At 61.9% G+C, this 57,671-nt stretch carries 54 protein-coding genes and 1 pseudogene (2 of these 55 cut by a window edge); 37 read left to right on the top strand and 18 right to left on the bottom strand.

What is annotated here, in order from left to right; genetic code table 11:
- Positions 1–28 carry the beginning of an isopenicillin N synthase family dioxygenase gene (locus QRN04_RS04050; protein ID WP_284974861.1) on the bottom strand. 986 nt of this gene lie to the left of the window's left edge, so the window shows 28 of its 1,014 coding nt (coding positions 1–28); it begins with the start codon at positions 26–28; its stop codon lies off the left edge, out of view.
- A 273-nt stretch (positions 29–301) separates the two neighbouring features.
- Here QRN04_RS04050 and QRN04_RS04045 point away from each other — a divergent pair, with 273 nt between their 5' ends.
- The 5 genes from QRN04_RS04045 (at position 302) to QRN04_RS04025 (ending at position 6,715) form a co-directional block, all read left to right on the top strand.
- Complete coding sequence (locus tag QRN04_RS04045) at positions 302–976, top strand: haloacid dehalogenase type II (RefSeq protein ID WP_284974860.1); 675 nt, start codon at positions 302–304, stop codon at positions 974–976.
- 766 nt (positions 977–1,742) lie between these two features.
- Positions 1,743–5,087, top strand: coding sequence for a galactose oxidase-like domain-containing protein (locus tag QRN04_RS04040; protein ID WP_284974859.1), 3,345 nt, complete (start codon positions 1,743–1,745; stop codon positions 5,085–5,087).
- Between the two features lie 249 nt (positions 5,088–5,336).
- On the top strand, positions 5,337–5,678 hold the full coding sequence (locus tag QRN04_RS04035; RefSeq protein ID WP_284974858.1) for a hypothetical protein: 342 nt from the start codon (positions 5,337–5,339) through the stop codon (positions 5,676–5,678).
- 130 nt (positions 5,679–5,808) lie between these two features.
- Positions 5,809–6,204 (top strand): hypothetical protein, encoded by a 396-nt coding sequence (locus QRN04_RS04030; RefSeq protein ID WP_284974857.1) that lies wholly within the window; start codon positions 5,809–5,811, stop codon positions 6,202–6,204.
- A 49-nt stretch (positions 6,205–6,253) separates the two neighbouring features.
- A complete protein-coding gene (locus tag QRN04_RS04025; protein ID WP_284974856.1) occupies positions 6,254–6,715 on the top strand; it encodes a GyrI-like domain-containing protein in 462 nt (153 codons plus the stop codon).
- Positions 6,716–6,785: 70 nt separating this feature from the next.
- On the opposite strand, the gene QRN04_RS04020 is transcribed toward QRN04_RS04025, so the two are convergent.
- The 7 genes from QRN04_RS04020 to QRN04_RS03990 all read right to left on the bottom strand — a co-directional run bounded on the left by QRN04_RS04020 (position 6,786) and on the right by QRN04_RS03990 (position 11,364).
- Positions 6,786–7,418 (bottom strand): nucleoside/nucleotide kinase family protein, encoded by a 633-nt coding sequence (locus QRN04_RS04020; protein ID WP_350224908.1) that lies wholly within the window; start codon positions 7,416–7,418, stop codon positions 6,786–6,788.
- Positions 7,419–7,467: 49 nt separating this feature from the next.
- On the bottom strand, positions 7,468–8,229 hold the full coding sequence (locus QRN04_RS04015; protein WP_284974855.1) for a dienelactone hydrolase family protein: 762 nt from the start codon (positions 8,227–8,229) through the stop codon (positions 7,468–7,470).
- A 34-nt stretch (positions 8,230–8,263) separates the two neighbouring features.
- Entirely contained in the window at positions 8,264–9,031 is a 768-nt protein-coding gene (locus QRN04_RS04010) for an SCO1664 family protein (protein ID WP_284974854.1), read from the bottom strand.
- Entirely contained in the window at positions 9,031–9,585 is a 555-nt protein-coding gene (locus tag QRN04_RS04005; RefSeq protein WP_284974853.1) for a DUF3090 domain-containing protein, read from the bottom strand. Before QRN04_RS04005 ends, QRN04_RS04010 begins: the two co-directional genes overlap by 1 nt.
- Before the next feature lie 24 nt (positions 9,586–9,609).
- Complete coding sequence (locus QRN04_RS04000; RefSeq protein ID WP_284974852.1) at positions 9,610–10,302, bottom strand: histidine phosphatase family protein; 693 nt, start codon at positions 10,300–10,302, stop codon at positions 9,610–9,612.
- A gap of 21 nt (positions 10,303–10,323) precedes the next feature.
- On the bottom strand, positions 10,324–11,121 hold the full coding sequence (locus QRN04_RS03995) for a sulfurtransferase (RefSeq protein ID WP_284974851.1): 798 nt from the start codon (positions 11,119–11,121) through the stop codon (positions 10,324–10,326).
- Between the two features lie 84 nt (positions 11,122–11,205).
- Positions 11,206–11,364: a DUF1059 domain-containing protein gene (locus QRN04_RS03990; protein ID WP_284974850.1), complete on the bottom strand. Its 159-nt coding sequence runs from the start codon at positions 11,362–11,364 to the stop codon at positions 11,206–11,208.
- Between the two features lie 64 nt (positions 11,365–11,428).
- Between QRN04_RS03990 and QRN04_RS03985 the strand changes: the two genes are divergently transcribed.
- From QRN04_RS03985 to QRN04_RS03975, 3 genes are all read left to right on the top strand, one after another.
- Positions 11,429–12,181, top strand: coding sequence for an AfsR/SARP family transcriptional regulator (locus QRN04_RS03985; RefSeq protein ID WP_284974849.1), 753 nt, complete (start codon positions 11,429–11,431; stop codon positions 12,179–12,181).
- A 78-nt stretch (positions 12,182–12,259) separates the two neighbouring features.
- Positions 12,260–13,294 (top strand): AAA family ATPase, encoded by a 1,035-nt coding sequence (locus QRN04_RS03980; RefSeq protein ID WP_284974848.1) that lies wholly within the window; start codon positions 12,260–12,262, stop codon positions 13,292–13,294.
- A gap of 97 nt (positions 13,295–13,391) precedes the next feature.
- On the top strand, positions 13,392–14,996 hold the full coding sequence (locus QRN04_RS03975) for an alkaline phosphatase family protein (RefSeq protein ID WP_284974847.1): 1,605 nt from the start codon (positions 13,392–13,394) through the stop codon (positions 14,994–14,996).
- Between the two features lie 10 nt (positions 14,997–15,006).
- On the opposite strand, the gene QRN04_RS03970 is transcribed toward QRN04_RS03975, so the two are convergent.
- Both QRN04_RS03970 and QRN04_RS03965 read right to left on the bottom strand, forming a co-directional pair.
- Positions 15,007–15,804, bottom strand: a complete 798-nt coding sequence (locus QRN04_RS03970; protein WP_284974846.1) for a CbiQ family ECF transporter T component — start codon at positions 15,802–15,804, stop codon at positions 15,007–15,009.
- A complete protein-coding gene (locus tag QRN04_RS03965) occupies positions 15,801–17,861 on the bottom strand; it encodes an ABC transporter ATP-binding protein (RefSeq protein WP_284974845.1) in 2,061 nt (686 codons plus the stop codon). Before QRN04_RS03965 ends, QRN04_RS03970 begins: the two co-directional genes overlap by 4 nt.
- Before the next feature lie 249 nt (positions 17,862–18,110).
- Between QRN04_RS03965 and QRN04_RS03960 the strand changes: the two genes are divergently transcribed.
- From QRN04_RS03960 to QRN04_RS03925, 8 genes are all read left to right on the top strand, one after another.
- Positions 18,111–19,238: an alcohol dehydrogenase catalytic domain-containing protein gene (locus QRN04_RS03960; RefSeq protein ID WP_284974844.1), complete on the top strand. Its 1,128-nt coding sequence runs from the start codon at positions 18,111–18,113 to the stop codon at positions 19,236–19,238.
- Between the two features lie 354 nt (positions 19,239–19,592).
- A complete protein-coding gene (locus QRN04_RS03955; protein ID WP_284974843.1) occupies positions 19,593–21,269 on the top strand; it encodes an alkaline phosphatase family protein in 1,677 nt (558 codons plus the stop codon).
- Between the two features lie 159 nt (positions 21,270–21,428).
- A complete protein-coding gene (locus QRN04_RS03950) occupies positions 21,429–21,971 on the top strand; it encodes a hypothetical protein (protein ID WP_284974842.1) in 543 nt (180 codons plus the stop codon).
- Positions 21,972–22,358: 387 nt separating this feature from the next.
- Positions 22,359–23,639, top strand: coding sequence for a glycosyltransferase (locus QRN04_RS03945; RefSeq protein WP_284974841.1), 1,281 nt, complete (start codon positions 22,359–22,361; stop codon positions 23,637–23,639).
- Positions 23,640–23,668: 29 nt separating this feature from the next.
- The gene (locus QRN04_RS03940) at positions 23,669–25,741 is read left to right on the top strand and encodes a right-handed parallel beta-helix repeat-containing protein (RefSeq protein WP_284974840.1); all 2,073 of its coding nucleotides are present in this window, start codon (positions 23,669–23,671) and stop codon (positions 25,739–25,741) included.
- The gene (locus QRN04_RS03935; protein WP_284974839.1) at positions 25,738–26,943 is read left to right on the top strand and encodes a right-handed parallel beta-helix repeat-containing protein; all 1,206 of its coding nucleotides are present in this window, start codon (positions 25,738–25,740) and stop codon (positions 26,941–26,943) included. The genes QRN04_RS03940 and QRN04_RS03935 overlap by 4 nt, the downstream gene beginning before the upstream one ends.
- A 48-nt stretch (positions 26,944–26,991) precedes the next feature.
- Entirely contained in the window at positions 26,992–28,440 is a 1,449-nt protein-coding gene (locus tag QRN04_RS03930; protein WP_284974838.1) for a UDP-glucose dehydrogenase family protein, read from the top strand.
- A 100-nt stretch (positions 28,441–28,540) separates the two neighbouring features.
- The gene (locus tag QRN04_RS03925; RefSeq protein WP_284974837.1) at positions 28,541–28,921 is read left to right on the top strand and encodes a hypothetical protein; all 381 of its coding nucleotides are present in this window, start codon (positions 28,541–28,543) and stop codon (positions 28,919–28,921) included.
- Between the two features lie 135 nt (positions 28,922–29,056).
- On the opposite strand, the gene QRN04_RS03920 is transcribed toward QRN04_RS03925, so the two are convergent.
- Entirely contained in the window at positions 29,057–29,530 is a 474-nt protein-coding gene (locus tag QRN04_RS03920; protein WP_284974836.1) for a DUF7793 family protein, read from the bottom strand.
- 209 nt (positions 29,531–29,739) lie between these two features.
- Here QRN04_RS03920 and QRN04_RS03915 point away from each other — a divergent pair, with 209 nt between their 5' ends.
- From QRN04_RS03915 to QRN04_RS03905, 3 genes are all read left to right on the top strand, one after another.
- Positions 29,740–30,330, top strand: coding sequence for a hypothetical protein (locus QRN04_RS03915; protein ID WP_284974835.1), 591 nt, complete (start codon positions 29,740–29,742; stop codon positions 30,328–30,330).
- A 349-nt stretch (positions 30,331–30,679) separates the two neighbouring features.
- Entirely contained in the window at positions 30,680–31,690 is a 1,011-nt protein-coding gene (locus tag QRN04_RS03910) for a S1C family serine protease (protein WP_284974834.1), read from the top strand.
- Between the two features lie 91 nt (positions 31,691–31,781).
- Positions 31,782–33,065 carry a coiled-coil domain-containing protein gene (locus tag QRN04_RS03905; protein WP_284974833.1) on the top strand — a complete coding sequence of 428 codons (1,284 nt, stop codon included), beginning with the start codon at positions 31,782–31,784 and terminating at the stop codon, positions 33,063–33,065.
- Here QRN04_RS03905 and QRN04_RS03900 read toward each other — a convergent pair whose 3' ends face one another.
- Positions 33,066–33,500 (bottom strand): arsenate reductase ArsC, encoded by a 435-nt coding sequence (locus QRN04_RS03900; RefSeq protein WP_284974832.1) that lies wholly within the window; start codon positions 33,498–33,500, stop codon positions 33,066–33,068.
- A gap of 91 nt (positions 33,501–33,591) precedes the next feature.
- On the bottom strand, positions 33,592–34,179 hold the full coding sequence (locus QRN04_RS03895) for an arsenate reductase/protein-tyrosine-phosphatase family protein (protein WP_284974831.1): 588 nt from the start codon (positions 34,177–34,179) through the stop codon (positions 33,592–33,594).
- 3 nt (positions 34,180–34,182) lie between these two features.
- On the opposite strand from QRN04_RS03895, the pseudogene QRN04_RS03890 reads away from it, so the two are divergent.
- Positions 34,183–34,596: pseudogene (locus QRN04_RS03890) on the top strand (aquaporin family protein); the annotation flags it as partial.
- 42 nt (positions 34,597–34,638) lie between these two features.
- Here QRN04_RS03890 and QRN04_RS03885 read toward each other — a convergent pair.
- The 5 genes from QRN04_RS03885 to QRN04_RS03865 form a co-directional block, all read right to left on the bottom strand.
- Entirely contained in the window at positions 34,639–35,649 is a 1,011-nt protein-coding gene (locus QRN04_RS03885) for a serine hydrolase (RefSeq protein WP_284974830.1), read from the bottom strand.
- 275 nt (positions 35,650–35,924) lie between these two features.
- Positions 35,925–36,317, bottom strand: coding sequence for a nuclear transport factor 2 family protein (locus tag QRN04_RS03880; protein ID WP_284974829.1), 393 nt, complete (start codon positions 36,315–36,317; stop codon positions 35,925–35,927).
- Positions 36,318–36,416: 99 nt separating this feature from the next.
- Positions 36,417–37,271: a COG4705 family protein gene (locus QRN04_RS03875; protein WP_284974828.1), complete on the bottom strand. Its 855-nt coding sequence runs from the start codon at positions 37,269–37,271 to the stop codon at positions 36,417–36,419.
- Positions 37,272–37,354: 83 nt separating this feature from the next.
- On the bottom strand, positions 37,355–38,134 hold the full coding sequence (locus tag QRN04_RS03870; RefSeq protein ID WP_284974827.1) for a transglycosylase domain-containing protein: 780 nt from the start codon (positions 38,132–38,134) through the stop codon (positions 37,355–37,357).
- A 469-nt stretch (positions 38,135–38,603) separates the two neighbouring features.
- The gene (locus QRN04_RS03865) at positions 38,604–39,605 is read right to left on the bottom strand and encodes a LacI family DNA-binding transcriptional regulator (protein WP_284974826.1); all 1,002 of its coding nucleotides are present in this window, start codon (positions 39,603–39,605) and stop codon (positions 38,604–38,606) included.
- Between the two features lie 110 nt (positions 39,606–39,715).
- On the opposite strand from QRN04_RS03865, the gene QRN04_RS03860 reads away from it, so the two are divergent.
- The 17 genes from QRN04_RS03860 to QRN04_RS03780 form a co-directional block, all read left to right on the top strand.
- Positions 39,716–40,837 (top strand): Gfo/Idh/MocA family oxidoreductase, encoded by a 1,122-nt coding sequence (locus QRN04_RS03860; RefSeq protein WP_284974825.1) that lies wholly within the window; start codon positions 39,716–39,718, stop codon positions 40,835–40,837.
- Positions 40,834–41,625, top strand: coding sequence for a TIM barrel protein (locus tag QRN04_RS03855; RefSeq protein WP_284974824.1), 792 nt, complete (start codon positions 40,834–40,836; stop codon positions 41,623–41,625). Before QRN04_RS03860 ends, QRN04_RS03855 begins: the two co-directional genes overlap by 4 nt.
- A gap of 154 nt (positions 41,626–41,779) precedes the next feature.
- On the top strand, positions 41,780–42,184 hold the full coding sequence (locus QRN04_RS03850) for a tautomerase family protein (RefSeq protein ID WP_284974823.1): 405 nt from the start codon (positions 41,780–41,782) through the stop codon (positions 42,182–42,184).
- A gap of 196 nt (positions 42,185–42,380) precedes the next feature.
- Positions 42,381–43,403, top strand: coding sequence for a 5-dehydro-2-deoxygluconokinase (gene iolC / locus QRN04_RS03845; protein WP_284974822.1), 1,023 nt, complete (start codon positions 42,381–42,383; stop codon positions 43,401–43,403).
- Positions 43,400–44,362: a Cgl0159 family (beta/alpha)8-fold protein gene (locus QRN04_RS03840; RefSeq protein ID WP_284974821.1), complete on the top strand. Its 963-nt coding sequence runs from the start codon at positions 43,400–43,402 to the stop codon at positions 44,360–44,362. The genes iolC and QRN04_RS03840 overlap by 4 nt, the downstream gene beginning before the upstream one ends.
- A gap of 21 nt (positions 44,363–44,383) precedes the next feature.
- Positions 44,384–46,309 (top strand): 3D-(3,5/4)-trihydroxycyclohexane-1,2-dione acylhydrolase (decyclizing), encoded by a 1,926-nt coding sequence (iolD, locus tag QRN04_RS03835; protein WP_284974879.1) that lies wholly within the window; start codon positions 44,384–44,386, stop codon positions 46,307–46,309.
- 35 nt (positions 46,310–46,344) lie between these two features.
- Complete coding sequence (locus QRN04_RS03830) at positions 46,345–47,856, top strand: CoA-acylating methylmalonate-semialdehyde dehydrogenase (RefSeq protein WP_284974820.1); 1,512 nt, start codon at positions 46,345–46,347, stop codon at positions 47,854–47,856.
- A gap of 40 nt (positions 47,857–47,896) precedes the next feature.
- Complete coding sequence (locus QRN04_RS03825) at positions 47,897–48,814, top strand: sugar phosphate isomerase/epimerase family protein (protein WP_284974819.1); 918 nt, start codon at positions 47,897–47,899, stop codon at positions 48,812–48,814.
- Positions 48,815–48,862: 48 nt separating this feature from the next.
- Positions 48,863–49,876, top strand: a complete 1,014-nt coding sequence (locus tag QRN04_RS03820) for a Gfo/Idh/MocA family protein (protein ID WP_284974818.1) — start codon at positions 48,863–48,865, stop codon at positions 49,874–49,876.
- A gap of 10 nt (positions 49,877–49,886) precedes the next feature.
- Positions 49,887–50,762, top strand: a complete 876-nt coding sequence (locus tag QRN04_RS03815) for a sugar phosphate isomerase/epimerase family protein (protein WP_284974817.1) — start codon at positions 49,887–49,889, stop codon at positions 50,760–50,762.
- Positions 50,759–52,177: a sugar porter family MFS transporter gene (locus QRN04_RS03810; protein ID WP_284974816.1), complete on the top strand. Its 1,419-nt coding sequence runs from the start codon at positions 50,759–50,761 to the stop codon at positions 52,175–52,177. Before QRN04_RS03815 ends, QRN04_RS03810 begins: the two co-directional genes overlap by 4 nt.
- Positions 52,178–52,405: 228 nt before the next feature.
- A complete protein-coding gene (locus tag QRN04_RS03805) occupies positions 52,406–53,407 on the top strand; it encodes a substrate-binding domain-containing protein (protein WP_284974878.1) in 1,002 nt (333 codons plus the stop codon).
- Positions 53,408–53,469: 62 nt separating this feature from the next.
- Positions 53,470–54,519, top strand: coding sequence for an ABC transporter permease (locus QRN04_RS03800; protein WP_284974815.1), 1,050 nt, complete (start codon positions 53,470–53,472; stop codon positions 54,517–54,519).
- Positions 54,520–54,532: 13 nt separating this feature from the next.
- Positions 54,533–55,447: an ATP-binding cassette domain-containing protein gene (locus QRN04_RS03795; protein ID WP_284974814.1), complete on the top strand. Its 915-nt coding sequence runs from the start codon at positions 54,533–54,535 to the stop codon at positions 55,445–55,447.
- Between the two features lie 115 nt (positions 55,448–55,562).
- On the top strand, positions 55,563–56,561 hold the full coding sequence (locus QRN04_RS03790) for a Gfo/Idh/MocA family oxidoreductase (RefSeq protein ID WP_284974813.1): 999 nt from the start codon (positions 55,563–55,565) through the stop codon (positions 56,559–56,561).
- Positions 56,558–57,595, top strand: a complete 1,038-nt coding sequence (locus tag QRN04_RS03785; RefSeq protein ID WP_284974812.1) for a Gfo/Idh/MocA family protein — start codon at positions 56,558–56,560, stop codon at positions 57,593–57,595. Before QRN04_RS03790 ends, QRN04_RS03785 begins: the two co-directional genes overlap by 4 nt.
- 5 nt (positions 57,596–57,600) lie before the next feature.
- Positions 57,601–57,671: the beginning of a Gfo/Idh/MocA family oxidoreductase gene (locus tag QRN04_RS03780; protein ID WP_284974811.1), read on the top strand. Its footprint extends 964 nt past the window's final position; only the first 71 of its 1,035 coding nucleotides appear in the window; its start codon is at positions 57,601–57,603; the stop codon falls past the right edge of the window.

Genomic DNA, 57,671 nt, shown 5'->3' with positions numbered 1-57,671 from the left:
CCAGAACGGGCAGTGATTCGAGTGACAAGGTCTTATAGTCCTTTGCGGCGAATTTCGGAAGAATATGTCGCGGTTGCTACCAACATTACGCCCGGCCGTTCAGGGGACGTCGTTTACATGTCGAAATATGTCAATCCGAAGGGTAATCAGTTGGTCAGGCCCTACCGGAGGCGTTGCCCCCTCCGCGATCTGCTATATCCCGATCTCCACGACATGACGGTCGGCGGAGCCCTCATCTGAACATGGCCGAGGGTCGTGGCCCATTCAACAACCAAGCAAACACCACTGAAGGAGAACCTGCATGAAGCCCTCAATCATTCTTTTCGATGTCAACGAAACCCTTTCGGATATGTCCCCCATGGGCCAGCGGTTCGTTGACGTGGGTGCCCCGGCACTCGTGGCGAAGCTATGGTTCGCGACCCTGCTGCGCGACGGCTTTGCGCTCACCGCCGCCGGAGACAGCGGCAGCTTCGCCGGGATCGGCGCCGAAGCGTTGCGCGGCCTTTTGACCGGCATGGACCTGAACCGGGACACCGAGGCTGCCGTGGAGTACGTCATGGCCGGGTTCTCCGGTCTCGGGTTGCACCCGGATGTCGTCGCCGGCGTCAAAGCTCTCCACGCAGGTGGACACCGCCTGGCGACCCTGACCAACGGCAACACAAAGGTGGCCGAGGATCTGTTCACGGCCGCCGGCATCCGGGGCGACTTCGACCTGTTGCTCTCGGTGGAGGATGCTCCGTCGTGGAAGCCCGGCAGGGCGTCGTACGAGTACGCTGCTTCCACATGCGGCGTCCGGCCGGAGGAGGTGCTGCTGGTCGCCGTTCACCCTTGGGACATTCACGGCGCGTCACGAGCGGGCTTGGCTACCGCGTGGATCAACCGGGCTGGCGGGCCATACCCGGACTATTTCCATGCGCCTGATTACACCGTATCCGCCCTTGCTGAACTGGCCCCGGCCTTATCTGGAGAAAGCTGAAGCCGGGCACAGCCGTACAATTCCATGTTACGAATACTGAGTCTCAACAGGAGGCGCCCGCGTTGAAGAACAGTCGGCGCGGCCTGCGGAATAGCCTGACTAACTTCCATTGCTGGGACAGCTCACGGACAGCTATTCTTCGAGTGTGGAATTGACCGTGGCAGCGGGGCGTGGCGAAGACAAGGTTGCCTTCCCAAACGATCCACCTTGCCCAGATGCGCTTGCTGCAAGCAGTGCCGGCCGCCCGGGGGCCTTGCCGGCTCAGTTAGGTCTTTCCCATCCGCCGACGTACCCAGCCCGGCGTTTTGGGCGGCATGAATGCCGCCGTCAGCGGTTCACCCGCGCCGCTTACCGAACGCATGGTCTCCGCCCGCTGGGTGATGCGTTTCTCTGCAGAATCGTGAGGAGATCACCGTGTTCGTAAGAGTCCCTGATCAGGCGTCTGAAACCGTTCCAAACGCCTGCGGCACCTGGCTGCACACGTCAGAGTAGGCCAGCGCCGTCTGGCGGAGAACCGTTTGCCAGCTCAGTGAAGCCTTTTTGAGCAGTGGAGTTGAAGCATGGCCCCGCGGCGTCGGAGGGCCGGTACGGTTCTGGAATTTTCCCGCGGGCATTTCCCATGCTGAGAGGTCAACGGGAAGCTACTGAGTTCCCGTCAATTTTTTTCACGCCAGTGGTGAAGCTACGTTCGTTGCGTCGAATCTGACGCCTTGGTTTTCACTACGGATCCTGACCTGCCACGGCCAGTCGCATCAAAGGACCAATCATGCAACGCATCTTTTCCTCACGGCCCCTCGCGCTACTGGCGAGCTTATCCCTTGCAGTCGCAGGATCCGTCCTGAGCCTGTCCCCGGAAGCACCGGCCGCCGCAGCAGCGGTACCTCTGGCCACGGACCGGATTGTCAGCACGCACCAGAGCACGCCTTCGACAAAAATCGTCTCGCCCGCCTTCACTACGAGCCAGACGAACGAACTCCTTGTTGCCTTAGTCATGTCGGACGGGCCTCGTTCCACGGCCGAGTCTGTCGCGTCGGTCGTTGGTGGCGGCCTCTCTTGGCGGTTGCGCGAGCGGACCAACGCCCGGCCTGGCACTGCGGAGATTTGGCAGGCCGTCGCGCCGAGCGTACTGACGAACGCTACGGTTACGGCCACTTACGCGGGCTCGTACCAGTCGTCGATGACTGTTGTGACATTCGTCGGCGCGGATTTGGCCACCGACGGCGCCGTTGGAACAGGGAGTGCCGTTACCGGGGCGCCCAACGCTTCCCTGACCACAACGCGGGCCGGCTCATGGGTCTGGGGAGCGGGAAATGACTGGGACAAAGCGATCGCCCGTACCGTCGGCGTCGGGCAGACAAAGGTCGATGAGTACCTCTCAAGCCAAGGCGATACCTACTGGGTCCAGCGCCAAAGCACAACGACGACGGCGGCACCTCCTGCCGCCGTCGCGATAAATGACACAGCACCCACAACCGACCAGTGGAACCTCTCCCTCATAGAAATTCTTCCGGCTTCGCCCGCAACAGGTGACACCACAGCGCCACAGATCTCCGCCGTCTCTGCCGGCACACCCAGTTCCAGCGGAGCAACCATCACCTGGACCACCGACGAAGGTTCCAGCTCGCAAGTGGAATACGGCACGACCACGGCATACGGCCAGAGCACGGTTCAGAATTCCACACTACAGACCACGCACTCGCAGGCACTGTCAGGGCTTTCGGCCGGCACCCTCTACCACTACAGGGTGAAATCCGCCGACGCGGCAGGCAATCTTGCCGTCTCGGGCGACGCGACGTTTACCACAGCGAACGGGTCCAGCACGGACCCGTCAGTGGTCGGCTCGTGGGGCCCTGTCGTTCCATGGCCGGAGGTGTCCATTCACGCGGCACTGACACCTACCGGCAAGGTTCTCACCTGGCAGGGCGACTTTTCCCAAGGCGGCCAGCAGTACCTGCTCGATCCCGTGACTGGCAGCTACACCCAAGTACCGAGCGCAGCCGCCGATCTCTTCTGCGCAGGTCAAGCGGTCCTGTCGGACGGCCGCATCCTCGTCGTAGGCGGGACAGCGACACAGGGTGGGCTGGGTATCCGCGATGTGACTGCCTTCGACCCGGCCACGGAAACCTGGCAGACTCTGGCGCCCATGAATCACCCACGGTGGTACCCGACAGCAACGACGTTGGCCGACGGACGCGTCCTGGTGACCTCGGGTTCGAACACCAGCTCGACAGATATCGTGCCCGTCCCGGAAGTCTATTCACCCACCACGAACTCGTGGACCGACCTGACTGGCGCGAACCGGAGCATCCCCTATTACCCCTTTATGTATCAACTGGGCGACGGCAGTATCCTTCAGGCGGGAGCGTCCGAACAAGCCACCTCGAGCCTGGACCTCAATGTGTCCACGCAGCAGTGGGCCACCGTGGACTCCCGCGTCCTGGACGGTGCCTCGATCGCGAACTACGCGCCGGGGAAATTCATCAAGGCCGGATCCGCCTCGGACGGGGGATTCACGGGGCAGTCCACTAATACCGCCTACACCTTGGACATGAACGGGCAAAACCCGGCATGGCAGGCGGCAGCCCCCATGGCGTTTCCCCGGAGCTTCGTGAATTTGACGAACCTTCCGGATGGCACAGTCCTTGCGACGGGAGGCGGAACCGACAAATCGGGTCAGGATGTCACCAAAGCTGTGATGCAGGCCGAGGTCTGGCAACCGGCCACGGGAACGTGGAGCACTGTGGCATCGATGTCAGCTCCCCGCCTTTACCACTCGGTGGCCGTCTTGCTTCCGGACGGTCGGGTCTTCGTATCCGGCAGCGGCGGGGACTCCGGAGTTGCGGACCAGAAAAGCTATCAGATCTACTCCCCGCCGTACCTCTTCAAAGGCCCGCGGCCGACCATCTCCAACGTACCGGGCAGCGCCCAGTACGGTTCGACGACCTTCATAGGAACACCTGAGGCAAGCCGGATCCAATCCGTATCCCTGATCAAGACGGGATCCGTGACCCACGCCTTCGACCAGAACGCGCGCGCCATGAACCTGAGTTTCTCGCAAGCCTCCGGTGGTCTCAACGTACAGATGCCTGTCAACGGCAACTACGCGCCTCCGGGGTACTACCTGCTCTCGATCGTTGATGCCAATGGTGTTCCGTCCACAGCCGCCATGATCCGGTTGTCGGCGCCCAGCCAGGACACAACTCCGCCAACGGCGCCGGTGGGCCTCGCGGCCTCTGCATCTGCAGGACAGATCGCCTTGACGTGGACGGCCAGCACGGACAACGTGGGCGTCACCTCGTACCGGGTCTCTCGCGACGGAACCGTGATAGGGACCTCGCCGTCGACCAACTACACCGACAGTTCCGTGGTCGCCGGTACAACGTACGCCTACACAGTCGCCGCCCTCGACGCGGCAGGCAATGTCAGCCCGCCGTCGAACACCGCCACGGCGCAAGCCGTCGCAGCACCCAATGGGATCACGATCGATAAGATCGTTTCCGCCCACCAAGGAACCAGCTCGACGACGATCAGCACACCGGGCGTGACAACCACGGGCTCCAACGAACTCATCCTTGCCTTCATAAGTTCGGACGGGCCGAATTCCGCGAATTCAGCCCGCATCGCCGGCGTTGCCGGCGCAGGGCTCAGCTGGACACTCCGACAAAGAACCAACACGCAACCAGGCACCGCCGAGATCTGGCAAGCCGTCGCCCCCGGCCCGCTTTCGAATGCGACCATCACCGCCACTCAGGCCTCGGGCAGTTGGCAGGCCGCCATGACGGTTGTCGCCTTCCGCGGCGCAGACACCACAACAGGAGCAACACTGGGTTCGAACGCCTCCTCCGGCGCGCCAACGGCCACCCTCACCACCACCAGAGCCGGTTCTTGGGTCTGGGGCGTGGGCACGGACTGGTCCAACCCGATAGCCCACACGCCAGGGTCGAATCAGACCCTCGTCGACCAGTACCTGGCGCCGGCGGGAGACACGTATTGGGTCCAACGACAGAACTCCACCACACCGCCGACCGGCACGCCAGTGACCATCAACGACACCTCCCCAACATCGGACCAGTGGAACCTCGCGATCATTGAAGTTCTCGCCGCACCCTAGCTCCGGACCCGATCCGAGTTCCAGCAGTCCCAGGGCCACGACTGGACTTTTCCACGAGCCAACGCGGCGCGTTGACGTTCCATGTCCTTGGGGGTAATCTCGGCGCCAAGCTGACGCGAATGGTTCACTGCCCGCGTGGCTGACAGAGACGGGGAATTAGTCATGCAACAGGCGTATCGGATTATCTGTCACATCATCGCTGCTTGTGTCGTCATTCAGGCTGCCGCCATTGCCTGGGCGACGTTTACTATGGGCCAATATGTACAAGACGGCAAGCCCATCACTGACAGTACGGACTTCGCGGGTTTCGACGTCCATCAGGTTGTGGGCCAGTTCATCATCCCGCCGTTGGCCCTCGTCCTGTTGCTCATCGCATTGATCGGCAAACTAGGAATCAAGTGGTCGGCGTGGCTGCTACTGGTCGTCGTGATTCAGGTCGCCCTAGCCTATGCGTCCTTCGCCGTGCCCGGTCTGGGAATCCTGCATGGCATCGTCGCATTCGCAGTCCTGGGGCTGGCCGAAGTCGCCGCCCGCGCCGTCGGCGCAGCATCCAGTCACGCCCGGGCAGCACAAGCTGGCCCCGCGACGTAGGTCCAGCGGTAGCACGGGACCCGTGCGGATCCTCTGAGGCCGTGCACTTGAGACCCACGAACCTCGACGACCGACCCATCATTCTGGAATGCGTGCCGTTTGGTTGAAACTGATAAGGATGTGATCCATCATGTCTGACGACGACAAAACCGAAGTCCGCTGGCGGTCGGAACCTGAGGAGCAGGACTATCCGGGTGCCACTGACTACTTGTCCCTTTTGGCGTCCGATGAGGTGGTGGCCTCCGTGGTCGTGGCGCTCAAGGGTGCGCCGATACAGCACCGTAAAGCAAAGGACATTCTCCGGGCAGCGAGGCTGGTGCTGCTTCCTGAGGACAACGCCCACGTGGCGGCTGACCTCCAGAAGATAAAGGATGGCAAGAAGCTGTCGCCCATTCTCATGGTCAGGGGCGACCTGGCCCGGGGTGTCCCGGCGCAGGTGGCTGACGGCTACCACCGGGTATGTGCAAGCTACTACACGAACGAAAACACCGATATTCCACTAAAACTCGTTGACGTGCCCGGGTAACCGCCGCAAGCCTGGTTGCTGGCAGATCCCCTCGGTCTACACTCCAGTCATGGCAGTGTTTATCGACGTGCACGTTGTTTCCCCCCGCAAGCTGGCCGTGGTCCGGCGCACGGTCGCCCCCGGTGAGGTTGGCTCGGCATGGGGGCCAGCCGTGGGACAGGTCTGGAACTTCATCCGCAGCCAGCCGGGTCTCTGGTCGAACGGCCATAACATCTTCGTCTACCACCATGCGAACGAGCCGGGCGCGCCCATCCTGTGCGAGTTCGGCGTTGAAGTCACGCGTACCTTCGAAACGGCGGGGGAGGTCTACGCGACCGAAACGCCAAGCGGTGAGGCTGCCGTGGCCATCCACCGCGGGCCGTACGACCGCCTCAACGAGACGTACAACGCGATCGACGAGTGGATGGCCGCGAATCGTCGGGAGTCTGCCGGGCACTCCTGGGAGATCTACGGAGATCCAACGCCGGATCCAGCCCAGACTGAGACAACAATCGTGCGCCTCCTCAAGTAGGACTTAACAGGGACCGCATCCAGGCAACGATGGTTGTCGAGAGCACTGGGTAGTCGCACAGCGGTGGTTTCTAGTCCCACCTGACCACGAGGTCCGCCCGCTCCTTCGTCGTCTCGATATACCGTGCGTTGTTTTCATCGGGCCCACGTGCCCATGCTTCCGCGGCGGCCGGCTCCATCCCGGCGTCGATATGGCGCTGAATGAGGCGTGACATCCGCGTGGCCCGTTCCGTCTCGACGAACCAGACCTCATCCAAGTAATTGCGAACTTTGTCCCAAGGGCCCTGCTCGGCAAGGAGGTAGTTGCCTTCGGTGAGGACGTATGGCGTTGACGTGGGAACGGCTATGGACGCAGCGATGGGCTCTTCGAGGCCGCGGCGGTATTCGGGCGCGTAGACGAGCTCTTCGTCGTTGTTCCTGAGACGTTCCAGTATGGAAAGGTACCCGCCGACGTCGAACGTGTCGATGGCTCCCTTCCGGGCGCTGAGCGGCGTGCCGCTAATGATGGCGTTGGCGAGGTGGAAACCGTCCATAGGCACGACGACGCTCTCCTCGCCAAGCTCCTGACGCAGAAGTTCGGCGAGCGTGGACTTGCCCGATCCCGGAGAGCCGGCAATCCCGACGATCTGACGCATTCCTGTGACGGATCGGCTGCGGACGCGGTCAGCCAGTTTTACGACGTCGCCGGGAACGATCAGCTGCACGGGCGCTCTCCTACGGCCGGGGACAGCGTAGCCGGACGAAGCCCGGGCCTCATCGAATGGAATCGCCCTTGAGCGTGCCGTCCAGCAGCGCCTGAAGCTCCCGGAAATGCCGTTCGGTGGCTTCGTGGTGGTAGGCGGAGGTGTCGGCCATGGTGTAGCCATGCGGGGCGCCCTCATAAATTGTGTTGGAGGCGGTGAGCCCGGCTTCATCGAGGGCCTGGCCCAGGCGCGACACTGCGGCCGGATCCATGCTGGGATCGTGGTCGGCGTGCCCGAACACGAATTGTGCCCGTGCATCACGCAGGCCCAAGTGTGGACTGTCAGAGGCGTCCGTTGCCAGGCCGCCACCATGGAAACCACCGCATGCGGCTACCAGCTCGGGGTGAGCGGTGGCGGTGCGGACGGCGAGCCTGGCACCCATGCAGTATCCGGTGGTTCCTATGGGGCCGGGCCTCACGCCGTCGAGTTCTGTGATGGCGGAAACCCATGCCTGAATGTCCGGTAGCGCTTTATCCGTGGTCAGGCGACCTACCCGGGGAAAAGCAGCCTTGCCGGCGGCCTCCCTGCCTTCCTTGGTGGACATGTCCAAGGTTGGGGCGAGGTCTTTGATGGAACCTTCACGGTAAAACACGTTCGGCGCCATGACCACGTAGCCCCAGTCCGCGATCCGCTGGGCCATTTCTTCGATGCGGGGGCGCAGACCGAACGCGTCCATGTAGAGAACGACGCCGGGAAAGTCACCTGTGCCGGTGGAGGGGCGGATGACTAAGGCTTCTGCGGTGCCGCCGGGGGCGGGGATGTCGATGAGCATGGGTTTACCCTATCGGAGCCGCCCCGGGAGTTCCCTAGAACAACGGCCAGGGCACAGCTGGCATTTCACCGCTCGGGGCAGGGAACCGCCCCGTCAGGCGCAGCCGGTCGCAGCGCGCATGGAGGGCTGCGATTTCTTCGGCGCTGAGCAAGCCAGCCAGCTTTCGGCCCAGCTCGCCATTTAGTTCTTCAGTGACACGATCGATGCCGTCGCGTTCCTCGGAGGTCAGAGCGTCTCCCACCCATCCCCACAGCACAGTGCGTAGCTTGTGGTCACTGTGAAAGGTGAGCCCATGGTCCACGCCGTGCCGGTGCCCGTCCGTCATGGCAAGGATGTGGTTGCCTTTGCGGTCGGCGTTGTTGACCACCAGGTCGAACACCGCCATGCGTCTCAGCGCCGGCGAGTCTTCGTGGACGAGGGCCACTATCCGTCCGTTGTCATCCTGTCCCTCAAGAACGTGTTTCCAGCCCGTCTCCGGCACGTCCTCGGCGGCAACAAGGTCCACTGCGTTTTGGCTGGGGTCTTGCTCCTGCCAGAGCTGCACCATTCCTTCGCCCAAGGGACCACCGCGGAGCCAGGTGTGCGGCACGACGTCCCAGCCGAAGACCTCCGAAACCAAGTAGGCGGCTACCTCCCGATGGGCCAAGGTGCCGTCGGGGAAATCCCACAGCGGACTTTCGCCTGCTATCGGCTTATAGACCATCGGGACGTCGCCGATGCTGCCGAGGAATGTAGCGTTTGACGCCGTCGTAATGCGGCCGGTAAGCGTCAGCTCGGCGGTCACCAGGTCCAGCGCCGGCATTAGACCTCGGGAAGGGTGCAGGTGTGCCCATCGGCGTCGATGGGGTACCCGCAGAGCGGGCACATGGGACGCCCGGCGTCGACGATCTCACGGGTGCGCTTGGCGAACGCGCGGGCAGTGCCGACCGGCATGCGCACCAGCAACATCTCGGGCACTTCAGCGACGATCTCGCTCAGCGGTTCGACGTCGTCATCAGTATCGACGTCGGTGAGGGGGTACGCCTCGACGACGACCTGCGCAGTGGTTGGGTCCCAGTCCAAGGTTATGGCGCCGGTCCGAAACTGCTCCTCAGGCGCCTCGAGCGGGTCATTGTCGACGAGTTCAACGGGAGTTCCCGTAGGAATGCTGAAAGGGTTGCCGTCAATGGTGATGAGCTGGTCGAGAATTTCGTCAATCTTCTCCGCGAGTAAGGCCGACTGCTGTTTCTCCAGGGCAATACTCACGATCTGCGCCCCTGCGCGCACCTGCAGGTAGAACGTCCGCGCACCGGGAAGGCCAATGGTGCCGATGACAACCCGATCAGGCCAGGCAAACTCGTGAACGCGTGTAGGCATGTCAGTATTTTAGGCACATGAAATTCACGGCGTCTTCTGCCCTGCGCCGCCGCCCACGGGCGCATCGCCAGAACTAACGCCATTCGACAACCACGACAAATCACCCGCTTCGGTGTTGATCGCGTAGACGCTCGGCCGGCTGGCACCGTAGTGAACGATTGATACGGAGGCCGGGCTCACGTTGATTCGCTGAAACAGATCCAGGTGCATCCCAAGCGCGTCGGCGAGGATTGACTTGATGACGTCACCGTGACTCACGGCCACCCACACGGCCCCGGGCCCGTTCGCGGCTTCGAAAGCGGCATCGTGACGCCGAATGGCAGCCACGGAGCGTGCCTGCATCCCTGCCATGGATTCACCGCCCGGAAAGACGACGGCGGACGGCTGGGTCTGCACCATCGGCCACAATTCCTCGGCCGCGAGATCGCTGAGTTTACGGCCCTGCCACTGGCCGTAATCGCACTCCGTGAGATCGGGATCCACCGGCGCGTGCGGCGTGCCGGCCTGCCGCTCGAGGATGAGTTGCGCGGTCTCCTGACAGCGTTCCAGAGGGCTCGAAACCACCCCGGCTACGGGCACGGACGCGAGCCTGTCTCCGGTCAAAGCCGCCTGCTCGCGTCCGACCTGGTCCAGGCTGACGCCGTCGGCCCGACCGGCCAGCAGTCCACTGGCGTTTGCTGTGGTGCGGCCGTGCCGCACGAGAATAAGTGTCGCCATCTCCCCAGCCTAACCATTCGGTCATACCACGGGGGTGTCAGGGTCAAGACCCCATTCCGCCCAGGATCCGTCATAGACCCTTACCCTCTCGCGTCCCATGATTTCGGTAAGCACGTACCAAGCGGTGGCCGCGCGGCCTCCGACCGTGCAGTATGTGATGAGCTCGTCCTCTCCTGCAGTCTCGGGCACGGGCATCGCCCGGCGCAGCTCGTCGACCGGGATGAACGCGCCTTTGCGGTCGTGGATGTCGCCGAACGGCCGGAGGACAGCCGTGGGGACGTGTCCGGCTCTCCCTCCAGGCTCCATCCCCCCGGACGGCCAGAACCGTTCTCCGGCGTACTCGGGTTCGGAGCGGACATCAAGAATTGTTGTTCCAGCGCGTCCGACGGAGCGCCGAACAGTAGGCATGTCGGCGAACAGCCGCTGGTCCCGTTCAGGAAGCTCGTACGGTGTCGGCTCCGGATGGGACGACGTCGTCGCGTAAGGGTGCCCGTCGGCGCGCCACGCGTCACGGGAGCAGTTAAGGATGCGGACATCGGCGTGCCCGTAGAGCTTGAGGAGCCAATAGCCGAGCGCCGGGGCGTAGCCATAGAAAACAACCGTCGATTCAGGCCCGATCCCCGAACGAGCCAAGAGTTGTTCGATTGCTTGTCTGCCGACGGGGCGATATCGGTTCTCTTTCAGGTCGGTGTAAACGTTCCAGAGCACGGCGCCGTCAATGTGCCACTGGTTATAGGCGGCCGCCGAAACGTCAATTTCCACGACGCGGACCGCAGGATCGTACAGATGATGTTCCAGCCAGATGGGTTCGATGAGCATGTCTTTAGTCTGGCCGCTTGTCCTTGGGCCAACCTTGGGCCAAAGTTGGCCCAAGGTTGGAGCTACCTTGGCGCCAGCGTGCTGTCACTCCACTTGGATCCATCCAAGCAGGTCCTCGCGGGTGACCGCGCTGAGGAGCGACGGGTGGTCGCTTGCGATGTGGCTGCGGATTGCTCCGATCACTTCCTCATCGGTGGCGCCGCGGACTACGAACCCGCATTCGCATCGGATGAGCTTGGCCATAATGTCCTCCTAAACCATTCACGGCCCTCCGTGGAACGTTGAGGTCGTATGCGATCATGGTGTCATGGCGGTGCAGTCAGCGCTGCGTCTGCAGATCTGCGGGCCACTGGTCGTGGAGCGGGACGGACTAAGGATCGACCGTGGGTTGCCCGGTCGCCAGGGACGCCTGATGTTCACCTACTTGGTCGTCAACCGGCACCGCCAGGTACCCCGCGACGAACTCGTCGACGCGCTCTGGGGTTCGGCCGATCCTTCCAGTACTGACGCGCGCCTCAATCCGTTGCTCTCTAAGCTTCGCCACGTCTTCGGCCCTGACACCGTGGATGGACGGGTCACCGTCCAGCTCCACCTCCCCGAGGCTTGGATAGACCTGGAAGCCGGCGTGGATGCAATACACCGCGCCGAATCCGCGGTGGCCCAGAAGGACTGGACCCGGGCATGGGGACCGGCTTTGGTCGCTTTGTTCACCGCCGAACGCGGGTTCCTGCCAGGCGAGGACGCAGAGTGGATTGACCAGACCCGCAACCAGCTTTCCGAGATCCGGGTACGGGCCTTGGAATGCTACGCCGCCGCCGAGCTTGGCATCGGGGGTGCCGAGCTTGCTGGCGCCGTCCGTGCAGGACGCCGGCTCATCGCCCTGGACCCTCTTCGCGAAAGTGGCCATCGCTACTTGATGCAGGCTCTGGCCGCCCAGGACAACCTTGCCGAGGCCGTGTCCGTGTACGGCCGGCTCTCCGATCTTCTCCGTGAACAGCTCGGCGTCTCGCCCGGCCCAAGGACGCGGGCGGTCTACGAGCAGCTCCTCAACCAGACGTGAACGGCGGAGGCTGCCCACCGTGTGAAACTGCTGCTGCCCACCAACCCCTGGGCGGGAATCGAGTACTACAGTTGACCTATGGCTGCCAGCCGCAATCCGCTTGATGACCTGCGTGAAACCATTGGCCACCTGGCCAACCAGCTCAAGCTGCCCGGTTCCGAGCGGGTCGATGACCTGATGGGCGATCTCATCGGTGTCAGGCCCGGCCCTGCCCGGCCGCTGTCCGAGGTGCAGGCCGAGCTCGACGCTTTGGTGGGGCTGGAGACCGTGAAGGAACAGGTGCGGGCCCTCGTCGCATTGCTCCAAGTCCAAGCGCGGCGTAAGGCCTACGGGCTGCCGGAGGTGGCCACATCACAGCACCTGGTGTTCCTTGGAAATCCGGGCACGGGCAAGACGACCGTAGCGCGGCTGCTCGCCGAAATGTACCGTGCGGTCGGACTGCTGCAGAAAGGCCACCTGGTCGAGGTCGACCGTTCGGGTCTGGTGGGGCAATACGTCGGGGCGACGGCGATCAAGACGGACCGGGTCATTCGGCGCGCGCTGGACGGCGTCCTGTTCATTGACGAGGCCTACGCACTGGCCCCCGAAGACGGCCGGATGGACTTCGGACCCGAAGCGATCGAGGTCCTGCTCAAGCGGATGGAGGACCACCGCCACCGGCTTGTCGTGATCGTGGCCGGGTATCCGCGCCTGATGGAATCCTTCCTACTCTCCAACCCCGGACTGCGCTCCCGATTTGCCCGCGAGATCACGTTCCCCGACTACTCCGTTGACGAACTCCAGACGATCTTCCAGCAGATGCTGGCCCAACACGAGTACACCCTGGAGGCGGGGGCTGAGGAGATGTTGCGCCGTGTCCTCACCGGGCTCCACGCGGGGGAGGACTCCGGTAACGCACGGTTTGCCCGCACCCTGTTCGAGCAGGCGCTCAACCGGCAGGCCCTGCGGCTCTCGCTCGACGAGGAACAAAGTCTCGACGCGCTCGATCGGGACGCCGTCATGACGCTCACCGCGGAGGACATAGTGGAGGCCGCGCTCGCCTTGGGTGAAGTGCCGGAGCCGGAGCCGACGGCGGAACCGGCGCGGTCGCGGTGGTGGCGCTGGCTGGAGTGATCAGATGGGCGGAGTTTTACGCAGCGGAACAGTGAAGCGACCGCATCGGCCTACTCGCATCCGGCTCTGGGTGGGCAGGCACCGAATACTCGCGGGGATGGCCGTCGTTGTCGTTGTTGCGCTCGTTGCTGTCACCGTGGTTTTTGGGATCACCAGCGGCCCGGTTTCCTCGAAGGCTTCCGGCGCGCCAGCAGGCATCAGTAAGATCCGGCATGTCATTGTCATCATGCAGGAGAACCGCTCGTTCGATAGTTACTTTGGAACTTTTCCCGGAGCTGACGGGATACCGATGCAGGACGGTTCACCCACTGTCTGCGTTCCGGATCCGGCCAATGGTTCCTGCGTGAAACCGTATTACGACCCATCCGACCGGAACAGCGGTGGCCCGCACGGCCAGAGCAACGCCACTGCGGATATCGACGGCGGGAAGATGGACGGCTTCATCGCCCAAGCAGCAAAGGCCTCAACGAACTGTGCACCCAACGATCCGGCCTGCGCGGGCGGGAAACAAACCGACGTCATGGGGTATCACGATGGGCGGGACCTTCCCAATTACTGGGCCTATGCCAAGAATTTCACTCTTCAAGACCACATGTTCGAACCCAACGCGTCCTGGAGCCTGCCTGAGCATCTGTATTTGGTTTCGGAGTGGTCCGCTAAATGCAGTCAGGCTGGCGATCCGGCGTCGTGCGTGAATGCCCTTCAAAGCCCGGGCAGCCCGCCGGACTTCACTTCCTCGATTAAGTCCACGTTGATTGGGAAGTGTCGGGTCGGGCTCCAAAACAAGGCCTGCCAGGACGCCTTGACGGCTGCGGGGATCAGCCCGGATCTTGCTGCGCAATTGCACGCCCTTATCGCGCAGAACTGTGCGGGCGCGGATTCCTATACCAGTTGCCAGGCTGCCATTGACAAGGCAACTCTCCCGGCGGCGCTCAAACAAAAGCTGCTGGCTGCCGCTCAACAGTTGGCGCCTCCTGACTACGCCTGGACGGATCTGACTTACCTGCTGCATAAACAGAACGTTCCTTGGGCGTATTACGTTTTCAACGGGACTGAGCCGGATTGCGAGGATGCCACGGCCATGGTGTGCGCCCCGGTGGCGCAGAACGCTAAAACGCCTGGTATCTGGAATCCGTTGCCGTACTTTGACACCGTTAAACAGGATGGCGAACTGGGCAATATCCAGTCCCTGACCAACTTTTATGATGCCGCCAAGAAGGGCACGTTGCCTGCGGTGAGCTGGATCAACCCAACAGGGGCCGTGAGCGAGCACCCGCCGGCGCTGGTCAGTACCGGGCAGGCTTACGTGACCGGGCTGATCAATGCGGTCATGTCCGGCCCGGATTGGGACAGTACCGCCATCTTCTTGTCATGGGATGACTGGGGTGGTTTTTATGACCACGTCACCCCGCCGGCGGTGGATGCAAACGGTTATGGCCTGCGGGTCCCGGGAATAGTGATCAGCCCCTACGCCAAACAAGGCAATATCGACCATCAAACCCTCAGCCACGATGCCTACGCGAAGTTCATCGAGGATGACTTCCTCCACGGGCAACGCCTCGACCCGGCCACCGACGGACGCCCTGATCCCCGGCCCGGCGTCCGCGAAAGCAACCCCCAGCTCGGCGACCTCGTGAACGACTTCAACTTCAACCAGCAGCCCACCAAACCCCTCATCCTCCCAGGAGGCACTACCTACTAAACGCCACCGCCTACCCTGGAAATAGACCGGCGATTGACGTGGCGATCACTACCGCGCACACGGCAGCGACGATTGCCATGCACACGAAATCCACCCCTCGGGGCCCGCGGCCACTTGGATAAGCCTGCGGGACACCCCCACGGATGGTGATGGACCGGCCGAGTTCGGCGGCGCGCCGTACAGACACGGCCGTGGCCGCGGTCAGCAGGTCAATCAGTTCCCGCGCCACCGCACCGACCGCTCCCACCCCGCGTTCCGTTGGTGTCCGGCGGAGCCGTCGGGCGGCAGCAAGAATCCTGAACTCTTCGAGCAGCAGCGGGAGACTTCGAAGGCATAGCCCCAGGACGAGGGACCATTCATGGACGGGAACCCCGACGGCGCGCAAGGGTGCCGCGAGGCGGGCGACGGCCGGGGCGATCTCGGCCACCGGCGTCGTCCAGGCCACGATCGCACCGAACCCGACTAACGCCGCGGCAATCGTCATTGACTGCACGTACAGTCCGAATCCCTGCCCCAATAACGACGCTCCCGCTCCCAGCAAGAGGAAGAACCAGGCCCACCTTGGCAGTCGTGGGATAGCCGCGATGGGGACGTGGGCAGTCCGGGCCGCAGCGAGGACCAGGAGGACACCCGCTGCTGCCGCCGGCCAACCAGGGAATCCGAGCATCACTACTGTTTCCAACAGAAGGCAGACCAGTTTGGTGCCGGCCCACAAGCCATGGATGACCGACGGACCGGGCAACTGGCGAAGCAGTACATCTCCAATTCCCGGGGCTCGTCGTCGGCGGTCGGCCTTTGCCGGACTCATGCGGCCCACTCGCGGGGTCGCTGGTCCAGATCCAGGTGACGCGGGCAGGCGGTTTCCAACCCATCCAGATCATGGGAGATGACCACCAGCGACAATCCGTCCCGTGCTCGCAGCGAAGCGAGCGTCTCACCTAGCTGCTGCCTGCTGAGTGGGTCTAAGCCGGCGAATGGTTCGTCAAGGACGAGCACGCGTGGTTTCGCACTGATCAGGCCTGCAAGCGCGACCCGCCGAAGTTGCCCTCCCGAAAGTTCTTCGATGCTGCGCGAAGCCAATGTAGGGGGGAGTCCGACGGCGTCGAGGGCTGCTGCCACGAACGTCGAATCGTCCGGCGTAACCCCTACCCGCCGCGATACGTGGCGCCCTGCGGCGGCCAGGATGTCCAATGCCACGGTGGGGCGTTGGACCTGCAGCCGTGAATGCTGGAATGCCAAAGCAACCAAACCCACTTGGTCTTGCATCGGCGCCCCGTCAAGGGTGCAAGCTCCGCGCTCAGGGCGGATAAGTCCCGCCAGGATCCAAGCCAAGGTTGACTTACCTGAGCCGTTCCCGCCCGTGATGAGCAAGCCTTCCCCTTCGTGCAGGTCGAAACTGACCGGACGCAGCGCCTCATGGGCCCACGGGGTCCCGGGCGCATAAGTATGTGCCACTTCCCTAAGCTCCAATACCTTGGGCGAAGGGGATGGTGCCGGCGCTGGTTCTCGCCGCACCAAGCGCGCGCCCGATGCTTCGGCGTGTCCCGTTGGGACCGACCTGCCGTCCGATGCGATACGGCCGCCCACCAAATGGATCACCCTGTCAGCCCGGTCCGACTCGGTCTCCGAATGGGAGACATGAACCACGGTGACAGGAAAGGAACGTGGAAGATCCGCCAAAAGTTGCAGCAACGCTGCCCGCCCATCCGCGTCAACCATGGCGGTGGACTCGTCGGAGATCAGCAGCGCCGGCCGGCGCACCAATGCTGCGGCAACGGCCAACCGCTGCAGCTCGCCCCCGGACAATGACGTTGTGGCCCGTTCCTGCATACCTGCCAGTCCCACTGCCGACAGGACGCCGGCCTTGTCCGCCGCAAAGCCCGCAGGCAGACCCCAGTCCAAGTCCTCACCGACGGTCATGCCCAACGCCTGAGTCTCCGGACGCTGGGTGATCAGGGCAGTTCCACCCACTTCGCCGAGTCCGGGCGCACCGGGCCGGATCACTTCGCCGGCGGTCGGCTCGGCACCGGCCAGCACCCTCACGAGCGTGGATTTTCCGGAGCCATTGGCCCCGGTGATCACAACAAATTCCCGTTCGGACAGAGCCACATCGATCCCTTTCAAGGCCTCCGTAGCCGCGCCGGGGTAGCGATACCGGACAGCTCTCAATTCCATGGGCAGGGGACCGGAAGGCTGTGGGGCGCGCCGGCCGGCGTCGTCCAATGCGTCATCGATGGTGACCCAGTTGACCCGAGCCAGTACCACGCTCAGCACCTTCCACACCGACAGCATCCCTATCGGCATGAACCCGGTTACTGCCAGGAATACCCACAGCCACCATGAACTAAGTACGACGTCGGTCGCATCCCTCACAAAATCAGCAATCGTGTTCGTTAGGGCAACGGCGTCCAATGCTGCCGCAACGCCGGCCGCGGCGCTCCGGAGCGCAGCGAAGGCCAACTCCCTTGCCGCGGAGAGAATCCATAGAAGTACCACTGCGGCGGCCCCACATAGTGGGCCAATCACGAACGATAGGCCTAATACCGTTTTCCATCCGCGGCCCCGGCGGCTGACCGAACCGACCACTCCTCCCATCACGGCGCAGGCGAGGACTGCCGCGCACGCACCCACGCCCCCAACGACGAAGCCAACTATGGAGCCGGCCACCGCACCGGCAAGGATGGCCCGGGCGCTGTGCCGCTGAGCCAGAACTGCGAGCGGGACCGATGCCAGTAGCTCCACCACCCCTGCCCGCGGCAAAAGGGACCCAACAACCACAATCGAAGCCGCCGCTGCAGACAGCACCGCAGCACTCCCGGCGTCGATCGGCCGCAACCGACCCGTGAAACTTCCTTCCGAACGCATATCCCGAGTATCCACTGCGCCGCTCCGAAGATCCTGACAGGCGCCTCCGCCCTAACGTGCCCCGTTTTGTCGGGTTGCCGTGTGATCACGACGTCGATAGAAGCTGGCGTGGAGGGTGAGGGCAATTATTGTGTACAGGACAGCACTGGGCAGGACTGGGCCATGGCTGGCGCGCAAGTGAGCACATGCCCAACGCATGGCGCGGAATCCGGCGGGGCAACCCGAGCAACCTCGGAAAGGAACAGACAAATGAAGATCACCGGCGCAGTTCTTGAAGAAATCGGCCGTTCTCGTCCCTTCGCTGAGTCACAACCCATCACCATTTCGGAGCTTGAGTTGGCAGGCCCTGGCCCCACCGAAATCCTCGTCCGGCTCGAGGCCGCCGGGATTTGCCACTCGGACTTGAGCGTCGTCGACGGAAACCGGGTCCGCCCCGTACCAATGTTGCTCGGACATGAAGCGGCCGGACGCGTCGTAGAGGTCGGCTCCGAAGTCAACGATCTGCAGCCGGGCCAGCGGGTGGTCATGTCTTTTCTTCCCCGATGCGAAAAATGCGCGAACTGTGCAGAGGACGGCCGGCTACCCTGCACTGCAGGATCAAAAACAAACGCCGAGGGAGTCCTGCTGCACGGATCCGCGCATCTCACCCGCGATGGGGAGACGATCTTCCATCACCTTGGCGTTTCGGGCTTCGCCACCCATGCCGTGGTTGACAGGGCCTCCGCAGTACCTGTCGGCGATGACGTTCCACCGGAGATCGCTGCTGTCCTTGGATGTGCTGTCCTTACCGGCGGCGGGACCGTGCTGAACGCGGCCCGACCGAAGCCTGAGGACAGTATTATGATCGTCGGGCTTGGTGGCGTGGGGATGGCCGCGCTGATCACTGCTATCTCACAAGGGGCCTCACGCATCGTCGCCGTGGATACCCTTGAAGACAAGCTCGAGCATGCCCGTAGGCTCGGTGCCCACGAAACCTACACGCCGCAGCAGTTGCTCGAGCAGGGGATAAAGGCCAAGTTCGTTATCGAATGCGCAGGAAACCCCAAGGCCTTCGAAACTGCCTTCGCTGCCACCGCTGTGGGTGGGACCACCATCACCGCCGGGCTTCCCTCACCCGATGCGCGCGCTCAGATTTCTCCCATGACCATCACCGGCGAAGCCCGCACAATCATAGGCAGCTACCTGGGGTCAGCAGTACCGGCACGTGACATCCCTAAGTACGCCCAGCTCTGGCGCGAGGGGAAGCTCCCCGTTGAAGAACTGATAACCACCCGCATCGCCCTGGCCGATATCAACCAAGCCATGGATGAGCTGGCGGACGGAAAGGCGGTCCGGCAGGTCATCATGTTCGACGCCGATGACGAACACCCGAGCTAAACGGCGGCGCAGCAACCCACCGCGAGGTCGTTTTCGGCTCTAAGTTGTACCGGCTGGATGCATTGCTTTTGGAGGATCTCGCTCGGGATGGCGGGCCAGTTGAGAGGCATCGCGCGCAGCTACAGCATGGTTCGGTTGCCGCTATGGCGGCTAAGTGCCCAGTAAGGCCCGAAACATCAAAAGCCCCGCCCGAGTCTGTGAATTTCCAGAGAGTTTCGTGGCGCGCGGTTGAACCTCAAGTGAACCTTGGGTCGGACAGCAGGAAACGCATGAGAAGGGGCCTTTCGTTCAGTAAGAATCCAAGGAGGGGACAACTTATTCCGTGGTTTTCAGATGCCCGAAAGGTCTTATTTCATGAAGTCAGCAAAGAGGAACGGAATCGCCGCAGCAGCGGTTCTAGGTGCAGTCATGGTGGCAGGCTCGGCTGTGGTGCCGGCGGTGGCCGCCGATGGTCAGCACGGCGCCCACGGGCAGGAGGGCAAAGGCGAGACGTCCAAGCACGTATTGGTGCTCTCGGTGGACGGCCTGCATCAGAAGGACCTCGACTGGTACGTCAAGAACCACCCGACGTCGGCCCTAGCCGCCTTGGTCAGTCACGGCACAAGCTACACGCACGCACAAACCCCTGTGCCTTCCGATTCGTTCCCGGGGATGGTGGGCCAGTTCACCGGCGGGAACCCGGGGACGACTGGGATCTACTATGACGACACCTTCAACCGGGCCCTCCTGCCTGCCGGGACGACGGACTGTAAGAACACCGCGCCCGGGACGGAAGTCGCACTGACCGAGGCCGCAGATAAGGATCCGAACGCGCTTGACGCCGGACAGGGTCTCTCCGGTCTGCCTTCCAGCATCATGAACATGACCGGCCAGCCGGGATCGCTGCTCAACCCGGCGGCACTCCCTGTGGACCCCGCAACCTGCAAGCCCGTTTACCCGCACCAGTATCTCAAGGTCAACACGGTCTTTGAAGTGGCCAAGAGTGCTGGCCTGACCACCGCTTGGTCGGACAAGCACCCCGCGTACGAAATCCTCAACGGCCCTTCCGGCAAGGGAGTGGATGATCTCTTCACTCCCGAGATCAATAGCCAGGCGCCCGCGCCATTCACCGGTGACTGGACACAGGACAACGCCGCAACCCAGCAGTACGACGGATACAAGGTCCAGGCCGTAGTGAACGAAATCGACGGCAAGGACCACTCCGGTACTAAAGCCGCGGCCGTGCCGGCCATCTTCGGCATGAACTTCCAGTCCGTCTCAACCGCCCAGAAGCTTCCGACGTCGGACGGACTGACCGGTGGTTACCTCACCGGCGGCACGGTACCCGGGCCGCTGTTGAGCAAGGCTTTGGACTACGTCGACGCGTCGGTCGGAAAACTGGAGTCGGCATTGTCGACCTCCGGGCACGCAAAAGACACCACGGTCGTCCTTTCCGCGAAGCACGGACAGTCGCCCATGGACCCCTCGGCCCTGACCCGTGTCCCGGACAGTGCGATCATCAGCGGACTTAACGCTGCCTGGAAGGCGGCCAACCCGGAGTCCGCAGATCTGGTGGCATTCTCCACCGACGATGACATCATGCAGCTCTGGCTCTCAGACCACTCCGAGAAGGCGGCGCAGTTCGCCAAGGACTACCTCGCCTCCCACTCGGCCACAGGGAACGACGTCAAGGGTGCCTCGAAGACGGTCGGAACGTCAGGGCTCAGCAAGATCTACGCGGGCAGCGAGGTCGCGGAATACTTCGGTACAAAGACCAGTGACTCGCGCTACCCTGACATTCTTGGCATCGCGCAGACCGGCGTCGTCTTCACCGGAGGCAAAGCCAAGATCGCCGAACACGGGGGCGCCTCCGCAGATGACCGTGACGTCCCGCTCGTCATCTCCGGGGCTCATGATGCCCACGCGCGCACAGTAGAAGCCACTGTCGAAACCACACAGATCGCCCCAACGATCCTCAAGACCCTTGGCCTGGACCCCAACAAACTCCAGGCAGTGCAGATCGAGGGAACTAAGGCACTCCCGCAGCGCTGACCACCCTTCCCGACGACACTGGAGGGCTTCCGAGGCACGTCCTCGAAGCCCTCCAGTGATTCGTACCGGGCCCAAGGCCGTGGCTGCAGAACCCCGTGGCTGAGAGGCAGGCAGGCGCCCCACTTCCGTGTTGGGAATCCATGTTTCATGATGTCGAGTATGACGAGAATAATCGGATGGGTCGCGGCGGCTGCGGTCGTGACCGTCGTCTTCTGCAGCGTTTACATTGCTTTCCAGCAATCTGGCCGGAGGTCCGCTGACATTGCACCGGCGGCGGCGGCCGCGTCGGCGATACAGATGCCCGGCACGTCTGTCTCGTCCGTCCCACGTCTGGAATTGACCCCGGAAAGCGGGGTTTTTGTGATTGTGTACGGCAGCGACGACACACCCGAAACGGGAACGGCAACCCTCCACGGCGTACTTCCAACCGTTCCGGCCGGAGTGCTCGATACGGCACGAAGGTCAGGCGCGGATGCCGTGACGTGGCAACCGGAACCCGGACTGCGGCTGGCAGTGGTTGCCCGGTCGTCGCAGGGAAAGGTTGTAGTCGCCGGGCAATCGCTCGCCCCCTACGAAGCCACGGACATCAGGGTCATGGTCTATTTGATGCTCGGATGGTTCGGTTGCGTCCTCCTCCTTGGCGCCGGGTTCGCAGTGTCAGTTCTGCTGGACCGTCGGCAGCGCTATCCCAACATGCGGTGACTCATCGTTGCCTGAGTACCGACGTCGAGGTGCTCGGACGTACGCCTCCGAGGCAATCCGGGCGGGGGCATCGGCAGGGAAAAACCGCGTCTCCACGGGCCGAGCGCCTGCTTGGTATCGCGTATCAAGGCTTGAGTCAGGCAGTTTCTATTCCTTAAAAACGAGTGTGATGCATGTCACATTCTGAGTACGGTTGAGTCGGCGGGAGTTCGAATCGGGAAAAACAAGTACCAATTACTCGGGAAGAGCCCGGACCTGCCTGCATAGCGTGGGGATACCGAGGTAAATCTTCTCGACGAAAGCAAGTACTATGACACCCCTTTCACTCTTAGTTCAGCGTGAGACTTCTTCGGGATTCACAGGAGCGATCACACGGGGAATGGCACTATGACCGGCGTCTCGCTTTTGGTGCCGGTCTCTGTTGCTCAGGCAGGAAGCTTTGACCTGTTTCAGGTTTTGTCTGAGTGGCGCCATTACATACCGTTGGCCGTTGCCGGCGCGGTTGTGTGGAGTCTGTGGCTTTATCGGGTGATTCTGTCCAAACGGGCGCGCCCGATCGTGAATGATTTCTCCACGACGACGTCGGTGGTTGTGCCTTCTTTCCATGAAGACCCGGACATTCTGATGCGATGCTTGGATACTTGGCTTGCGGAGGACCCCACTGAGATCTTGATCGTCCTGGATGTCAAGGACACCGAGGCCTATGGCCGCATCACAGCGCTCGGCGACCCGAGGGTTACTCCCATCCTGTTTCGCCACGCAGGAAAGCGTTCAGCCCTCAGCCGAGGCATTCGCGAAGCGACGGGCGAAATTCTGGTACTCGTCGACTCAGATACTTCCTGGCAGGAGGGATTGCTCGCTGCCGTTCAGATGCCGTTCATCGACCCGTTCGTCGGAGGCGTTGGTACCCAGCAGAATGTGTACCAACGCACCAGCAGTGTATGGCGGCGCGTGGCGGACTGGATGATAAACCTCCGCTACTACAACTACGTCCCTGCGATGGGGGCCGCAGGTGCCGTGGCTTGCCTCTCGGGGCGCACGGCCGCGTACCGACGGGCGTTGATTATTCCGCTGCTTCCAAACCTGGAAGATGAATTCTTTCTTGGACGTCGCTGCATCTCCGGCGACGACGGGCGACTGACGTGGCTGGTCCTTGGGGCCGGATTTAAAACCGTTCATCAGTCCTCGGCCCAAGCACTTTCAATGTTCCCGAACACTCTCCGCGCCTTTATCAAACAGCGCGTCCGCTGGAGCAGGAATTCCTACCGTTGTTACCTGACAGCCGTCCATAAAGGTTGGCTTTGGCGAGTACCCTTCGTGACCAAAGTGACGGTTTTGCAGATCCTGCTAACACCAGTGACCATGGGAATCTCAGTGATCTATTTGCTGTTCAGCCGGCTGGAATTGACCGGCACCGGTATAGCCCTGGCGGTAGGTTGGCTTCTTCTTGGCCGCGGGATCCGCGGCATCTCTCACCTGGTCCGTCACCCGGGGGAGATCGTCCTGCTGCCCCTCGTGGCCCTGGTGGTCATCCTGGTGGCCCTGCCAGTGAAAGCTTATGCCTTGTTCACCATGAACAAGCAGGGTTGGCTGACAAGGGCGGAGAACCGGACCGGAGGGGACGGCCAAAGTGCGGCTACCCTCCATGTTGCGGAAACCAAGCCATGAACGCACTCTGGAGTACCTCAAAGAATCGCATGATTGCCCCCGCGGTCCTCGGGTTGGCAGCGTTTCTGATTATTGGCCCGGCAGCAGCGGCGGCCCCCACGGACAGTGGCCAGGCTGCGCCTACTCCCAGCCCCGACGCGGCTGCCGTATCTTCCGGAGCGTCTGCCCCTGTTCCACAGCCTTCTGTCGCGCCGGATCCGACGCCCTCGGTCAGTGACGGTAGCAACTATGGCGGAAACCCACAGAATGAGGCAGCACTCGTTGCCGTCGAGGCTAAACGCCTGGCCCAATTACGCACGGTATCCTCCATTGCCCGGTGGAGCGGAACCAAGCTCACGGTGCCATACCGTGTACCCTCTGCAACTGGCACCACTTTGGTGCTTCCAGCACGTACCAACGCTTACACCGTCGATGACTTGCTGTCCCTCGCCCCTCAGACATTCGTCAAGCAAGCAGATGGCAGCTTCCTGCTCAGCGAAAACATCGTGATCGAAGCAGGGGCTACTCTGTCGCTGAGTAACCCCACACCTACGATCTACCTGCTGAGCACGTCAAAAAAGTTTGTATCGATTGTGAATTCCGGTGGCACCCTTAATGTCGTCGGAACGGCCGATGTCCCTATCAGAATAGGCAGCTGGGACCCGGATTCCGGCGGCCCGCGCCTGGTCACCGATAACGGTAGATCATACGTTCGCTCCATCGGGGGGACTGTCCATATCAGCCATGCCTTGTTCCAGGATCTGGGCTTCTGGAGCGGACCGACCGGCGGTTTGTCGATGGTTGGCCAGCCCGTCACAAGTGCTGCCGGTCGAGTCCGGCCCCCGAAAATTCACGTACGGCCGCCCCGGCCGCCGCATGTCTCCAGCCACGGTACCGTCACTGTGAGGCCCAGCCCGCCGACCGCACCTGCCCCGCCCCCACTACAGCCGGGGGCGACGCTCGCCGTGCCTGACTCGGCGGCAACCAGCACGACTTCCAGCGCGGTGAGCGTCACCGTCTCGGACACCTCCATCACAGACAATGTTTACGGTCTGTTCCTGGCCAACACGTCGGGAATCAGTGTGCACAATGTTCAGGTCAAAAACAGCCGAATGGACGGTATTGTCCTCCACCGCAATGTCTCCAATGCCGCCATCATGGATACAACCGTCCGCTCGAGTGCCCTCAATGGCTTTGTAGTCTCCCGTGCCGCCAGCGATATAAGGCTCGACACCGATAAGGCCGACTCCAACGGTCGGGACGGGATATATGTTGACGGCCGTTCCCTGGCCAGCGGCCCCTCCGCTACCGGTACGGCCCTGGCCTCCTATGGCAACGACGTCGTTTACGGCAGTGACGTCGCCAACAATGGACGCTACGGCATCGAAGCACGTGGCGGGAAGGACATGACAGTCCGGGCCAATACCGTCACTGGCGGTCTGGTGGGAATCGTCGTGGACGCCTCCGCTTCAGCGGTCACTATCACCGACAATCATCTTAGCGAGCAGAAAGTACAAGGTATTGCGCTGCGTGATGGGGTTACAGCCGGGACCGTCGATAACAACAGTGTCTCTGGGGCCGCCGTCGGCATTTATCTGCGCAATGCCCAGGGAAAGGTGGAGAACAACACACTCTCTGGTATGACCAACCACGGCATCTCCGCAATTGGCCCCGACCGCATCCAGATCGATACCAACACCATCACCGGTTCCGGGCCCGAGCCCGTGGACCTCAAAAGGGCCAGCAACGCGACGGCGGTGAACACGTCGGCGGTCAGCTGGAGCACAACCAGAACACTCTGGCAAAGGCTGGTCGCTTTCTTCCAGCCCTTGACCATCATATGGACCCTATTGGCCCTGATCCTGCTCTTTACGGCGTTCTCCGGTCATCGGCACCGCGGAACAGTCAGGCACCCGTATGCTGCGCAGGCACCAATGAGCACATTCACGGACCTGGACCCCTTGATTCTGCCCCCGGAGCTTATCAACTCCACCGTTGATATGCCCTTGGCGGAGAGGGCCTCCTCATCCGGACGTCGACGGCGTTGGGCGGGAAACACCCGCCGCCAACTTGCGCGCCGAAAACTGTCCGAGCCGGCACAGGGTGAAGCCAGAGTGTCATGAATCGTCGATCAAAGCTTCCGCTGCTCCTCCTACCCGCCCTCGGCCTACTCCTGCTCGTTGGCTTGATCGTTTTCGTCGCAAGAGGGTTGCCTTCAGGAGACCAATCCAAGGCCGGGGCGACGCCTGCTCCCTCCGCGTCCAGCCATGCAGCGTTACCGGCAACGGCCTCCCCGACGGCTACAACAGCGACATCCCCGGTCACAGGTTCCACTGCGAGTAAAAACAGCAAGTCAACGGCCGAAAAGGAACCGATGAGCCAAGCCGCTATCACCGCTCGGCCCGGTCAGGGACCGCTCCCTAACGACCAGAAAATTCCTTGCCCGGCGGCGACCGTCAACGTATCGAGCTCATCCGAACTAGCGGCTGCGCTGGCCAACTCGAAGGCCGGGGACGCGATCCAAATGCATGACGGTATTTACACAGGGAACTTCGCCACCAAGAACTCGGGCACAGCTGCCAACCGGATCTACTTGTGCGGGGGACCAGGTGCAGTCATGGACGGCGGTGACACCAAAAAGGGGTACGTCTTCCACCTCGATGGAGCCAGTTACTGGGTCCTATCAGGGTTCACCGTCCGGAACGGACAGAAGGGAATTGTTACCGACTCAACTAATGGGTCGGTGATTGAGAATCTGACCGTGACCAACATCGGGGACGAGGGTATCCATCTGCGGACCAATTCGAGCAGCAACGTGGTTATCGGCAACACAGTCGGCCACACCGGCAGCAACAACGCAAAGTACGGCGAGGGCATCTACATCGGCTCGGCCGTCAGTAATTGGTGCACGTACAGCAAGTGCACGGCGGATGCCAGCAACTACAACATGATCGCCGAAAACGTCGTCTCCGACACCACAGCCGAGAACGTCGATATCAAAGAGGGAACCGTCGGAGGCGTGGTTAAAAACAACCGCTTCGACGGTACAAACATGAGCGGCGCCACCGCGTGGATCAACGTGAAGGGCAACGCGTGGACCGTTGACGGAAACGACGGGAGGAACTCTCCCAAAGACGGTTTCCAAACCCACAACATTCTTCAACAGTGGGGCGACAACAACATCTTCACCCACAACACCGGGACCGTGAACGGACCGGGCTACGGCATCGCCATGACGCCGCCAATGAACAACATCATCGCCTGTTCCAACACCCTTACCGGCGCCCAGAAAGGCACCAGCAACATCCCATGCAGCAATCCTTGATTCCCGGCAGCAGCCCCGAACCGACCAGTCACTACGAGAGGTGAAATCATGCCGCAGACCGTTCCGCCCATGGACCTGACCATTGCACGCCCAGGTGTTGTCGACCATCCGAATATCACGGTTGTCGGGACCGGATACCTTGGTGCGACGCACGCTGTTTGCATGGCTCTTCTCGGGTACGACGTTGTAGGACTCGATGTCGACCAAGCCAAGATCGACCAGCTGGCCGATGGACACCTTCCTATTTTTGAACCCGGCCTTCAGGAAAAACTCCAAGAGGTCTTGGCTTCAGGAAAGTTACGGTTTACCACCGACTTCGCGCTGGCGGCCGATCACGGTGACGTGCACTTCATCTGCGTTGGCACCCCGCAATCAAAGGGTTCAGATGCTGCGGATCTCACATTCGTTGACGCGGCCGTCACCGCGTTGGCCCGCAACCTCACCCGCAAATGCCTGATTGTGGGGAAGTCAACGGTTCCCATCAGCACGGCAGCCCGTTTGACTGCGCTCGTGCGGAACACAGCCCCAGCCGGGGAGTTGATTGAACTGGCGTGGAACCCGGAGTTTTTGCGCGAGGGTTATGCGGTGGTGGACACGCTTCAGCCGGACCGGCTCGTCTTCGGGACCGCATCGGCCTGGGCGGAGGCGCAGCTGGCCGCCTGCTACACCTCAATCATCCAGGCAGGAACTCCCGTTATTGTCACTGATCTGGCCACCGCAGAACTGGTTAAAGTAGCCGCGAACTCATTCCTGGCCACTAAGATCTCCTACATTAACGCCATGGCCGAAGTTTGCGAGGCCACAGGCGCCGACGTCGCACTTCTGGCCAAAGCCCTCTCTTATGACAGCCGAATCGGTGGCAGATTCCTCAAGCCCGGTCTCGGCTTTGGAGGCGGATGCCTTCCTAAGGACATCCGTGCCTTTGCCCACCGGGCTGAGGCCCTTGGTGTGGGGCAAGCCGTGTCCTTCCTCCGTCAAGTGGACGCGATCAATCAGCGTCGACGCCAACGCACCGTAGATCTCGTCACCGAATTAGCGGGGGGTAATGTCACCGGGGTGAAGATTGCCTGCCTCGGTGCGGCATTCAAACCAAACTCCGATGACATCCGTGACGCTCCCGCACTGGATGTGGCCACCATGCTGCATGAGGCAGGTGCGCGTGTCAGTGTCTATGACCCTGCGGCCATGCCCAACGCCCGCCGTTCCTACCCGGAACTGGAATACGCCAACTCCCTGGAGGAAGCAGTTACCGGAGCCGGAGTAGTTGCACTGCTTACCGAATGGCAGCAGTTCCGGGAAGCTGATCCGGCACGTTTGCTCCAACTGACAGGGGCCCCCTGCATCGTGGACGGCCGTCATGCCCTCGACGCGGATGCATATCAGGCGGCAGGTTGGGACTACCGCGCTCTCGGACGCCCGGCGCGTTCCGGAGCGGTTGTGTCCAGCTTCGATGAGGACTTTGCCAAAGCCAGGCTCGACGCCCAGGAAGTCGGCTGAATCAGCACCCCTCATTTGGGGATCCAAACCTGCAGACAGGACAGGAACATTGGGTACAACAGGATCAACGGAGATCGAGATGCTCGCTTACCGTGAGGCCATGAGTCTCGACGTGCCAGCTCTCATCAACGGTCTATGTGACCTACTTGGGGCCCGGCTGGTCGCTTACATCGGATCGGTGAAAGAGACCAGGGCGGTCCGGCAATGGGGGGCGAGAGAACGCGCGCCCTCCCAAGCGGTGATAAGACGATTACGTGATGCGTACCAGATCGCCCGCATGCTGACGGAAACCAACCAACCTGAGGTTGTCCAGGCGTGGTTCCAAGGCATGAACCCGGTGCTGGAGAGCACACCGCCCGCCCGCCTCCTGCGCGACAGTGAATCCGATGAAACTGCTCATCGGGTACTTCTCGCGGCGCGTAGTTTCGTTGACTGGCCTCAGCCCACGGTGGGCTCCGGTTCCTTTGAGGATGGGAAGTAATCCCGCTTATGTCTTTCTCGGCAGCGCCGGCAAGTCCAGGCGACGTTACAGAGCCTGAACAATTCCCTCAAGGGTATCCGTGAGCGTGCGATGGCGGGCAATCCGCAGGATTGTGTGTTGGCACTGGGCTCCCGGTTACGGGTCCAACTCGGGGATCGGTTTAGAATCCCGGTGGTCCCTTGCGATTACACCCCGGAGCCAGGTCAAGGCAGCTGCTTCGTCGGAGAAGTACCGGCTTGGGCACTGGGGCAGGGGTAGCCCGTGAAGTCCATGAGCCATGACACGGTCCACTGGAGTGCTGCCCAGGGTGGCGAAGGCCGTGACTGTCCGCGCTCCACTAAAGACCCGGAGCGCTTCGCGGCTGATAGCTTCGACGCCTGTAATCTCCAGGAGGATAGCGGCGCCTTTACCAGCAGTCAGGGAAAGGAAACGCTGCCGAATCAACGCTCCGACCTCCGGGGTCACCTGGACACCGGGGCGCAACACAACGCGAACAACATGCTCGTCTTCCACAAAGACCTCAGCGGGGGCTGACTTCTGCGCTTGTGGACCGGTGCACACTAAGTCGAGGTCGCGTGGGCCATCTTCTGTTGGACTCAGCATTGTCATGTGGTTCCCCTCAACGGCGCCCCCATCGACGCTGATCTAGCCGGGCAAACTCCGGGCTGTGATGTGAGCCTACTCCCAGATCACGACAATAATCGCAAGCCGGGCGTTTGGAATTCGTTAAGGCCGGGGTCGGTATGGTCCTGTCCGTGCTCCCATGGAAAGTGAGCGGCAGACAATGCGCTCATCCCCACGGAAACGGAAGATCCAGTATGGGAACAGCATCGAACCAAGCCCCCGAGGTCACCGAGATTCGCGCCTTCCTCTCGATTGACGACGACGGCGACTTCGCCTATCACCCGTCAGAAGAAGCAATGCTCGCAAGTTTTGAGTATGTGAGTGAGGCCGCGTGCATCATCGACCCGGCGGGCAACCAGTACCGCCTCAGCCTTGACTCGGCTCGTCGCCTTCGGCTCAGTCCCGGGCTGGGCAAGGTCGATGGAAGCTGGCTCAAGCAGACCTGGTTCACGGCGCTGAGGACGCACTCACTGGAGCACCGCGTCCGCCGCCTCCTGCCCGCGGATCCGGACGCCGTGCTTGCGGAATTGTTTGAAGTTCTGGCGCTGGAGCAAGGAATCCGGGAACCGGGTGCTTCGTGGCGAATCACCGCTGCGGGTGTAACGGAGATGGCCCCGACCATGGCAGACGTTGACCGGCGTATCACCGCACTGCGGCACGATGAACAGCTGCGCGTGCATGACCCCTGCGGCCATATGTATCGCCCGGAATGGCTCCACCAGCACGTCAATTCGGGTAAGCCGTTCTATGTCGAGCTGCCGGTCACGTCCCGGAGCAAGAATTAGATACCTAAGTCCGTTAGGCAGGTTTAAGCTTCAGAGTACCTGCTGGGGATGTAGCCGCCGAGGCGTAGGCCATACTCTGGCGAGGCTTCGGACGTACGGCTGTGGGAGGCAATTCATGAGCAACGGATCGGGCTTATTCAGGCGCCTTGCGGTTGCCGCGGTTGCCGCGACCAGCGCGTCGACAACCGGATGCACAGTCTATTCGCCACCGCCTCCGAATGCCTCAAGTCCATCTGCTGGCCTCACGCAGCAGGCAGTGGGTCCAGCCCTGGGCCCCACCAGCGGCCAGACTGCATCTACGGGCCAGGTTCCAACCACTGATGGCGTTCCGAGAGGTTGGCCTGATGTCGTGGCGGAAGTGGAGTCGGGGGTAGGCCAACTCAGCGTAACGACCTGCGACGGCAGCCTTTCAGGTACGGGTTTCCTGGTAGGCCCCGATCTCGTCGTCACCGCCGCGCATGTTGTCCGTGGCGCTTCGGCGATCAGTATCTCTTTCGGTGCAACATCTGTGAATGCCACCGTTCTGGGTGAGGACGACGCCGAAGATTTAGCGCTGGCGAGGACCGACCAAGCTGTGCCCGGGCATCGCTTTACGTTTAGAACGGCGGACCCTGCAATAGGAACGGACATTGCGGCTCTCGGATTCCCGCTAGGAAAACCATTCACCCTGACCCGAGGCGCGGTGAGCGCGCTGAATGCCCAACAGCAGGTGGGCAATCAGGTACTCAGGAATTTGATTCAAACTGACGCTGCCATCAACCATGGGAACAGCGGCGGCCCCTTGATTACGCAAGACGGCGAGGTTTCAGGGGTTATCGTCTCTATCGAATTCGACCAAGAGTTGAGGGCCGAAGGCATCGCCTACGCTGTGTCCGGTGTGCGCGCTGCACCTGCAGTTGAAGAATGGCGAACACGAACGGCGCCCGTGGCACTCCAGAAATGTGGCAACGCTCCCGCCCCGGGCTCCGGGACCTTTCCGCTGACCGTTTCGGCTTCTCACGAGCAAGCGCGCAGTATTGGCCAGAGTCTTTTGCTGGAAGGGCAAGCCATCAATCGTGGAGCATACGCGGCCGCGTTCAAGCAACTCACCCCTGAACTTCAAGCGACATTTGGTGGCGTCAACGCTTGGAGTGCGGGCCTGGGATCCTCCTACTGGCGGAAAGCCGACGTCGTAAATGTCACCGGCAGCGGAGACAAACTCTCGGCGGACGTTGACCTGCAAACCGTCCAAGATGCGGCGGACGGCCGGAACGGCCAAACCTGCTCCAACTGGCGGATTCGGTACGTTATGCAATGGAACGGGATTGCTTGGTTGATTGCTGGCACGTCGCTTCCGTTCGGCGATCCCACTTCCTGTTGAGAGCGTGTGGCGGGTCAAGAGGCGGCCCGGAAGCACCACGCCCGGGTTCATTGCAGCATGCTGCTGGGAGCACCCAGTACAGTTTATGAATATGCTCAGGTTCAAGTTCCGGTTGAATGTGCCCACGGGCAAGGTCTGCACAGCCTGGACCCTCGCCGCCCTGATGGTCGCTGCTGCTGTGCCGGTGGCCAGCGCGGACGACACTCCGCCGTCAGGGTATCCGTCGTGGGCCGATGTCCAGGCCGCAAAAGACAATGCGGCCGCCAAGAGCGCCGAGGTCCAGAAGATCAATGCACTTCTGGATGGCTTGGAGCAGCAGGCATCCTCACTTGGGGCTGCTGCGGTCAAAGCGGGCCTGGCCTACGCACTGGCGCGCAATAACCTTGATGTGTCAACAGCAAAGCTGAGTGCGCTGAAGGATCAGACTGACAAGGCCCACGCCGTGGCAACGAAGTTAAGGCGGCAGACAGGCGCCTTGGCCGCTCAGGACTACATGAACAGCGGAGCTAGTTTGGGGCCGCTGGTGGAACTGAACGCCCTCCAGAGCCGTGATGGGATGCAGCAATTAGGCGTCATGCAGATCGTCGCGCAGCGCACCTCCGATCTGTACAACCAAGCACAGGCTGCAGAGGCTGTCGCGTCGTCACTGGATCAGCAGCAGGCAGTCGTCCAGGCAGAGAACGAGCGGCTGGCCGCCGACGCCCAGTCGAAACTCACGGCCGCGCAGGCGGCTCAGTCGGCCGCCGAACAGAAGGTGGCGGAGGAGACCAAATACAGCGGCACGCTGGTGGATCAACTGGCGAGCCTGAATAACACCAGCGCAGCCGTCGAACAGAATTATCGTGCAGGGGTCCAGGCCGAGGCGGCCTACGAAGCCCAGCAAGAAGCCCGCCGCGCCGCCGCAGCGGCAGCCGCGCAGGCACAAGCGCAGGCGGCAGCTGCCGCACAGGCCGCTGCTGCCGCCCGGGCTGCCGCTCCCGCAGGCCCGGCGCCCGCGGTCGCCGCGCCGCCGTCGTCAGACCTCAGCCCGGTGGTATTGCTGCCCAACATTCCCCAAGGCGCCGTCAACGATCCGGGCGGGGCGCAGGCCTATGCTGCATCGCAACTGGGTGCGCACGGCTGGGGCGGCGACCAAATGAGCTGCCTACTCAAGTTGTGGAACCAGGAATCCAGTTGGATGACCAACGCGACAAACCCCTCCAGTGGGGCCTACGGCATTGCGCAGGCGCTGCCGGCGGAGAAGTATGCGTCGACTGGGCCGGACTGGCTGACGAACTACCGCACCCAGATTAACTGGGGCCTCGGATACATTGCGGGTCGCTATGGATCACCGTGCGGGGCTTGGGGCCATGAGGTTTCCAACAACTGGTACTAATTAGGGTCGGGTCCGCCCTGTGAGCGAGCTCAGCGAGGCGATAAGGCCCTCAACGCGGGCCTTGATCTCATCACGGATGGGGCGGACCGCATCGAGACCCTGCCCTGCCGGGTCTTCGAGCACCCAGTCCTCGTAGCGTTTGCCCGGAAAGTATGGGCACTCATCCCCGCAGCCCATGGTGATAACGACGTCGGACTCCCGCACAGCCTCGGTGGTGAGGACCTTGGGGATCTCGGCGGACATGTCGATGCCGAGCTCTGCCATCGCCCCGACGGCGGCGGGATTGACGTGCTCCGCGGGCTGCGAACCGGCGGAGCGGACCTCAATCGCGGCGCCTGCGAGGTTGGTCAGGAATGCTGCCGCCATTTGCGAACGGCCCGCGTTGTGGACACATACAAAGAGGACTGAGGGCTTCTTGGCGGTTTCGGGGCTCATGGTGTTTCTCCTGGTTCTGGTGCGGATGGGCCGTTTGCTAATGGGCAATATGCGGATGATGAGAGAGGCGCCCCAAGGCTGCGGGTGCCTTCTAGGCTGCGTGGAGGCGCGGGGCAAGGTCGGTGACCCGCCGGGCAATGTCCTTGAAGGCGCACTCGAATGCGGTTGGCGTGTTGGCCCGTAGGGGGTCCGGGACGGACCAGTGAACCCCTTGGGGCGAGGAGAGTTCCTCATGGGCGTTGTCGCAGACTGTGACGATGAAGTCCTGATCCGTGGCGACTTCGTCCAAGTGGCGTGGGGAGAGGCTCCTCAGGTCCAGGCCGTGCCGGCTGGCTACGTCGATGGCGCCGGGTGCAACGTGCTCAGCCGGGTGTGTGCCCGCAGAGGCGGCCGGGATGTCACTGGCCTGGCGCCAGAGGGCGGAGGCCAACTGGGAGCGGGCGCTGTTGTGTGTGCAGACAAACAGGACCCGGCCAGCCGCGTGCCGGGCTCCAGCGGTGAGTCCGGCCAGCGAGCCGGGGGTGAGGCTGATGTAGCTGCGGCGCCGGTCCGCTTCGGAGCGGTGCCGCCCGATCAGTCCGGCGCTCTCGAGGGTGCGCAGATGGTGCGAGAGCAGGTTCGAAGGGATGCTGAGTTCAGACTGCAGCTCGCTGGGGGAGTAGTCGCCGAGCGTGAGCATGTCGGCAGCGTCCTGGCGAACATGATGTTCGACGTCGGAACCTCCATCTCGAGCAAAGACCGGATAACTGCCGGGCACCTGCTCGGTGAGGTGGTCGCCACGGCCGGGCTCGTCCTGCTCATCTTCTCCCTGGCCCGTACCAATCGAGGGTTGCTCGCAGCTCCGGCCGTTGGGGCCTACATCGGCGCGGCTTACTGGTTCACGTCCTCGACCTCGTTCGCGAACCCGGCTGTGACCGTCGGGCGGATCTTCAGTGACACTTTCGCCGGTATCACCCCTGGCTCAGTCCCCGGTTTCATCCTCGCCCAGATCATCGGCGCAGCCCTCGGCCTCGGCCTGCTGCTCGTACTGTTTCCCGCAGCAGCACGTGCCGCGGACGACGTCGTTATCCCGCACCCGGCCGAAGCGAACGGCTAAGGCGCGTCTGATTTCAAGGCTTTTGCGGGCCAGGGCGCGTCCCTAGAAGACCGCGTCAGTTACGGCGGCCGTCAGTTGATGGATGACGTCGGTGCGCTCTTGTACGCTGCCCAAGTCCTCGGCCTTGGTGTAAATGACCAGGGCGTAGGTGTGGCCGTCCTTGGCGAGGATCGCGGCGTCGTGAAGTTCCCCGCCGAGCTCTCCGTACTTGTGGTAGACCGTGACGCCGGCCGGCAACGCAGCAGGGATGAGCGTTTCATCATTGGTATCCTGCATGGTGGACAGCAGCTGCGCGGTGTCTGCCGAATTCAACAGCCTTCCGGAGTACAGGCCGGCCAAGATGCGGGCCATGTCTGCCGTGGTTAGCGTGTTGTCATTCGGGTTGTACTTCACGCCCAGCGAGGCCGCGTAATCCGTGAGCTCCTGATAGCCCACAGCTTGCTCGATCAGCGACCACGAGTCGTTATCGCTTTGCTGGATCATTGCCTGCAGCTGGAACGCCGCGGAATAGGCGCCCAACTGGTCATCAAGGGACGCGGCGCCGGTCTCAACGAGGTGATAATACGCTTCGGCAGCCAAGACCTTGGCGGTGCTCGCGGCTTCGAACGGATCCTGGATCCCGTATTGATGCACCGTTTGGCCCGTGGTGGCATCCCCGGCGAGGTCAAGGAGAGCCACCCCGATCTGGTACTGGTCGTTGGCATCGATAATGCCGTTGATCTTGGCGTCCAGATCCGGACCAATGCCGTCTCCCGGCGCTGCTCCGGCCGGCGCTGCTCCGGCCGGCGCTGCTCCGGCCGGCGCTGCAGCAGCAAGGCTCGGCGGAGCGGCGGCCTGGGCGGACGCTGGCTTCTTCGTAGCGCTCGACCGGGCGGCCGACGTCGAACGGGCCTGCGCAGCCGAGTGGACACCGACGGGCACTGCGACGGCTAAGAGGGCGGCGCACGCCGCCATAATCAGCGCTCGACGGCGGCGAAAAGCACGCGATCGCAGCCCCGAGATATGACGACCGGCGGGACTCTCACGCGAATGCACGGACCAAGGCTCTTCCATAACTGGTCATGGTAACCAGGGGAGCTATGCGGGAGCTTTGTATTTGCTGTTGCTCAGCCGGAAGTTGCCCAACCAGGAGTTGCGCGCCCCGAAGTTGCCCAACCCCAGGCTGCAGCGTGGCCTCCCTAAAGGGAGGGCAGGTCTTCCGAGGCGAGCGGCAGCCGAGGGTCCAATAGGTCGTTCCCATCCGCAATCGGAACCAGCCGGGAGAGGTATTTCCCCCGCGCGGCTTCAATGAACCCGCGGAATGGGCCAGGGCACGGATGGGTCAGTTCTTAGGACCAGAAGTCGTCCAACTTGGCCGTGTCCTCCGAATACTCATGCCCTTCCGTGACTTTCCCGTCCCGCAGCACAAAAGTGATGACTGTGGGCACGTCCACGACTTTGTCGCCGTTCGCCGCTTGGGTCCGAAGGATCGAGACCGTGTGGCTATCCCCGCCCACGATGTCCTGGACTTCGGCATGGAAGCGGCCTTGGGTTCGCGACCCTAATTCACCGAAGTACGCAAATATCGCGTCCCGGCCCTGCTTCGTTCCGGACAACACATTGTTTCCGCCAACGTGCCACACCGCGTCGTCGGTAAACAGTTCTCCGAGGGCAGCCATGTCCCCGGAGTTAAAGGCCTCGAACCCCCGGCGGACGATTTCAACATTTTCTGCGTTTCCCATGACCGGACACCTTTCCTTCATCATCATTGACTGGTGGTGTTGTGACGAATTAACGGTATTCCTGCATTGCGTAAGCTGTCGATGGGAAACAAGCCGGCGTTAGACGCCGGGTGTTGATCCAGCCCTGGCCCTTCTTGAGAGGACAGCGACCAGTGCCGCGATGCACACGAGCAAACCCATACTGACAGGGCCGGTTCCCCAGGCCAGGCCGCCACGTTCCGGGGAAACAGCTGTCCAGTCAGCGAAGGACGCCCCGAGTGGCCGCGTCAGGATATAGGCACACCAGAAGGCGGGAATGGCCGACAACCAGCTCCGCCAGTAGACGACGCCGACCCCAGCGATCGCCAGTGCGAACAGGACACCGGATGCGAAGTAGCCAAGGTTCAGGCTGTACGCGGTCATGTCCCCGACGGCGGTACCAAGGGCGAACGTGGACAGCACCGTTGCCCAATAGAACGCTTCGCGGCGCACCGTGTCCACGCTGTGGATCGACAAGGTACGTTCAGACCGATACCAGAGAACAAAAACGGCGGACAGCACCACGATGAAAAACGCCACGGACAGCACATAAGGGACGCCCAAAACCACATGCACGGCATCGGCTGCCATCGTTCCGAAAACACTGACCATGACCACCGCTAGCCAGTAGATCCAGGGGACGTAGCGGCGGACGAGGAACTGGAGTAAAAGTGAGCCAACCAGCCCCACCCCGCCCAGAGCCAACGCCAATGCCGGGTCCATGCTATGGACCAAATAGTCCGACGTCGTTTCACCCATCCCGGTTGTGAGAACCTTCGCCACCCAGAACCCAGCCGTAATTTCCGGGACCTTGACTCCGGCCAAGCGGCCTGGTGTGCCGCCCCGGGCAGGAGTAATGAGTGAAGGAACGTGGCGTGCAGGAAGGCCTGACTGGGCAGAGTCGAGTGCGGTGTCCTGCGGTTGGGAATCTGTCATCCGGCGATTCTCTCGCACGATTCCAAGAATCAGCTGAGTCCGCCGGCCCGCACTGGGTTTGCGCGCGCGATAGCTGCTTGGAATCAGCGGGCTTCGGCCTGAATGCGGTCCTTGATGCTCTGCGGCATGGTGGAGCATGCATCGCCGTCACCGCGCCGATCGGCATGGTCGGCCGCCGTGTCAGTGATTCCTACGGTGGCTACGGCTGCCTGCCACCCACCCAGGCCGACCAGCTGCTTGGGAACCCAAACATTGGCAGCCCCATTCACGAGGTTCCATACTGCAGGATGCACGCCGGACCCGAGGTAGATCCCTCCATTCGGATCCCGCCGGACCAAGTCCGGCAGCGGCAGGACACCCATCAGCTGCGCCGACTGGTAGTCCGTCAAACTCCAAGGCGGTGCCCCAAAGTAGTACCAGCTGGCGGCGCACACGCCATACAGGTGGGGCCCGAATTGGGCATAGTTCAGATAGAGTTCCAAGGTTCGTTGGTGACTCAACGTGTAGCTGAATTGGGTGGCTAAAACAGCCTCAATCCCTTTTCGGAGAGCACTCTGGTCGTCCCACAGGAAGATGTTTTTTACGAGCTGCTGCGGGATGGTGGAGCCACTGGGGTCAGGCTTTCCCTGAAAATATGCCTGGGCCCTGGCCTGGAAGTCTCCGACGTCGAAAGCTCCGCTGCGGGTACCGAGCTGTTCGTCCTCGTGGGCGATGGTCGCCGCCAGCAGGCGGCGGCTCATGTGGTCGATCGAAACGAACTGATAAACGTTCGGCTCACCAGCCTCAAGCATGTATGCAGTGCGCGGCGGTGTTACACCCATGCTGAACATGAATGCAACGACTTGCACCAGAACCAGGGGCATGATCAAAACCATCAACAGCTTCAAGCGCCACTTTCGCTTGGGACGTCGGCCAGGTTGCCCGGCTGAACCGGGCGGCACCTGCTCATGAGGGGGTTCCCCAACAGGACGCGTTAACCGTTGCGGCACGGCGTCCTGTGGCGTCCGGGGCTCGGGTGATCTCCGCGGCGGAGCCGGTGGTGTGGGGATATCCATCAATCTGCCTTCGCTGGTTCGCCCGTTCCCCGTGGAGGGAAAAGGATGAGATGAGAGTCTACCGGGCCTTCCGTATGATGCGACAAAGCCGCAGCTCAGGAAGGGTTTGGTGTCTGTCGTCCTGCCCGTGGTGATGGCCTGGCGATGTTTGGCATCGCAAGTCGTTGTCCACGTTCGCGAAGGAGCTGGGCCACAAGCCTGCCGCATCCCCGAAACGGCTGAACGCTGCCGCCGTGTGGGCCAGGGTTCCGCAGGCCAGCGGTACCGGGTGTTAGGTTCAGGCTCGGCTCACGGGGGCTGCCGCAGTCGTTGCGCGACTGACCAGGTGTGGGGTGCTCACGTCGTGGCCCAGCGGCTGCCTGTTCTCGATGCGGTCCACGGCTCGGTTAACGGCGGCGGCGGCAAGCAGCTGCGCATCTTGGCTGATGGACGTCAGCTGTATGTAGCTCAGGCGCGCAAATTGGCTGTCATCGTAGCCAACCACTGAGACATCCGCGGGCACGTTCCTTCCAGCCGAACGAAGGCTCTCCATGACGCCAAGGGCTGTTCGGTCATTGAAAGCTACAACCGCGGACGGGTTGAGCGCTAGCAGACGTTGGCCGGCCGCCAACCCGTCTTCTTCACTCGGACCTCCGGAAAGGGTCAAAGGCTCCAGCCCGAGGCCGATCATCTCCGCCCTAAAGGCTTCCCGGCGCTGGTCCGCGGACACGGCGGTACCGCCGTCGACGTGGATGATGCGCCGGTGACCCAAGCTCGTGAGGTGTTCAAGGGCAAGCCGGATCCCAGCCGCGTCGTCACAGCTGACTGAATCGACATAGTCGCCCACGTCGTTGCGTAGAAGGCTGACCACCGGCACCTGATGTGCGTATCTGCCCAGATCATTCTCGTTCAAAGTGGATGCGATAAGGATGAGCGCTTCGGAACCAGCATCGAGGAGCGACTCGACAGCACGCTCCTCGGCCCGCCCACGCCCGACCGCGCTCAGGGCGACGTCGTATCCCTTCGCGGATGCTTGGGCGTAAACGGCGTCCACGATTTCACTGTGGAACGGCTGGGAAGTGGAAAATGTGAGGCCAAGGAGGCGGGTCCGGTTGCTGCGGAGCAGCCGCGCCCGGGCATCGGGCCGGTAGCCAAGTTCACCGGCAGCCTCCAGCACTCTCTGCCGGGTGGCTTCTGATGCCCCTGGCGCTCCTCGCATGACAATGGACACGAGGGCCCGTGACACGCCGGCGGCGTGGGCTACATCAACGAGGGTCGGACGTCGCTGTTCTTGGGTCATGCTTTCGGCTCCATCAAGCAATTATATAGAACGATCTAGACGCGAAGCTGGATGACATGTGAGCATGGAGCAGTCTAGAACGATCTAGCCACTGAACACCAGGAGTTGATATGACTTACGTAGAGCATCGCGTCGCTGAAGAGCTGCCCGTCCGGGTCGGCCTGATTGGTGCCGGGTGGATTGGCAATTTTCATGCTGAATCCCTGGTGCAACGCGTCCCGGGCGCTCAACTCGAGGCCATCGCAGATCCCGCCCTTTCCGCGGTGGAAGCCCTCGCGAGTCGCCTGGGTACCACAAAGATCACCACCGATGCAGCAGATGTGCTTAACGATCCACACGTCGACGCGATTTTGATCGCCGCGCCGGCGCGGTTCCATTCCGCGTTGATTGCCGAGGCGGCGAGGGCTGGGAAACACGTCTTCTGTGAGAAGCCTGGTGGCCGCACCATGGAGGAACTGGACGAAGCCCTGGCAAAATCCGAGGCTGCCGGAATTGTGCTCCAATTTGGCTTCAACCGCCGCTATAGCGCCGATTTCGCGGCCGCGCGCAAACTTATCGACGACGGCGCCGTGGGCACGCCGCAGCTTCTTCGGTCCCTGACCCGCGACCCTGGCACCGCGTCCGGAATTGCCAATCCAGAAAGGATTGCGCCGGGAACCATCTTTCTTGAAACCCTCATCCACGATTTCGACACGCTGAACTGGTTGAACCCAGGAACTGTTCCAGTGCGTGTCCACGCGGTCGCAGATGCGCTGGTTGCGCCGGAAGCCAAGGCGGGCGGCCTCCTCGATACCGCGGTCGTGACCATTACCTACAGCAATGGGGCCATCGCGGTGGCAGAAGCAAACTTCAACGCGCTGTACGGCTACGACGTGCGGGGCGAAGTTTTTGGATCGGCTGGCATGGTCGAGGCGGGCGGATCTCGGGCAACCAATACCAAGAGCTATACCTCTGCCGGCATAACCTCAGCCACCACGCGGTTGAACGTCGACCTTTTCCATGACGCCTACACTGCCGAACTCAGCCATTTCGTCCAGGCTGTCCGGTCGCGCAGGGACAACCTCGAAGCCCCGGGCGTTCACGGTCCCGGGGGAGGCGACGCGCGGAACGCGCTGGCCGTGGCCTTGGCATCCATCCGCTCGGCCGAAACCGGCCAGCCCGTCGATGTGGCCTCTATTGCCGAGTTGCGCCCGGCCGAGCCTGCCGTCCTGCGAGTGGGCGGCAACGCATGAGTTTTCGCTTAGCCGTGTGTGCCGAGATGGTCTATAACGAGCTCCCCATCATCGAACGGGTGGAAAGGATCCATGACCTCGGTTTCGAGGTCGAACTCTGGGATACCCGCCCGCGGGACGTGGCAGCGCTGGCCGCTACGGGCGCCCGATTCTCCTCAATGAGTGGCTACTACGGTGGCAGCCTCATCGACCCTGACGGCGCAGACGAGGTGGTTGCTTCGGCTGAGAAACTGATTCCCACTGCCTTGGAACTGGGCGTCGAGCGAATGGTGGTCCACCCGGCAGAACTTGGCGAAGCCGGACGCGCGGTCCGTCCGATCCACCGGCCAACCGGTGAAATGTGGCTGGCCGGACTTCGCACCCTCGAACGGCTCGCGGTCCTCGGGGCAGCACATGGCGTGACGTTCGCACTCGAGAACCTGAACACGATCGTGGATCACCCCGGCATACCGCTCGCCCGCGCCAAGGACACTATGGCCCTGGTCGCGGCTGTAGATCATCCGAACATCACAATGATGCTGGATCTGTACCACGCCCAGATCGGTGAGGGAAACCTCATCGAATTGATCATCAAGGCCCAACAGTGGGTTGGAGAAATTCAAGTTGCCGACGTCCCGGGCCGATTCGAACCCGGGACGGGGGAAATCCGGTACCCGGCTGTCGCCAAGGTATTGGCTGGCATTGGTTATGAAGGCGTCGTCGGTCTCGAAGCCGCCGCAGCAGGGGGGTCCGGAATCGAATCAAGCGATCATGCTCTCGCGGCATTCCGAACGGCGTTCACTATCTGAGGAGTTCAATCAGAGCTGACCAACAGCGAGCACAAGAACCCCCTCGAAAGAGGGGGTTCTTGTTGTTTCCGCCGGACGGCTTTGTCTGGGGCGCCCTTGAACGGCGCTAACTATCTTTGTTAGTATGTCAGGACAAAGATAGAGGAGAAGAAGCATGCCGCTAGTTCGTATTGACGTCAATGCAGGCCGCACCCAGGAGGAGTTGGGCCACCTGAGCCGAACGATCCATGATGCCATCCTGGCCGAATACGGCATCCCGGAACGCGATTATTTCCACATCATCACCGAGCATGCTGTCGGACAGATCGTTGCCCAGGATGCAGGGCTCGGCTTCGAGCGGTCCACGGGTGTGGTGATGATACAAATTTTCACCCAAGCCGGCCGGAGTGAGGCGGCCAGGCAGTCACTGTTTGCGGCCATCGCTGCAGGTCTTGTAGAAATCGGAGTCTCGGGGGCGGACGTATTCATTGGCTACGTGGAGAACGGTCCAAGTGACTGGTCGTTCGGATTTGGCCGAGCGCAGTATGCGACTGGCGAGCTGGCTGTCCCAGCGAAATGAGCCTCAATTCCGGCTTGACGCTCTTATGTCATCCCCGGGCATACCAAGTCATCTTGTAAGTATGTCAGCACAAACTTTTGACAGGACATGAACGTTGGTGCAAAGTAGTTCTTGTGGTCCCGCTCACGTGGTCCCGCCAGCACTTGCACTCAAACAGTCCTGCAAGAGTTCAGAAATAGAAAGGCCCGCGATCACCGTGACCCACGAACTTCTCACCATCGGGCGCATCAGCGTTGATATCTACCCGAATGACATCGGCGTGGACTTGGAGGATGTGCAATCCTTCGGTAAGTACCTCGGTGGCTCGCCGTCGAACGTCGCTGTTGCTGCTGCTCGGCACGGGCGCCGCGCGGGCGTCATCACCCGCACGGGAGACGACGCTTTCGGCAGATACCTGCACCGTGAACTGCATAAATTCAACGTCGACGATTCATTCGTTTTACCGGTCAAGGCATATCCCACGGCCGTGACATTCTGCGCCATCAAACCGGCCACCGACGAGTTCCCGCTTTACTTCTATGGCCGGACGCCTACGGCTCCGGACCTGCAGATCCAAGCGGAGGAGCTGCACCTTGAGGCCATCCGGGAGGCCGGGATTTTCTGGTCAACCGTCACCGGCCTGTGTCAGGAACCGTCACGTACGGCGCACCTCGCCGCTCATGAGGCACGTCCCCGAATTGGACTGAAGGAAGGCCAATTCACCATTCTGGACTTGGATTACCGGCCGATGTTCTGGGCCTCGGAAGAAGAGGCCCGCGCCGAGGTTGCCAAGATCCTCCCGCACGTCACCGTTGCAATCGGCAATGACAAGGAATGCGCAGTAGCAGTGGGGGAGGGAACGCCCGATGAACAGGCCGACCGCCTGTTGGATGCCGGAGTCGAGATTGCCGTGGTCAAGCTCGGCCCCGAAGGCGTGATGGCCAAGACCCGCACCGAGCGCGTTGTTTCCGCCCCCGTCCCGGTGCAGACCCTCAATGGCCTCGGAGCAGGTGACTCCTTCGGAGGGGCGTTCTGCCATGGCCTGCTGTCCGGCTGGCCACTTGCACAAGTGCTTGATTTCGCTAACGCCGCTGGCGCCATCGTGGCTTCCCGCCTGTCCTGCGCAGACGCAATGCCGACGCCGGATGAGGTTACGTCGCTGCTCGCTGAACGCGGCCGGCCCGTACCTGGCATCACTCTCACTGAAGGCGTCACTCTCACTGAAGGAGCGATCCGTTGAGCCGCAACGATGACCCCCGCCGCTACGAGCACTTGAGCCGGATCCGGTTGGAGGATCCGGAAGCCGTGGCACGCGCAGCCGCGACCCGGCGTCGGCATCCAGGCCTGAAGTACGGGCAGCAGAGCTTCATCGTAGCCGCTGACCACCCTGCCCGGGGCGCGCTCTCCGTCGGTTCGGAGCCAATGGCAATGGCCGATCGCCGCGACCTGCTGGACCGTTTGCAGGTGGCCCTGGCCAACCCTGCAGTTGATGGCATCCTCGCTTCGCCGGACATCATGGACGATCTCCTTCTGCTGGGGGCGTTAGAGGGCAAGCTGGTCTTCGGTTCCATGAACCGTGGCGGACTGTCGGGCCTGGTGAATGAACTTGACGACCGTTTTACCGGTCATACGGCCGCGGCACTGGAAGCTTTGGGGGCTGACGGTGGGAAGATGCTCACGCGAATCTGCCTGGGGGATCCGGACACGGTTGCCACGCTGGAGGCCACCGCCAAAGCCATTGACTCCCTCGCGGAGCGCAAGCTCATCGCCATGGTTGAGCCGTTCCTTTCCGTTCGTGATGCTCACGGCAAGGTCCGCAATGACCTCCGTGCCGATGCCGTGATCAAGTCTGTCGGCATCGCCGAGGGCCTCGGATCCACAAGTGCCTATACCTGGATGAAGCTTCCGGTGGTGAAGGACATGGAGCGCGTCATGGCTTCGACCACCCTGCCAACAGTCTTGCTGGGCGGCGATCCGGATGGCAGCCAGGACGAAGTCTTCGCTTCGTGGCAGGCGGCCCTGGCCCTGCCTGGTGTACAAGGCCTGACGGTCGGACGTACGCTGCTTTACCCGCACGACGGCGATGTGGCTGGCGCCGTAGCTACGGCCGCCTCCCTGTTGAATGACACTGCCCCTGTGCTCCCAGTCGTGGCCCAGAATGGCGCTGATGCCCGCGTTCCAGTGAAAGTATCGGAGTAAGAACAGATGTCTTCCCGTCGGATGACCGTGGCGCAGGCTGTGGTCGAGTTTCTTTCAAAGCAATACACCGTGGATTTGGTCGGTGGTGTGGAATACAGGGAGCGGCTGATTCCAGGCACTTTCGGTATCTTCGGGCACGGAAACGTTGCCGGTGTGGGGCAGGCGTTGAAGCAGTATCAAGCTGCTGATCCGACCATCATGCCGTACTATCAGGGCCGCAACGAGCAGGCGCAGGTCCACCAGGCTGTGGGTTACGCCAGGCACACCCGCCGCCGGCAGACGTTTGCTATCAGCACCTCCATTGGCCCAGGTTCTTCCAACCTGCTGACAGGTGCTGCGTTGGCCACCACCAACCGCCTGCCCGTCCTGCTCCTTCCGAGCGATACGTTCGCAACCCGAGCCGCGGACCCCGTGCTGCAGCAGCTCGAGCAGCCCTACGCGTACGACATCACCGTCAATGACGCCTTCCGCCCGTTGTCCAAGTTCTTCGACCGCGTTTCCCGTCCGGAGCAGTTGTTTTCGGCCTTCCATCACGGCCTGCGTGTATTGACGGATCCGGCTGAGACCGGTGCTGTCACTATTTCCTTGCCCCAGGATGTCCAAGCCGAGGCCCTCGAGGTTCCGGAGGAGTTCCTGTCCGAGCGCGAATGGCGGATACGCCGTCCTGAGGCCGAAGACGAGGACATCCGCCGCGCGGCGGAAGCCATCCGCGCCGCAAAACGCCCGCTGATCATTGCTGGCGGCGGTGTGCTCTATGCGTATGCCAACGACGAACTTACCAAGTTTGCTGAGCTGACTGGGATCCCGGTTGGCAACACGCAGGCTGGCGTCGGGGTGCTGCCTTGGGACCACAAGCAGTCCCTTGGGGCCATCGGTTCGACCGGCACGACGGCGGCGAATGCCATCGCGGCCGAAGCGGACCTCATCATAGGGATCGGCACCCGCTATGAAGACTTCACCACGGCCTCCCGTACCGCGTTCCAGAACCCGGATGTGAAGTTCGTGAACATCAACGTTGCGCCGATCGATGCGTACAAGCACGGCACGGCTATACCGGTAGTGGCTGATGCCCGCAAGGCGTTGGTCAAGTTGAACCAGGCTTTGGGCGGCTATCGCGTTGGCGGTGACTTGGAACAGAAGGTCGCAGCCGAGAAACAGCGCTGGAACGCTATCGTGGATGAGGCCTTCGAGACTCGCTACACCCCCTTGCCGGCCCAGAACGAGATCATCGGTGCTACCAACAAGGCCATGGACGACCAGGACGTCGTTATCTGCGCCGCCGGTTCCTTGCCCGGTGATCTGCACAAGATGTGGCGTGTCCGTGACCCGTTCGGATACCACGTCGAATACGCGTACTCGTGTATGGGCTATGAGATTCCCGGCGGGTTGGGTGTGAAGCGTGCGGCTCTGGCGGAAGCAGCCGCTGGCGGTGCCGATCGTGATGTGGTGGTGATGGTGGGGGACGGCTCCTACCTGATGATGCACACCGAACTGGTCACCGCCGTCGCCGAACGCATCAAACTGATCGTTGTGCTGATCCAGAACCACGGTTACGCCTCCATCGGTTCGCTGTCCGAATCCTTGGGCTCCCAGCGGTTCGGTACCCAGTACCGGGTTCTGGACAAGGAACAGCACAGCTTCGACGCAGGCGAAAACTTGCCCATCGATTTGGCCACCAACGCCGAATCCCTTGGCGCGAAGGTTATCCGTATTGAACCGGGTGAGAACGTCATTGAGGCCCTCGGAGCCGCGATCAAGGAAGCAAAGGCAGCTCCGGAGACGGGACCGATCGTGATCCACGTTGAGTCCGATCCCCTCCTGGACGCCCCGTCCTCCGAGTCGTGGTGGGACGTGCCCGTCTCACAGGTCTCAGACCTGGAATCCACCCAACAGGCCTACAAAACCTACACAGACCACAAGAACCGCCAGCGCAAGCTGCTCGGCTGAACACTTCACTTTTCACTACTCAAGGAAGTCCGCACATGTCGACGACGACCACACTGACCACCATTCACCACTTCATCGATGGCGCTGAGACCACCGGCGAAGGTGACCGCACGCAGCCGGTGTACAACCCGGCCACAGGGCAGGTCACCGCTGAACTGCGTTTGGCCAACGAATCCGATCTGAACACCACGGTTGCAGCCGCGAAGAAAGCGGCCGAGTCCTGGGGTGATTTCTCCCTGGCCAAGCGCACCTCGGTGTTGTTCAAGTTCCGCGAGCTCGTAGCAGCCCACGTGGACGACCTCGCCGAACTGATCACCGCCGAGCACGGCAAGGTCCTCTCGGATGCCAAGGGCGAGATCGGACGCGGCCTGGAAGTCATCGAGTACGCCTGCGGTATCCCCACCCTGCTCAAGGGCGACTACTCGGACCAGGTCTCCACCGGGATCGATGTCTTCTCTTTCCGTGAACCCCTCGGCGTGGTCGCGGGCATCACCCCGTTCAACTTCCCCGTGATGGTGCCGTTGTGGATGGCTCCGATGGCGATCGCGACGGGCAACGCGTTTATCCTCAAGCCCTCCGAGCGTGACCCGTCAGCGTCCATGCTCCTGGCTAAGCTGTGGAAGCAAGCCGGCCTTCCCGATGGCGTTTTCCAGGTCCTGCACGGTGGCAAGGAAACCGTGGATGGGCTGCTGACCCACCCGGACGTGGACGGCATCAGCTTTGTTGGCTCCACCCCGATCGCGCAGTACGTCCACGAGACCGCCACCAAGCACGGCAAGCGCGTCCAAGCACTGGGCGGTGCCAAGAACCACGCGATCGTCATGCCGGACGCGGATCTCGATAACGCTGCAGACCACCTTGCTGCCGCTGCTTTCGGATCCGCCGGCGAGCGTTGCATGGCCATCTCCGTGGCTGTCGCGGTGGGGGACGCGGCCGACTTGATCGTGGAGAAGGTTCAGGAACGTGCACTGGCCGTGAAGGTGAACAACGGCACCGAGCCCGACGCTGAGATGGGCCCGGTCATCACCCCGGCCTCGAAGGAACGCATCGTCAAGATCGTCACCGAAGCCGAGACCGCCGGAGCAGCCATGGTCGTTGACGGGCGCGACCTCGTGGTGCCCGGCCACGAAGAGGGTTTCTGGGTAGGGCCCACCGTCATTGACCAGGTCACCACCGAGATGACCGCTTACACCGAGGAAATCTTTGGGCCTGTCTTGGTGGTCGTGCGGGTCGCGGACCTGGACGAGGGCATCAAACTCATCAATTCCAACCCCTACGGTAACGGCACCGCGATCTTCACTTCCTCAGGCGCGAACGCCCGGAAGTTCCAGCGCTCTGTGACCGTGGGCATGGTCGGCGTCAACGTTCCCCTCCCCGTCCCGGTGGCGTACCACTCCTTCGGAGGTTGGAAGAACTCCCTCTTCGGTGACAAGCACATCTACGGCCCCGAAGGCGTGTCCTTCTACACCCGCGGCAAAGTGATCACCTCTCGCTGGCCCGAGCCGACCCACGCCTCCGGCGCCTCCTACAACTTCCCCTCCAACTAAGCTCACCGCCGTCGCGCAATAAAAGAAAGACAACGCTGTCATGACTGATGTCGAGAACAAACTGATCATCGGCACCGCACCCGATTCCTGGGGTGTCTGGTTCCCGGACGACCCCCAGCAGACCCCGTGGGAACGTTTCTTGGACGAAGTGGCTGAGTCCGGCTACAAGTGGATCGAACTGGGCCCCTACGGCTACTTGCCGAACGATCCCACACGCTTGGCCGAGGAACTCAAGCAGCGTGACCTCAAAGTCACTGCCGGGACGGTCTTTACGGCCTTCCACCGCGGCGCCGCACAGTATGAGGAAGCCTGGGCACCGGCCCGCAAGGTTGCCGAGTTGACGGCGGCTATGGGCGGGGAACACATCGTGGTCATTCCTGCTATGTGGCGTGACGATGTGACGGGCGAGGCTCTTGAAAACGGTGAACTCTCGCAGGAGCAGTGGGCAGATCTCTTTTCCGGGCACAACCGCATGGGCAAGGTGCTGCTGGAAGACTTCGGCCTCAAGCAGCAATTCCACTCCCACGCCGACTCACATGTTGGTGCCCAGCAAGACATCGAAACCTTGCTCGATGCCACGCACCCGCAATACTTGAACCTCTGCCTGGACACCGGCCACGCCGAATACTGTGGCGCTTCCAGCCTGGAACTTATCAAGAATTACCCCGAACGCATCGGCTACCTGCACCTCAAGCAGATCAACCCCGAGGTCCTGGCCGAAGTCAACGAAAAGAACATGACCTGGGCCGCAGCCAACATCGCAGGCGTCATGACAGAGCCCCCGAACGGCCTCCCGGACCTGCGCGCGGTCATCGAAGCGGTGGAAGCGCTCAACCGTCCCATCTTCGGCATCGTCGAACAGGACATGTACCCGGTAGCGTTCGATGTGCCGATGCCCATTGCCAAGCGGACCCGAAACTACCTGCTCTCCTGCGGCTCCCGCACCCGCGTTAAGTAACGCCTGCCCAGCAACAGCAATTCAAGAACCTCACGAAGGATAGAAACAGTGACCAAGACTCTCCGCGTTGCCGTCATCGGTGCAGGCCGCATGGGTGCGGACCACATCAAGCGCCTCAGTACACGCATCCACGGCGCCGAAGTGGCCGCCGTCGTCGACGTCGACCTTTCCAGGGCGCAAGCTGCCATTGAGGGGATCGACGGCGCAGTAGCGCTGGCCAGCGCTGACGAGGCGCTGAATAACGGCGATGTCAACGCCGTACTGATTGCCACCCCGGGATTCCTGCACGAGGAAATCCTTTACAAGGCACTGGAGAAGGACTTCCCGATCCTGTGCGAGAAGCCGCTGACTCCGGACGCTGAAAGCGCATGGAAGGTGGTCCAGGCCGAGCAGGCACTGGGACACAAGCGCATACAGGTGGGGTTCATGCGCCGGTTCGACGCTGAGTACTCTGCGCTTGGTGCGATCATCCGCAACAGGGAATTGGGGGAGCTGTTGATGTTGCACCACCAGCACCGCAACCCGAGCACTCCTGAGGGCTTTAACAATGAGATGCTGATCAACGACTCGGTGGTCCACGAGTTTGACGCCGTCCGCTACTTCACCGGTGAAGAAATCACTTCCGTCCAGGTTCGAATGGGCAAGCCGACCAGCAACGCTCCGCAGGGCCAGCACGATCCCCAGCAGGTGTTGCTTGAAACCGAGTCCGGCGTGCTGGCCGACGTCGAAATTTATGTCAACGCCAAGTTCGGTTACCAGGTTGCCACGCAGGCTTCTTTGGAGGACGGCATTGTGAGCATCGGCGGTGACAGTGGTCCCTACATTCAGTCAGCCGGCAAGTGGGGCGGTAGCGTCCCCCCAGGTTTCGAGGACCGTTTCGGAGCAGCCTACGACGTCGAGGTGCAGGCTTGGGTGGACGCCGCCCTCCGTGGCGAAATCGGCGGACCGACTGCTTGGGACGGCTATGCGACGGCGGCTTGCTGCGAAGCCGGCGTGGAGGCCCAGAAGTCCGGCGAAAAGGTCAAGGTTCAGTTGAACTCCAAGCCCGAGCTGTACGGCTAGAGGACACAGCATGAAAATCGCCCTTGACCCTACCCCGTTCCATCACAGCCACAGCTTGCTTGAGTTCCCCCGGGTTGCAGCTGACCTCGGATACAAGTACCTGCAGCTGACTCCGCACGCAGACATGATCCCGTTTTACAACCACCCCAAAGCCGATGATGAACTTGTGGCACAGCTGAAGGCGGCGTGCAGGGACGCCGACGTCGAAATCGCCTCCGTCCTGCCGGTCCTGCGCTGGTCGGGTCCGGACGAGGACGCCCGCGAAGCTGCGGTGCGGTACTGGAAGCGCGCCATTCAGATCGCCGTCGACCTCGGTGTCAGCACCATGAACACCGAATTCAGCGGTCGGCCGGAAAAGGCCGAAGAATCCGAACGTGCGTTCTACCGTTCCATGGAAGAACTCCTGCCGATTATCGAGCGTGAGGGCATGGACGTCTTGATCGATCCGCACCCGGACGACTTCGTTGAGGACGGGTTGGCCGCCATCCGCGTCATTCGCGGGGTGAACTCGCCGAACATCGGCATGGTCTACGTGGCTTCCCACACGTTCCATATGGGCAATAGCCCGGTGGAGATCATGCGCACGGCGGGAGACAAGCTGAGGCTGGTCCATGTATCGGACACCATGGACCACCATGCCTCCCACGGTCTTCGCTACATCACCAACCCGCCGGGCAACGCCGTCCGGGTCCACCAACACCTGAAGATCGGCGATGGTGACGTGAACTGGGACGAGTTCTTTGGCGGGCTCCATGAGATCGGATTCCTGGATAAGGACAACACCGTGATGGTGTCCAGTGTCTTTGCCGAGGATGACAATGCCGAGGACGTGTCCATCTACCAGCTGGAGACGATGAAGCAGCATATCCAGAAGGTCAATGCATGAGTGCGCCGGTACCTGCCGAAACCAGGACGCGCACAGTCAACCATAAGCGGGCGCTGCGGACAGTCACGTTGGTTTCAACGTTCGGCGGTCTACTGTTCGGCTACGACACGGGGGTCATTAATGGTGCCCTGCCGTACATGCAGGCGGACTTGGGACTAACACCGCTCACGGAGGGGATGGTCACATCCTCCTTGTTGTTCGGCGCAGCCTTTGGGGCCCTTTTCGGCGGACGGCTGGCCGACCGCAACGGCCGCCGGAAAATGATCATGGTCCTGGCCATGATCTTCTTGCTGGGAACGCTGGCCTGCACCTTCGCCCCGAACACGGAAGTCATGATCGTGGCCCGGTTCGTGCTGGGCCTGGCCGTGGGCGGAGCTTCCGTCACGGTCCCCGTGTACCTCGCGGAGGTTTCACCAAGTGCCCGGCGCGGACGCATCGTCACCCAAAACGAGTTGATGATTGTCAGCGGCCAGCTTCTGGCTTTCATCTTCAACGCCTACCTCGGGAATGCTTATGGGGAGGCGGGGGGTATTTGGCGGTGGATGCTGGTCATTGCAACGCTGCCTGCCATTGCTTTGTGGATAGGCATGAACTTCATGCCGGAAAGCCCGCGGTGGCTGGCTTCCATGGGCAACTTCGGCGAAACCCTTAGCGTTTTGCGGCGGATCAGGTCACAGGAAGACGCCCGGACCGAGTTCGAGGACGTCAAGTCGATGGCCGTGGAGGACTATAAGTCCAAGATGGGCAGCTGGCAGGACCTCGGCGTCCCTTGGCTCCGCCGGATCTTCGTTGTGGGCCTCGGACTGGCAGTCATACAGCAAATTACCGGTGTCAACTCGATCATGTACTACGGGACCCAGATTCTCGCCCAGTCCGGTTTCGGCCGCGAGGCTGCGTTGACCGCCAACATCGCCAACGGCGTCATTTCCGTCCTTGCGACGTTCGTGGGGATTTGGTTGCTGGGTAAAGTCGGTCGCCGAAGGATGCTCATCACGGGTCAGATCGGCACTACCAGTGCGCTCTTGCTGATCGGAACCTTTTCCCTGGTCCTGCCTGAAGGTACCGGGCGCGGCTTCGTTATCCTCGCCCTGACCATCACCTTCCTGGCGTTCCAACAAGGAGCTATCTCTCCGGTGACGTGGTTGATGTTGTCGGAGATTTTCCCCTTGCGGATCCGTGGGCTGGGCATGGGAGCCTCGGCCTTCGTGCTCTGGATCATCAACTTCCTCGTCGGTTTTGGGTTCCCGCAGCTGCTTGCAGCTATAGGACTGTCCAGTACCTTCTTCACATTTGCCGTCCTGGGAATTGGGGCGATTCTCTTTGCGTCCAAATTTGTTCCTGAGACGAAGGACAAGAGCCTGGAAGACTTGGAGCACTATTTCAAGAGTGCGGCCGGGGAGCGCCAGACACCCTGAATGCGTGAACGAATGGCCGGCACCGCTGCATGCGGCGCCGGCCATTTTCGCGTTAAATTCGCGGAACCACGAGTGCGGGTGCGCGAACTTCGCCGCTTTGTTACGTTCATACATACTAATGTCAGGACAAACTATTGACAAAGTGTGAGGCCAGTCACGATGATCTACATAGCAGATGATCCGGATACGAGCCTCCGGACGGCTGACCTGAAATCAAAGGAGATAATGGTGGCAAAATTCTCATGGCGCAAGGCGGCGATCGTCGCGGCAGTGGTTCCCTTGGTGGCGCTGAGCGCTTGTTCGAGCCAAGGTGGCAAGCCAGCCGATTCCGGCGCAGCAGCCGGTGCCGGGCAGGTGGCCAGCACCCCTCGCATCAAGATCGCACTGATCACCCATGCCGCTCCCGGAGACACGTTCTGGGACATCCTCCGCAAAGGCGCCGAAGAAGCAGCTGCGAAAGACAATGTGGAGCTGCTTTACACATCCGATCCCGAAGGCGGCAGGCAGGCACAGCTGATCCAGCAGGCGATCGACCAAAAAGTGGACGGGATCGCTGTGACGTTGGCGAAGCCTGACGCTTTGAAGGACGTCTTGAAGAAGGCAACAGCAGCCGGCATTCCCGTGGTCAGCCTGAACTCGGGAGCCGACGTCTGGAAGAGTGTTGGCGCGTTCACGCACTTCGGATCCGACGAAAACCTGGCGGGCGCAGCAGTGGGCGACAAGCTCACCACCTTGGGAGCCAAGCACCCGATCTGCGTCATCATGGAACAGGGCAATGTCGCCTTGGACTCGCGTTGTGCCGGCGTGAAGTCCAAGATTCCTGCCACTGAGAACCTGTTCGTCCAAGGCACGGACATGACACAGGTTTCCTCCACCGTTACCGCGAAGCTCCAAGCAACTCCCGATGCCGACGCCATCATCGGGCTCGGAGCTCCGTTCACGCTGACCATTGACAAGGCGGTGGAATCTTTGAACCTGCAGAGCAAGGTCAAGGTGGCTTCCTTTGACATGAACGGTGAGCTGGCCCAAGCCATCATTGATGGGAAGGTCGCTTTCACCGTGGACCAGCAGCCTTGGCTCCAGGGTTACGGGTCGGTGGACGCCTTGTGGCAGGCCAAGCGCGGAGGAATCCACGTAGGTGGCGGACTGCCCGTTCTGACCGGGCCTTCCATCATCGATAAGACCACAGCTTCTGACGTGCTCAAGTTCGCCAAGGAAGGCATCCGCTAAGGATGCGCTGAGCCGGGTTCAGGGTCCCTGTGGCCCTGAACCCGCATAGCAGGAGAAATATCATGACTCAGACCATATCCAAGCCCACACTTTCCGTGGCTGATGAGCGAATCGGCACGCGCAACCCGTTGCAGAAGTTGCTGAGCCGCCCGGAGGTCGGCGCCCTTGTCGGCGCGATCGTCCTCTTCATCTTCTTCGCGTCGGTTTCGTCAACCTTTGTGCAGCCCGCTTCCTTTGCAACCGTGCTTTACGGCAGTTCCACCATCGGCATCATGGCGGTTGGTGTTTCCCTGCTCATGATCGGGGGCGAATTCGACCTTTCAACCGGTGTTGCCGTGATCAGTTCGGCGCTCACGGCATCAATGTTCAGCTGGTACTTCAGCACCAACGTCTGGGTTGGCGTTGTCCTGGCATTGGTGGTTTCCCTTTCCATCGGATTCATCAATGGCTGGATCCTGATGAAGACCAAGCTCCCGAGCTTCATTGTCACGCTGGCAACCTTCCTGATGCTGACAGGCATCAACCTCGGATTGACCCGCATGATCGGCGGGGGAGTCTCCTCGCCGTCGATCTCCAACATGGATGGCTTCCAGTCCGCACAAGCGGTGTTCGCTTCCTCCGTGAACATTGGCGGCGTGGACGTCCGGATCACAGTATTCATCTGGATCGCCTTGGTCCTGATAGCCACATGGGTGCTGATGCGTACGCGTGTTGGCAACTGGATCTTCGCAGTGGGCGGAGACGCGAACGCGGCGCGTGCCGTGGGCGTCCCGGTCAAGGCAACGAAGATCGGGCTCTTCATGGGAGTTGGCTTCTGCGGCTGGATACTAGGCATGCACAACCTCTTCGCCTTCGATGCCGTGCAGTCCGGTGAAGGCGTGGGCAACGAGTTCCTCTACATCATCGCCGCAGTGATCGGCGGTTGCCTTCTGACTGGTGGTTACGGCTCAGCCGTTGGCGGCGCCATCGGTGCATTTATCTTCGGTATGGCCAACAAGGGCATCGTTTACGCGCAGTGGAACCCGGACTGGTTCAAGTTCTTCCTCGGCCTGATGCTGTTGCTGGCCACGATTGTCAACCTCATCGTCAAACGCCGCGCGGAACTGAAGTAAGGGACCCAGGAACATGAATGGCCAGGAGATTAAGCAGCAAACATTGCTGAAGAATGAAAGCGATCCCCTCACGCACACGCCGGTGCACCTGCTGTCGCTTGACGACGTCGGCAAGCACTACGGCAATATCGTGGCGCTCAAGGAAGTGACAATGGCAGTTGATAACGGGCGCGTCACGTGTGTGCTCGGTGACAACGGAGCGGGTAAGTCCACGCTGATCAAAATCATCGCGGGGCTGCACCAGCACGACGCCGGTCAGCTCAAAATCATGGGAGAGGAACGGAAATTCGGTTCACCCCGTGACGCCTTGGATGCGGGAATCGCGACCGTCTACCAAGATCTCGCGGTGGTGCCACTGATGCCGATCTGGCGGAACTTCTTCCTCGGTTCGGAACTAACCAGTGGTTTTGGGCCTTTCAAGAGCATGGATGTCCAGCAAATGAAGGACATCACCAAGAAGGAACTCGCCGCCATGGGCATCGACCTGCGCGATGTCGAACAGCCCATCGGCCAACTCTCGGGCGGTGAACGCCAGTGCGTGGCAATCGCCCGGGCCGTCTACTTCGGTGCAAAGGTCCTGATCCTGGACGAACCGACCGCAGCACTCGGCGTGAAGCAGTCCGGCGTCGTCCTGCGTTATATCCTGCAGGCCCGTGACCGTGGGCTCGGGGTCATTTTCATCACCCACAATCCACACCACGCGTTCCCTGTGGGCGACCGCTTCCTGCTGCTCAAGCGCGGCAAGTCCATTGGGTACTACGACAAGAAAGACATCACCCTGGACGAGTTGACCGCGCAGATGGCCGGCGGGGCAGAGTTGGCTGAACTCGCACACGAGTTGGAGCAACTCGGCGGACACAACGATCTCCTCAAGGAAGTCAAAGCGGAGGTTGCCGACGTCGTCAGCACACGTCCGGAAGGTCAGTAGCCCGCATAGGCGCGCATTCGGTGGGGTGCTTTGGCTGCTGCCGAAGCACCCCACGATGCTGCCTGCTTCCACCACGACACCGCTAACAATTACTTAACCTGAAAAGAGGAGCATCATGTCCATCCGGGTAGGCGTTATCGGCGCCGGAATCATGGGCGCAGACCACATCAGGAACTTATCCACCGCCGTCAAGGGGGCGGAGGTGACGTTTGTGGCCGATCTGGACATTGACCGCGCTGCCAGCGCCGCGCCGCCGTCGGCCCGCCTGACCACAGACCCCACCGAGCTGATCAACTCCAGTGAGGTGGACGCCGTCCTGGTTGCCTCACACGATTCCACGCACGCAGGGTTGGTCCTTGAGTGCTTCGAAGCGATGACGCCGGTGCTGTGCGAGAAGCCGTTGGCGCCAACTGTCTTGGAAAGCCTCGAAGTGGTTGCTGCCGATGCGGACATGGTGGCAGCTACTGGCACCTCCCTGTTGTCCTTGGGGTTCATGCGCCGCTTCGACCCAGGCTATGTGGCACTCCGGGAGGGGATGCAGCAGCGTGTCCAGGGGGAGCCATTGATGCTGCATTGCGTTAGTCGCGGTATCTCGGCCGGGCCTGGTACCACCTCGGAATCGGCCATCACTAACTCGGCAATCCACGAATTGGACATCGTCCCTTGGTTGTTGGGGTCCCCGATCATCGAAGTTTCATGGCAGGGTGGCCGCAGTTCCGGCGCCGCGGGCCCGGGTTTGCAGGATCCCGCGCTCATGACCTTCCGCTGCGAAGACGGCACTCTCACCACGCTGGAGCTTTTCCTCAACGCACAGTACGGCTACGTGACAAGATGCGAGGTGGTGAGCGAGCGCGGGACCACCGCGCTCCGGGAACCTGCCGTGCTGGACGTTGAGGAACAGGGCGCCAAACACGTCCTGGTTCCCCCGGATTGGCGCCCCCGCTTCGCTGACGCCTACCGGCTTCAGCTGCAGGCCTGGATCACTGAGCTTGCTGCGGGTGAGCGGCCGTCACTGGCCACTGCCCGGGATGGGCTCAACGCCTCCCTGGTGGCGCAGGCATTGACCCTGTCGCTGCGCAGCAACGGCGCCTTCACGAAAGTCAGCTACTCATGACGCATTCCGGCCTGCCGGCCTCACGGGTGCCGGATTCCCGCGATGCACCTGTCCTCCGCTGGGGCGTCATGGGTCCCGGATGGATAGCGGAACGTTTCACCGAGTCGGTCCAAGCCCACACCGGACAGGTCATCGCGGCCGTCGGCTCCCGCTCCCTCAAGCGTTCCAAGGCATTCGCCGAAGCGTACAACATTCCGGCAGCGTACGGCAGCTACGAGGAATTGGCTGCCGCGCCGGACATCGACATCGTCTACGTCTGCACGCCGCACACGGGCCATCACGCAGCCGCTGTTCTCGCGATAGAGGCCGGCAAGCACGTTCTTGTCGAGAAGCCGATCGGACTCGACGCTGCTCAAGCGCGCGATGTAGCGGCCCGGGCCGAACAGGCCGGTGTATTCGCCGCTGAAGCAATGTGGACGTTCTTCCTCCCGAAGTTCGACGTTATCCGCCAGGTCCTCGAAGCCGGGATGCTTGGTGGGATAACCACCGTCGTGGCCGAATACGGGGAGCATTTCGATCCAAGCCACCGGATCTTCAATCCAGGGCTTGCAGGTGGACCTCTGTTGGACTTGGGAATGTACCCGTTGGCACTGGTCACCGAGGTCCTTGGCGACCCCATTCAGGTGTTCGCCGTCGGCCAGCCCCACCAGTCCGGGGTCAATGCGCAGCTTTCGGCCATCATGACGTTCGACGGCGGTGCCCAAGCGGTGGTGAATACGCACCTGCACAACTTCACCCCCACGTCAGCCACGATCGTCGGCTCCCATGCCACATTGACAATCGACGGCCCCTTCAATATGCCCGGCGGCTTCGACGTGCGATTTCCCGACGGAACCCGGTTGCGCTATGAGGAAGCCAAGGGAGGCCATGTCGAGGGGCTGCATCACGAAGCTACTGCTGTTGCACGGGCAATCGCTGAAGGCCGCAAGGAAGCCGAGCCGCGCACACTCTCCGCTTCCGTCCGCACCTTGGAAGTCGCAGATGAGATACGCCGCCAGTTAGGGATAGCTTTCCCGGAATCGACGAAGGAATGACCCAGATGAAAATCGTAGTTCTCGGATTGGTCGGAGTGGGACGCATAGGCGTAATGCATGCGAACAACATCGCAGG

The sequence above is a fragment of the Arthrobacter sp. efr-133-TYG-104 genome (assembly GCF_030208915.1).
Classification (GTDB): Bacteria; Actinomycetota; Actinomycetes; order Actinomycetales; family Micrococcaceae; genus Arthrobacter.
The sequence above is the reverse complement of the archived record's forward strand: the minus strand, read 5'-3'. Positions and strand labels throughout refer to the sequence as shown.

Coding starts and splice junctions, on each gene's coding strand:
- QRN04_RS04030 (WP_284974857.1), top strand. CDS start 5,809: ATGTCTGACGACGACAAAACCGAAGTCCGCTGGCGGTCGGAACCTGAG.
- QRN04_RS03850 (WP_284974823.1), top strand. CDS start 41,780: ATGCCGCTAGTTCGTATTGACGTCAATGCAGGCCGCACCCAGGAGGAG.
- QRN04_RS03975 (WP_284974847.1), top strand. CDS start 13,392: ATGGCCGTCGTTGTCGTTGTTGCGCTCGTTGCTGTCACCGTGGTTTTT.
- QRN04_RS03785 (WP_284974812.1), top strand. CDS start 56,558: ATGACGCATTCCGGCCTGCCGGCCTCACGGGTGCCGGATTCCCGCGAT.
- QRN04_RS03985 (WP_284974849.1), top strand. CDS start 11,429: ATGGCGGTGCAGTCAGCGCTGCGTCTGCAGATCTGCGGGCCACTGGTC.
- QRN04_RS03905 (WP_284974833.1), top strand. CDS start 31,782: ATGCTCAGGTTCAAGTTCCGGTTGAATGTGCCCACGGGCAAGGTCTGC.
- QRN04_RS04035 (WP_284974858.1), top strand. CDS start 5,337: ATGGGCCAATATGTACAAGACGGCAAGCCCATCACTGACAGTACGGAC.
- QRN04_RS03800 (WP_284974815.1), top strand. CDS start 53,470: ATGACTCAGACCATATCCAAGCCCACACTTTCCGTGGCTGATGAGCGA.
- QRN04_RS03875 (WP_284974828.1), bottom strand. CDS start 37,271: ATGACAGATTCCCAACCGCAGGACACCGCACTCGACTCTGCCCAGTCA.
- QRN04_RS03930 (WP_284974838.1), top strand. CDS start 26,992: ATGCCGCAGACCGTTCCGCCCATGGACCTGACCATTGCACGCCCAGGT.
- QRN04_RS03950 (WP_284974842.1), top strand. CDS start 21,429: ATGACGAGAATAATCGGATGGGTCGCGGCGGCTGCGGTCGTGACCGTC.
- QRN04_RS03940 (WP_284974840.1), top strand. CDS start 23,669: ATGATTGCCCCCGCGGTCCTCGGGTTGGCAGCGTTTCTGATTATTGGC.
- QRN04_RS03990 (WP_284974850.1), bottom strand. CDS start 11,364: ATGGCCAAGCTCATCCGATGCGAATGCGGGTTCGTAGTCCGCGGCGCC.
- QRN04_RS03945 (WP_284974841.1), top strand. CDS start 22,359: ATGACCGGCGTCTCGCTTTTGGTGCCGGTCTCTGTTGCTCAGGCAGGA.
- QRN04_RS04045 (WP_284974860.1), top strand. CDS start 302: ATGAAGCCCTCAATCATTCTTTTCGATGTCAACGAAACCCTTTCGGAT.
- QRN04_RS03830 (WP_284974820.1), top strand. CDS start 46,345: ATGTCGACGACGACCACACTGACCACCATTCACCACTTCATCGATGGC.
- QRN04_RS03865 (WP_284974826.1), bottom strand. CDS start 39,605: ATGACCCAAGAACAGCGACGTCCGACCCTCGTTGATGTAGCCCACGCC.
- QRN04_RS04025 (WP_284974856.1), top strand. CDS start 6,254: ATGGCAGTGTTTATCGACGTGCACGTTGTTTCCCCCCGCAAGCTGGCC.
- QRN04_RS03960 (WP_284974844.1), top strand. CDS start 18,111: ATGAAGATCACCGGCGCAGTTCTTGAAGAAATCGGCCGTTCTCGTCCC.
- QRN04_RS03815 (WP_284974817.1), top strand. CDS start 49,887: ATGAAAATCGCCCTTGACCCTACCCCGTTCCATCACAGCCACAGCTTG.
- QRN04_RS04015 (WP_284974855.1), bottom strand. CDS start 8,229: ATGCTCATCGACATCCCCGCCCCCGGCGGCACCGCAGAAGCCTTAGTC.
- QRN04_RS03855 (WP_284974824.1), top strand. CDS start 40,834: ATGAGTTTTCGCTTAGCCGTGTGTGCCGAGATGGTCTATAACGAGCTC.
- QRN04_RS03935 (WP_284974839.1), top strand. CDS start 25,738: ATGAATCGTCGATCAAAGCTTCCGCTGCTCCTCCTACCCGCCCTCGGC.
- QRN04_RS03915 (WP_284974835.1), top strand. CDS start 29,740: ATGGGAACAGCATCGAACCAAGCCCCCGAGGTCACCGAGATTCGCGCC.
- iolD (WP_284974879.1), top strand. CDS start 44,384: ATGACCGTGGCGCAGGCTGTGGTCGAGTTTCTTTCAAAGCAATACACC.
- QRN04_RS03920 (WP_284974836.1), bottom strand. CDS start 29,530: ATGACAATGCTGAGTCCAACAGAAGATGGCCCACGCGACCTCGACTTA.
- QRN04_RS03885 (WP_284974830.1), bottom strand. CDS start 35,649: ATGGAAGAGCCTTGGTCCGTGCATTCGCGTGAGAGTCCCGCCGGTCGT.
- QRN04_RS03895 (WP_284974831.1), bottom strand. CDS start 34,179: ATGCTCACGCTCGGCGACTACTCCCCCAGCGAGCTGCAGTCTGAACTC.
- QRN04_RS03825 (WP_284974819.1), top strand. CDS start 47,897: ATGACTGATGTCGAGAACAAACTGATCATCGGCACCGCACCCGATTCC.
- QRN04_RS03795 (WP_284974814.1), top strand. CDS start 54,533: ATGAATGGCCAGGAGATTAAGCAGCAAACATTGCTGAAGAATGAAAGC.
- QRN04_RS03965 (WP_284974845.1), bottom strand. CDS start 17,861: ATGCGTTCGGAAGGAAGTTTCACGGGTCGGTTGCGGCCGATCGACGCC.
- QRN04_RS04040 (WP_284974859.1), top strand. CDS start 1,743: ATGCAACGCATCTTTTCCTCACGGCCCCTCGCGCTACTGGCGAGCTTA.
- QRN04_RS03925 (WP_284974837.1), top strand. CDS start 28,541: ATGAGTCTCGACGTGCCAGCTCTCATCAACGGTCTATGTGACCTACTT.
- QRN04_RS03880 (WP_284974829.1), bottom strand. CDS start 36,317: ATGGGAAACGCAGAAAATGTTGAAATCGTCCGCCGGGGGTTCGAGGCC.
- QRN04_RS03980 (WP_284974848.1), top strand. CDS start 12,260: ATGGCTGCCAGCCGCAATCCGCTTGATGACCTGCGTGAAACCATTGGC.
- QRN04_RS03860 (WP_284974825.1), top strand. CDS start 39,716: ATGACTTACGTAGAGCATCGCGTCGCTGAAGAGCTGCCCGTCCGGGTC.
- QRN04_RS04010 (WP_284974854.1), bottom strand. CDS start 9,031: ATGCCGGCGCTGGACCTGGTGACCGCCGAGCTGACGCTTACCGGCCGC.
- QRN04_RS03810 (WP_284974816.1), top strand. CDS start 50,759: ATGAGTGCGCCGGTACCTGCCGAAACCAGGACGCGCACAGTCAACCAT.
- QRN04_RS03900 (WP_284974832.1), bottom strand. CDS start 33,500: ATGAGCCCCGAAACCGCCAAGAAGCCCTCAGTCCTCTTTGTATGTGTC.
- QRN04_RS03870 (WP_284974827.1), bottom strand. CDS start 38,134: ATGCCCCTGGTTCTGGTGCAAGTCGTTGCATTCATGTTCAGCATGGGT.
- QRN04_RS03970 (WP_284974846.1), bottom strand. CDS start 15,804: ATGAGTCCGGCAAAGGCCGACCGCCGACGACGAGCCCCGGGAATTGGA.
- QRN04_RS04000 (WP_284974852.1), bottom strand. CDS start 10,302: ATGGCGACACTTATTCTCGTGCGGCACGGCCGCACCACAGCAAACGCC.
- QRN04_RS03955 (WP_284974843.1), top strand. CDS start 19,593: ATGAAGTCAGCAAAGAGGAACGGAATCGCCGCAGCAGCGGTTCTAGGT.
- QRN04_RS04005 (WP_284974853.1), bottom strand. CDS start 9,585: ATGCCTACACGCGTTCACGAGTTTGCCTGGCCTGATCGGGTTGTCATC.
- QRN04_RS03995 (WP_284974851.1), bottom strand. CDS start 11,121: ATGCTCATCGAACCCATCTGGCTGGAACATCATCTGTACGATCCTGCG.
- QRN04_RS03790 (WP_284974813.1), top strand. CDS start 55,563: ATGTCCATCCGGGTAGGCGTTATCGGCGCCGGAATCATGGGCGCAGAC.